This is a genomic window from Streptococcus suis YS161 (genome assembly GCF_002760245.1).
Lineage (GTDB): Bacteria > Bacillota > Bacilli > Lactobacillales > Streptococcaceae > Streptococcus > Streptococcus suis_I.
This window is the reverse complement of record NZ_ASCA01000006.1, coordinates 1-57,671: the sequence shown is the minus strand read 5'-3', so window position 1 is coordinate 57,671 and position 57,671 is coordinate 1. Positions and strand designations below refer to the sequence as shown.

54 protein-coding genes and 1 pseudogene (1 of these 55 running past the window's edge) are annotated in these 57,671 nt (G+C 37.4%); 48 read left to right on the top strand and 7 right to left on the bottom strand.

The genetic code is table 11. The annotated features are described in order from the left end of the window. From SST111_RS00670 to gloA2, 7 genes are all read left to right on the top strand, one after another. Positions 1-471 carry the end of a LacI family DNA-binding transcriptional regulator gene (locus tag SST111_RS00670; protein ID WP_099809666.1) on the top strand. Its footprint begins 516 nt before the window's first position, so 471 of the gene's 987 nt are visible here — the last part of the coding sequence; the start codon falls outside the window, past its left edge; the stop codon is at positions 469-471. Between the two features lie 158 nt (positions 472-629). After that, positions 630-1,550, top strand: coding sequence for an ABC transporter permease (locus SST111_RS00665; RefSeq protein WP_099809665.1), 921 nt, complete (start codon positions 630-632; stop codon positions 1,548-1,550). Positions 1,551-1,559: 9 nt separating this feature from the next. Continuing rightward, positions 1,560-2,447 (top strand): carbohydrate ABC transporter permease, encoded by an 888-nt coding sequence (locus SST111_RS00660; RefSeq protein WP_029179549.1) that lies wholly within the window; start codon positions 1,560-1,562, stop codon positions 2,445-2,447. A 254-nt stretch (positions 2,448-2,701) separates the two neighbouring features. After that, the gene (locus SST111_RS00655; protein ID WP_099809664.1) at positions 2,702-4,312 is read left to right on the top strand and encodes an ABC transporter substrate-binding protein; all 1,611 of its coding nucleotides are present in this window, start codon (positions 2,702-2,704) and stop codon (positions 4,310-4,312) included. Positions 4,313-4,330: 18 nt separating this feature from the next. Beyond that, a complete protein-coding gene (locus SST111_RS00650; RefSeq protein WP_099809663.1) occupies positions 4,331-5,689 on the top strand; it encodes a glycoside hydrolase family 32 protein in 1,359 nt (452 codons plus the stop codon). A 126-nt stretch (positions 5,690-5,815) separates the two neighbouring features. Further along, a complete protein-coding gene (locus SST111_RS00645) occupies positions 5,816-8,185 on the top strand; it encodes an FtsK/SpoIIIE family DNA translocase (RefSeq protein WP_099809662.1) in 2,370 nt (789 codons plus the stop codon). Continuing rightward, positions 8,185-8,571: an SMU1112c/YaeR family gloxylase I-like metalloprotein gene (gene gloA2, locus SST111_RS00640; protein ID WP_043025401.1), complete on the top strand. Its 387-nt coding sequence runs from the start codon at positions 8,185-8,187 to the stop codon at positions 8,569-8,571. Before SST111_RS00645 ends, gloA2 begins: the two co-directional genes overlap by 1 nt. A gap of 200 nt (positions 8,572-8,771) precedes the next feature. Here the strand turns inward: gloA2 and SST111_RS00635 are convergent, their stop codons facing one another. Next, a complete protein-coding gene (locus SST111_RS00635; protein WP_004194874.1) occupies positions 8,772-9,140 on the bottom strand; it encodes a DUF3397 domain-containing protein in 369 nt (122 codons plus the stop codon). Positions 9,141-9,294: 154 nt separating this feature from the next. On the opposite strand from SST111_RS00635, the gene rplK reads away from it, so the two are divergent. The 13 genes and pseudogenes from rplK to SST111_RS00565 all read left to right on the top strand — a co-directional run bounded on the left by rplK (position 9,295) and on the right by SST111_RS00565 (position 20,768). Continuing rightward, positions 9,295-9,720 (top strand): 50S ribosomal protein L11, encoded by a 426-nt coding sequence (gene rplK, locus SST111_RS00630; protein ID WP_002935890.1) that lies wholly within the window; start codon positions 9,295-9,297, stop codon positions 9,718-9,720. Between the two features lie 43 nt (positions 9,721-9,763). Further along, positions 9,764-10,453, top strand: a complete 690-nt coding sequence (rplA, locus tag SST111_RS00625; RefSeq protein ID WP_004194879.1) for a 50S ribosomal protein L1 — start codon at positions 9,764-9,766, stop codon at positions 10,451-10,453. A gap of 94 nt (positions 10,454-10,547) precedes the next feature. Further along, positions 10,548-10,835, top strand: coding sequence for a hypothetical protein (locus tag SST111_RS00620; protein ID WP_099809661.1), 288 nt, complete (start codon positions 10,548-10,550; stop codon positions 10,833-10,835). A gap of 5 nt (positions 10,836-10,840) precedes the next feature. Continuing rightward, positions 10,841-11,629, top strand: coding sequence for a glutathione-dependent disulfide-bond oxidoreductase (yghU, locus tag SST111_RS00615; RefSeq protein ID WP_099809660.1), 789 nt, complete (start codon positions 10,841-10,843; stop codon positions 11,627-11,629). Between the two features lie 247 nt (positions 11,630-11,876). Further along, positions 11,877-13,517, top strand: coding sequence for a putative polysaccharide biosynthesis protein (locus tag SST111_RS00605; RefSeq protein ID WP_099809659.1), 1,641 nt, complete (start codon positions 11,877-11,879; stop codon positions 13,515-13,517). A 166-nt stretch (positions 13,518-13,683) separates the two neighbouring features. Next, positions 13,684-14,418, top strand: coding sequence for a UMP kinase (gene pyrH / locus SST111_RS00600; protein WP_180274005.1), 735 nt, complete (start codon positions 13,684-13,686; stop codon positions 14,416-14,418). 27 nt (positions 14,419-14,445) lie between these two features. Then, positions 14,446-15,003 (top strand): ribosome recycling factor, encoded by a 558-nt coding sequence (gene frr / locus SST111_RS00595; RefSeq protein ID WP_009910199.1) that lies wholly within the window; start codon positions 14,446-14,448, stop codon positions 15,001-15,003. Between the two features lie 131 nt (positions 15,004-15,134). Continuing rightward, a complete protein-coding gene (gene cvfB, locus SST111_RS00590) occupies positions 15,135-15,989 on the top strand; it encodes an RNA-binding virulence regulatory protein CvfB (protein WP_029188659.1) in 855 nt (284 codons plus the stop codon). A 9-nt stretch (positions 15,990-15,998) separates the two neighbouring features. After that, positions 15,999-16,919: a 2-dehydropantoate 2-reductase gene (locus SST111_RS00585; protein ID WP_099809657.1), complete on the top strand. Its 921-nt coding sequence runs from the start codon at positions 15,999-16,001 to the stop codon at positions 16,917-16,919. Positions 16,920-16,928: 9 nt separating this feature from the next. Further along, a pseudogene (locus SST111_RS12525) lies at positions 16,929-17,370 on the top strand (DUF1801 domain-containing protein). 5 nt (positions 17,371-17,375) lie between these two features. Continuing rightward, entirely contained in the window at positions 17,376-17,591 is a 216-nt protein-coding gene (locus SST111_RS00575; protein ID WP_009910192.1) for a YozE family protein, read from the top strand. A gap of 78 nt (positions 17,592-17,669) precedes the next feature. Then, positions 17,670-18,692 (top strand): PhoH family protein, encoded by a 1,023-nt coding sequence (locus SST111_RS00570; protein ID WP_099809656.1) that lies wholly within the window; start codon positions 17,670-17,672, stop codon positions 18,690-18,692. 60 nt (positions 18,693-18,752) lie between these two features. After that, positions 18,753-20,768: a M13 family metallopeptidase gene (locus tag SST111_RS00565; protein ID WP_099809655.1), complete on the top strand. Its 2,016-nt coding sequence runs from the start codon at positions 18,753-18,755 to the stop codon at positions 20,766-20,768. A 44-nt stretch (positions 20,769-20,812) separates the two neighbouring features. On the opposite strand, the gene SST111_RS00560 is transcribed toward SST111_RS00565, so the two are convergent. Next, positions 20,813-21,448: an MBL fold metallo-hydrolase gene (locus tag SST111_RS00560; protein WP_029944371.1), complete on the bottom strand. Its 636-nt coding sequence runs from the start codon at positions 21,446-21,448 to the stop codon at positions 20,813-20,815. Between the two features lie 108 nt (positions 21,449-21,556). Here SST111_RS00560 and SST111_RS00555 point away from each other — a divergent pair, with 108 nt between their 5' ends. The 4 genes from SST111_RS00555 (at position 21,557) to proC (ending at position 27,582) form a co-directional block, all read left to right on the top strand. Further along, positions 21,557-24,025: a bifunctional DnaQ family exonuclease/ATP-dependent helicase gene (locus SST111_RS00555; RefSeq protein ID WP_099809654.1), complete on the top strand. Its 2,469-nt coding sequence runs from the start codon at positions 21,557-21,559 to the stop codon at positions 24,023-24,025. Between the two features lie 161 nt (positions 24,026-24,186). Further along, positions 24,187-25,263 carry a glutamate 5-kinase gene (gene proB / locus SST111_RS00550; protein ID WP_099809653.1) on the top strand — a complete coding sequence of 359 codons (1,077 nt, stop codon included), beginning with the start codon at positions 24,187-24,189 and terminating at the stop codon, positions 25,261-25,263. A 285-nt stretch (positions 25,264-25,548) separates the two neighbouring features. Beyond that, complete coding sequence (locus tag SST111_RS00540) at positions 25,549-26,787, top strand: glutamate-5-semialdehyde dehydrogenase (RefSeq protein ID WP_099809652.1); 1,239 nt, start codon at positions 25,549-25,551, stop codon at positions 26,785-26,787. A 9-nt stretch (positions 26,788-26,796) separates the two neighbouring features. Next, entirely contained in the window at positions 26,797-27,582 is a 786-nt protein-coding gene (gene proC / locus SST111_RS00535) for a pyrroline-5-carboxylate reductase (protein ID WP_099809651.1), read from the top strand. Between the two features lie 22 nt (positions 27,583-27,604). On the opposite strand, the gene SST111_RS00530 is transcribed toward proC, so the two are convergent. Then, on the bottom strand, positions 27,605-28,009 hold the full coding sequence (locus SST111_RS00530) for a TetR/AcrR family transcriptional regulator (protein ID WP_011922106.1): 405 nt from the start codon (positions 28,007-28,009) through the stop codon (positions 27,605-27,607). Between the two features lie 126 nt (positions 28,010-28,135). Between SST111_RS00530 and SST111_RS00525 the strand changes: the two genes are divergently transcribed. Then, the gene (locus SST111_RS00525) at positions 28,136-28,987 is read left to right on the top strand and encodes a DegV family protein (RefSeq protein ID WP_099809650.1); all 852 of its coding nucleotides are present in this window, start codon (positions 28,136-28,138) and stop codon (positions 28,985-28,987) included. 253 nt (positions 28,988-29,240) lie between these two features. Here the strand turns inward: SST111_RS00525 and SST111_RS00520 are convergent, their stop codons facing one another. Then, entirely contained in the window at positions 29,241-30,500 is a 1,260-nt protein-coding gene (locus tag SST111_RS00520; protein ID WP_099809649.1) for an aminotransferase-like domain-containing protein, read from the bottom strand. Between the two features lie 122 nt (positions 30,501-30,622). On the opposite strand from SST111_RS00520, the gene yaaA reads away from it, so the two are divergent. The 22 genes from yaaA (at position 30,623) to SST111_RS00405 (ending at position 52,674) form a co-directional block, all read left to right on the top strand. Further along, positions 30,623-31,357, top strand: a complete 735-nt coding sequence (gene yaaA, locus SST111_RS00515) for a peroxide stress protein YaaA (RefSeq protein WP_099809648.1) — start codon at positions 30,623-30,625, stop codon at positions 31,355-31,357. 100 nt (positions 31,358-31,457) lie between these two features. Beyond that, entirely contained in the window at positions 31,458-32,903 is a 1,446-nt protein-coding gene (cpsA, locus tag SST111_RS00510; protein ID WP_099809647.1) for an LCP family glycopolymer transferase CpsA, read from the top strand. Between the two features lie 15 nt (positions 32,904-32,918). After that, entirely contained in the window at positions 32,919-33,608 is a 690-nt protein-coding gene (locus tag SST111_RS00505; protein ID WP_044771090.1) for a YveK family protein, read from the top strand. Between the two features lie 9 nt (positions 33,609-33,617). Next, the gene (locus tag SST111_RS00500; protein ID WP_024384936.1) at positions 33,618-34,304 is read left to right on the top strand and encodes a tyrosine-protein kinase; all 687 of its coding nucleotides are present in this window, start codon (positions 33,618-33,620) and stop codon (positions 34,302-34,304) included. A gap of 38 nt (positions 34,305-34,342) precedes the next feature. Beyond that, positions 34,343-35,074 (top strand): capsular polysaccharide biosynthesis protein Cps4B, encoded by a 732-nt coding sequence (gene cps4B / locus SST111_RS00495; protein ID WP_024400834.1) that lies wholly within the window; start codon positions 34,343-34,345, stop codon positions 35,072-35,074. Between the two features lie 65 nt (positions 35,075-35,139). Beyond that, the gene (locus SST111_RS00490) at positions 35,140-36,516 is read left to right on the top strand and encodes a sugar transferase (protein ID WP_099809646.1); all 1,377 of its coding nucleotides are present in this window, start codon (positions 35,140-35,142) and stop codon (positions 36,514-36,516) included. 33 nt (positions 36,517-36,549) lie between these two features. Continuing rightward, positions 36,550-37,026: a PssD/Cps14F family polysaccharide biosynthesis glycosyltransferase gene (gene pssD, locus SST111_RS00485; protein ID WP_099809645.1), complete on the top strand. Its 477-nt coding sequence runs from the start codon at positions 36,550-36,552 to the stop codon at positions 37,024-37,026. Positions 37,027-37,040: 14 nt separating this feature from the next. Further along, entirely contained in the window at positions 37,041-37,523 is a 483-nt protein-coding gene (gene pssE / locus SST111_RS00480) for a PssE/Cps14G family polysaccharide biosynthesis glycosyltransferase (RefSeq protein WP_099809644.1), read from the top strand. Position 37,524: 1 nt separating this feature from the next. After that, a complete protein-coding gene (locus SST111_RS00475; protein WP_099809643.1) occupies positions 37,525-38,619 on the top strand; it encodes a glycosyltransferase family 4 protein in 1,095 nt (364 codons plus the stop codon). 66 nt (positions 38,620-38,685) lie between these two features. Beyond that, a complete protein-coding gene (locus tag SST111_RS00470) occupies positions 38,686-39,618 on the top strand; it encodes an NAD-dependent epimerase/dehydratase family protein (RefSeq protein WP_099809642.1) in 933 nt (310 codons plus the stop codon). A gap of 21 nt (positions 39,619-39,639) precedes the next feature. After that, positions 39,640-40,641 carry a glycosyltransferase family 8 protein gene (locus SST111_RS00465; protein ID WP_180274003.1) on the top strand — a complete coding sequence of 334 codons (1,002 nt, stop codon included), beginning with the start codon at positions 39,640-39,642 and terminating at the stop codon, positions 40,639-40,641. Between the two features lie 7 nt (positions 40,642-40,648). Further along, positions 40,649-41,941, top strand: a complete 1,293-nt coding sequence (locus SST111_RS00460) for an O-antigen ligase family protein (RefSeq protein ID WP_099809640.1) — start codon at positions 40,649-40,651, stop codon at positions 41,939-41,941. Positions 41,942-41,950: 9 nt separating this feature from the next. After that, on the top strand, positions 41,951-42,889 hold the full coding sequence (locus SST111_RS00455) for a hypothetical protein (protein WP_099809639.1): 939 nt from the start codon (positions 41,951-41,953) through the stop codon (positions 42,887-42,889). A 17-nt stretch (positions 42,890-42,906) separates the two neighbouring features. Next, the gene (locus SST111_RS12520) at positions 42,907-43,521 is read left to right on the top strand and encodes a CatB-related O-acetyltransferase (protein ID WP_099809638.1); all 615 of its coding nucleotides are present in this window, start codon (positions 42,907-42,909) and stop codon (positions 43,519-43,521) included. Between the two features lie 17 nt (positions 43,522-43,538). Then, positions 43,539-44,468 (top strand): glycosyltransferase, encoded by a 930-nt coding sequence (locus SST111_RS00445; RefSeq protein WP_099809637.1) that lies wholly within the window; start codon positions 43,539-43,541, stop codon positions 44,466-44,468. Then, the gene (locus SST111_RS00440; RefSeq protein WP_180274002.1) at positions 44,461-45,918 is read left to right on the top strand and encodes a flippase; all 1,458 of its coding nucleotides are present in this window, start codon (positions 44,461-44,463) and stop codon (positions 45,916-45,918) included. The genes SST111_RS00445 and SST111_RS00440 overlap by 8 nt, the downstream gene beginning before the upstream one ends. Before the next feature lie 10 nt (positions 45,919-45,928). Further along, positions 45,929-47,191, top strand: a complete 1,263-nt coding sequence (locus SST111_RS00435; protein WP_099809635.1) for a nucleotide sugar dehydrogenase — start codon at positions 45,929-45,931, stop codon at positions 47,189-47,191. Positions 47,192-47,403: 212 nt separating this feature from the next. Next, positions 47,404-48,939, top strand: a complete 1,536-nt coding sequence (locus tag SST111_RS00430) for a Rib/alpha-like domain-containing protein (protein WP_099809634.1) — start codon at positions 47,404-47,406, stop codon at positions 48,937-48,939. Positions 48,940-49,263: 324 nt separating this feature from the next. Then, positions 49,264-49,449: a hypothetical protein gene (locus SST111_RS00425; RefSeq protein WP_099809633.1), complete on the top strand. Its 186-nt coding sequence runs from the start codon at positions 49,264-49,266 to the stop codon at positions 49,447-49,449. A gap of 266 nt (positions 49,450-49,715) precedes the next feature. Beyond that, the gene (locus SST111_RS00415) at positions 49,716-50,459 is read left to right on the top strand and encodes a hypothetical protein (RefSeq protein ID WP_099809632.1); all 744 of its coding nucleotides are present in this window, start codon (positions 49,716-49,718) and stop codon (positions 50,457-50,459) included. 270 nt (positions 50,460-50,729) lie between these two features. Continuing rightward, a complete protein-coding gene (locus SST111_RS00410; RefSeq protein ID WP_099809631.1) occupies positions 50,730-51,848 on the top strand; it encodes an AAA family ATPase in 1,119 nt (372 codons plus the stop codon). Further along, entirely contained in the window at positions 51,841-52,674 is an 834-nt protein-coding gene (locus SST111_RS00405) for a hypothetical protein (protein ID WP_099809630.1), read from the top strand. The genes SST111_RS00410 and SST111_RS00405 overlap by 8 nt, the downstream gene beginning before the upstream one ends. A 349-nt stretch (positions 52,675-53,023) precedes the next feature. On the opposite strand, the gene SST111_RS00400 is transcribed toward SST111_RS00405, so the two are convergent. Genes SST111_RS00400 through SST111_RS00390 form a run of 3 tightly spaced genes read right to left on the bottom strand, consistent with a single transcriptional unit; the run spans position 53,024 to position 55,886 of the window. Next, on the bottom strand, positions 53,024-53,698 hold the full coding sequence (locus tag SST111_RS00400; RefSeq protein WP_142350739.1) for a hypothetical protein: 675 nt from the start codon (positions 53,696-53,698) through the stop codon (positions 53,024-53,026). Between the two features lie 17 nt (positions 53,699-53,715). Further along, on the bottom strand, positions 53,716-54,363 hold the full coding sequence (locus tag SST111_RS00395; RefSeq protein ID WP_099809628.1) for a hypothetical protein: 648 nt from the start codon (positions 54,361-54,363) through the stop codon (positions 53,716-53,718). 14 nt (positions 54,364-54,377) lie between these two features. Further along, positions 54,378-55,886 (bottom strand): YobI family P-loop NTPase, encoded by a 1,509-nt coding sequence (locus tag SST111_RS00390; RefSeq protein ID WP_099809627.1) that lies wholly within the window; start codon positions 55,884-55,886, stop codon positions 54,378-54,380. A 433-nt stretch (positions 55,887-56,319) separates the two neighbouring features. On the opposite strand from SST111_RS00390, the gene glf reads away from it, so the two are divergent. Further along, positions 56,320-57,432, top strand: a complete 1,113-nt coding sequence (gene glf / locus SST111_RS00385; RefSeq protein ID WP_099809626.1) for a UDP-galactopyranose mutase — start codon at positions 56,320-56,322, stop codon at positions 57,430-57,432. Positions 57,433-57,671: the final 239 nt, after the last annotated feature.

The following is a 57,671-nucleotide window of genomic DNA, read 5'->3' as shown; positions in this document are numbered from 1 at the left end:
GCAAAAGGAGGTCGACATTTTGCCTTTATCGGTGGGCACAATAAAACTATCAATGAAACCAAGAAGCGCAGATTGTATTTTGAAAAGCGGATTGTAGAGGCAGGTTTTCCTTGTCAGATCTTGGACTTGGAAGAGCCATATGATGACTTTGTCGATCAAGTCGAAGCCTTTTTGCTTAAAAATCCACAGGTTGACGCCATTTTCACCATCAATGATTTTGTAGCCCTAGATACTCTTGCTGTCTTGGAAAAACTGGGACGACGGGTTCCAGAAGATGTGCAGGTGATCGGCTATGATGGTATTCAGTTGGCAAGTGAACGCTCTTTAGAACTTTCCACCATTCGTCAACCTTTGGAGTCTATGGCTCAGGAAGCCGTTGCCTGTCTAATTGATATTATTGAGAAAAGAGAGCGCCTCCTACAAGTCATTCTACCGATTTCCTATCTTGAAGGAAAAACGACAAAAAATTAAAAATAGGGATTGACAGAAAACGGTTACAATGATAAAATAAAATCATCAATAAACAGTTGGTTTTATTTTTACAAGAAAAATGAAACGTTTCAAAAAAACGGAGGGTTAGACCTCTTTCTAAAATCAATAAATTTGAAACGTTTCAAAAAGGAGTTCTTATGAAAACATCAAAACTGCAACAAGCTAGTCTATTCGATAGAATCAAGCAACAGAAACTCTTGTTACTGATGTTACTACCAGGCTTGGTCTTGACTTTCATCTTCCGTTACATTCCTATGTACGGAGTACTGATTGCCTTTAAAGACTACAATCCCTTAAAAGGGGTGCTTGGTAGCGAGTGGATTGGGTTTGAAGAGTTTACCAAGTTTCTCTCTTCTCCAAATTTCGGCACCTTACTTGCCAACACCTTGAAATTGAGTGTCTACGGTCTGCTCTTAGGATTTCTTCCACCAATTATTTTGGCCATCATGCTCAATCAATTATTGAGCGATAAGGCTAAAAAACGGATTCAATTGGTACTGTATGCTCCAAACTTTATCTCAGTCGTTGTCATCGTCGGTATGATTTTCCTCTTCTTCTCAGTAGGAGGACCAGTCAACTCAATCCTTGGTCTATTTGGTATTGAAGCCAACTTCCTGACAGACCCAGACTTCTTCAGACCGCTCTATATCTTAAGTGGTATCTGGCAGGGAATGGGCTGGGCATCAACTCTCTACACGGCTACCTTGGTCAATGTTGATCCAGCCTTGATTGAAGCGGCTAAGCTAGACGGTGCAAATATTTTCCAACGTATCTGGCATATTGACTTGCCTGCATTAAAACCAGTCATGGTCATTCAGTTTATCTTAGCAGCTGGGGGCATCATGAACGTTGGTTACGAAAAAGCCTTCCTGATGCAGACCTCCCTCAACCTAACCAGTTCTGAAATCATTTCAACCTATGTCTATAAAATCGGTTTGGTGTCAGGTGACTACTCTTATTCAACAGCGGTTGGCTTATTTAACGCACTTATCAATATTATCCTGCTGATTGCAGTCAATAAGATTGTCCAACGCATTAACGACGGACAAGGCTTATAGGAGGTTCGTATGAATACACAAATGTACACAAAATTTGACAAGCGAATGCTGGTTGTCAATAAAATCTTGCTGGCATTTCTTGTTCTCATAACAGTTGTGCCTATGGTCTATATCTTAGTCGCTTCCTTCATGGATCCGCAGGCTTTGGTCAGCAAGGGCATTAGCTTTGATCCAAAGGACTGGACAGTAGAAGGTTACCAACGGGTATTTTCAGACAAGTCTATCCTACGCGGATTTTTTAACTCACTCTTTTATTCATTCTCCTTTGCCTTTGTGACTGTAGCCATTTCAGTCATGACTGCCTATCCACTCTCTAAAAAAGATTTGGTTGGGAAAAAATGGATCAATGCCTTTCTGGTTTTCACCATGTTCTTCGGTGGTGGACTTGTTCCGACCTATCTCTTGGTTAAAGATTTGGGAATGTTGAACACTGTCTGGGCCATTATTATCCCTGGTGCAGTCAATGTTTGGAATATCATCTTGGCACGGACCTATTTCCAAGGCTTGCCGGATGAGTTGGTAGAAGCAGCCGTTATGGACGGTGCCAATGAATTTCAGATTTTCTGGAAAATCATGATTCCACTAGCTAAGCCAATTATGTTTGTACTCTTCCTCTATGCCTTTGTCGGTCAATGGAATTCTTACTTTGATGCCATGATTTACATCAAGGATCCAGACTTAGAGCCACTCCAACTAGTACTTCGTAAAATCCTCATTCAAAGCGAGCCTGCTAAGGACATGATCGGTGCTCAGGCTGCCATGAATGAAATGAAACGCATCGCAGAAATGATTAAGTATGCGACCATTGTCATCTCTAGCTTGCCACTCATTGTCATGTATCCATTCTTCCAGAAATACTTTGATAAGGGTATTATGGCTGGTTCATTAAAAGGTTAATAAATATCTTTCGTTTTCTCTTTTCTTACGTCGACGAAAGAGGAAACTTCGTTTCCTTATCTCCAGCTTCAAATAATCAGGTATTATTTGAACTCGCTATGCCGTACTTCAGTACAGTCTTCAGCTTTTTGATAGGAACGTAGTTCCCTCTATTTCCCACCTCAAAAGGTTCTCAAAACCTTTTGAGCTAGTAATAAAAGGAAACTGAAAGATATTCTAAAAAATCAATTTACAAATATAGGAGGTTGTTTCTGATGAAACACAAATTTGGAAAAACAGTTGTTACGCTTCTAGCAAGTACCGTTTTGTTGGCTGCTTGTGGCTCAAAAAATACTGCATCAAGCCCTGATTATGAATTGAAAAATGTTCAATTCCCGCTGGAGAAATCAGTTACGCTTAAGTTTATGACAGCTAGCTCCCCTCTAGCTCCAGCTGATCCTAATGATAAGTTGATTTTCCAACGTCTTGAGGAAGAAACTGGCGTTCATATTGATTGGACCAACTACCAATCTGACTTTGGTGAAAAGCGGAACTTGGACATTGCTTCAGGTGATTTGCCAGACGCCATCCATAATGACGGTGCTTCCGATGTGGAATTGATGAACTGGGCAAAACAAGGTGTTATTGTACCAGTTGAAGACTTGATTGATGAGCATATGCCAAACCTCAAGAAAATTTTGGATGAAAATCCAGAGTACCGTTCCATGATTACAGCACCAGACGGACATATCTACTCATTCCCATGGATTGAAGAATTGGGCGAAGGTAAGGAGTCTATCCATACTGTTAGCGATATTGCTTGGATTAACAAAGAGTGGTTGAACAAACTCGGTCTTGAAATGCCCAAAACAACGGACGACTTGATTAAGGTCCTTGAAGCCTTCAAGACCAAGGATCCAAACGGAAACGGCAAGGCGGATGAAATTCCAATGGGCTTTATCAATGGTGGAGGAAATGAGGACTTCAAAATTCTTTTTGGTGCATTCGGTGTCGGTGATAATGATGACCACTTAGTTGTCAGCAATGACGGAACTGTTGACTTCACAGCGGACAATGAAGACTACAAAGAAGGTGTTGAATTTATGCGTACCCTTCAAGAAAAAGGTCTTCTAGATCCTGAAGCGTTTGAACAAGATTGGAACACTTACATCTCTAAAGGAAGCGAAAATCTCTATGGTGTTTACTTCACTTGGGACAAGGCAAATATCACTGGTATGAATGATACCTATGACATCTTGCCAGTCTTGGCGGGTCCTGATGGAACCAAGCACATTACTCGTACAAACGGTATGGGCTTCCAACGTGACCGCATGGTCATCACATCAGCCAATAAAAACTTGGAATTAACTGCCAAGTGGATTGATGCCCAATACGCTCCGATCCAATCAGTTCAAAACAACTGGGGTACTTATGGAGATGAAACACAGCAAAATATCTTTGAACTTGACACAGCAACGAACAGCTTGAAACACCTACCATTGAACGGTACAGCTCCAGGCGAATTGCGTCAGAAGACAGAAGTTGGTGGACCGTTGGCTATTCTTGACGAATACTACGGTACAGTGACCACCATGCCAGATGATGCTAAATGGCGTTTGGACTTGATGCACGAAACCTATCTTGACTATGTGACCAACGATGATATTTACCCTCGTGTCTTCATGGAACAAGAAGATTTGGATAAGATTGCTCAAGTTGAAGCAGATATGAACGACTTCATCTACCGCAAACGTGCAGAATGGATTGTCAACGGCGGTATCGAAGAAGAGTGGGATAGCTATTTGAAAGAATTGGAAAGCTACGGTCTGTCTGACTGGTTAGCTATCAAGCAAAAATACTACGATCAGTACAAAGAAAATCAGTAATCAAAAAGGAGGCTGCCTGTGAAAACAGTTGAAAAAGCCAATGCATATATTCAAGCAGAAAAAGTAACCCTTGATCTGACATTTAGACCAGAGCGTCATTTTGTTCCAGAAATTGGCTGGATCAATGACCCGAATGGCTTTGTCTATTTCAGAGGAGAATACCACCTCTTTTATCAATTCAATCCCTATGAAAGTGTTTGGGGGCCAATGCATTGGGGCCACGCTAAAAGTAAGGACCTGGTCAACTGGGAACATCTTCCAGTTGCCCTTGCTCCCGACAAGGGCTACGATAAGGATGGCTGTTTCTCGGGCTCTGCTATTGTCAAAGACGATGCCCTCTGGCTTATGTACACGGGTCATATCGTCGATGAAGATGGCTCTGTCAGACAGGTGCAGAACATGGCCTATTCGACAGACGGGATTCACTTTGAAAAAATCGCACAGAATCCTGTTGCGACGGAGGAACTTCTACCAGAAGAAGTCATCGCCAATGATTTTCGTGATCCGAAAATTTTCGAGAGAGACGGTCGTTACTATTCTGTTGTAGCAACCAAGCATAAAGACGGTGTCGGCTGTATAGTCCTACTAGGCTCTGACGATTTGCTGGACTGGCAATTTGAGTCTATCTTCTTAAAAGGCCAAGCCCACCAAGGTCATGTTTGGGAATGTCCTGATTACTTTGAAGTAGATGGGCAAGAGTACCTGATTGTTTCACCGATGCGCTATCAAAAAGTAGATAATGACTTTGTCAATATCAATTCCAATATCTTTGTGACTGGTCATGTGGACTGGGACAAGAAAGTCTTTGTGGCAGATTCCTTCAAAGAAATCGACCATGGGCATGATTTCTATGCAGCTCAAACGACTGAAGGTCCAGAAGGGGAACGTGTCATGATTGCCTGGATGCACACCTGGGGTCGCAAGTTGGTGACCAATGACCTAGGCCATAAGTGGTACGGTCAGATGACCCTTCCACGCATTCTCAAGAAGACTGAAAACGGATTGCACCAAGTTCTGCCAACAAGTGTCTTGGAAGCCTTCAAGGATATTGAAATTGGACAAAGCATCCAAGGTCCAAGCAAGTTCTCTCTTAAACTATCAGGCAGTTTGGAGTTGATACTTGGAACTGACCAAGATTACCTACAATTTGGTTACGATAAGGAAAGCCAAGAAGTCTATATTGATCGTAGTCACCTCAAAATCCAGCAAGCTGGTGAGGAGGAATGGTCAACGGTTCGCCGAGCAGTTACTGTAAAAGCGACAGACTTGTTGGTCTTGGTTGACACCAACTGTGTAGAAATCTTTATTAACGACGGTCAAGAAACCTTGACATCAACCTTCTACGTAGAAGGTCAGATTATTCTAAACGCTCTATAATATTATTTGCCCTCTTAAATTATTCTTTCACTCCAAGAGAAGTCCTGTATAATGCAGGGCTTTTTCTGATATGAAAAATATTCTCAATTATGATAAAATAAAGAGATTGAGAAAGTTGAGGATTTTATGGCAAAAACGAGTAAAAAAGGAAAGGCTACGAGGCGACCAACCAAGGCAGAATTAGCACAGCAAGAACGTGTTAAAAATATCACCCTTCGAGTATTGGGGCTTTTATTCATTGTCTTTGCAGCCAGTCGCTTAGGTGTGTTTGGAGTGACCAGCTACAATATTTTCCGACTATTATTTGGTAGTTTGGCCTATCTATTATTGGCGGGTGCATTTATCTACCTTCTTATTCCCAAAGTCTTACGCGAAAGAGAAGGGACCATATCGGGCTTCTGGCTGATTGTTATCGGGTTATTGATTGAATTTCAGGCTTACTTAGACTGGACCTATCAAGGGAGTGACTTATTCGGTCATACTCTAAAATTGGCCTTGTCAGACCTAGCTAAGTTTCAGGTAACAGCATTTCTAGGCGGAGGGATGATTGGAAGTATCTTCTATCTGCCAGTCTCTTTCCTCTTTGCAAATGTCGGTTCCTTCTTCATCGGTCTTCTAGTGATAGCATTTGGTATCTTTTTTGTAAGCCCATGGTCTGTTTATGATGTTGCCGATGGCTTGGCGGTTGTCAAAGATAAGTTGGCGGAGACGCAGGTAAAAAGAGCAGAGCTTCGAACACAGAAGAAAGCAGAACGAGAAGAAAAACGTCAGCAAGAATTAGCTCGTCTAGAAGAGGAACGCCTTCGTCTAGAGGAAGAGGAAGAGTCAGCTCGGGCTTTGGCACTGGTAGATAGACATGTCGATTTAGAAACGGGTGAAATCCTCGAAGAAGAGCCTGTTCAAGTACCGATTATTTCAGAATATGACCACTTAGACATAGAAGATGAATTTCCAATTATGTTGGTAGAAGATGACCAACCAGCACAATCAAACTCGGCAAGCCAGGCTTCTGAACCAAATGAGTTTGAGAAGGACGAGACAGATGTGCAGATTGATTTCAAGCCTAAGCAGAGACTAGCATATAAACTTCCGTCCATAGACTTATTTGCTCCTATAAAAGCTAAGAGTCAGTCCAATGAAAAACGAATTGTTCGTCAGAATATTAAAGTTTTAGAAGACACCTTTGCCAGTTTTGGAATCAAGGTAGTAGTTGAGCGAGCTGAGATTGGACCATCGGTAACCAAGTATGAAGTCAAACCAGCAGTCGGCGTCCGTGTCAATCGGATTTCTAACCTAGCTGATGATTTGGCTCTAGCCCTTGCGGCTAAAGATGTCCGTATTGAAGCTCCTATCCCGGGAAAATCTCTGGTCGGTATTGAAGTTCCAAACTCCGAAGTGGCTACAGTACCTTTCCGTGAGCTCTGGGAACAATCTAAAACAGACCCAGACAAGCTTTTGGAAATTCCTCTCGGTAAGGCTGTCAATGGTTCCGTCCGTTCCTTTAACCTAGCACGTATGCCCCATCTATTGGTGGCTGGTTCAACTGGTTCAGGGAAGTCTGTTGCTGTCAACGGTATCATCTCTTCAATTCTCATGAAAGCTGGTCCAGACCAAGTTAAGTTCATGATGATTGACCCCAAAATGGTCGAATTATCGGTCTATAATGATATTCCCCACCTATTGATTCCCGTTGTGACCAACCCACGCAAGGCTGCTCGAGCTCTTCAAAAAGTAGTGGATGAAATGGAGAAACGCTATGAGTTGTTTAGCCAGATTGGTGTCCGAAACTTAGAAGGTTATAATGCGAAGGTCGAAGAATTTAATAGCCGTTCAGAAGAAAAACAGATTCCACTTCCTCTCATTGTGGTAATCGTAGATGAGTTGGCAGACTTGATGATGGTAGCCAGCAAGGAAGTGGAAGATGCCATTATTCGCTTGGGACAGAAGGCTCGTGCAGCAGGTATCCACATGATTCTTGCTACCCAGCGACCATCTGTTGATGTTATTTCAGGTTTGATTAAAGCCAATGTCCCATCTCGTATCGCCTTTGCCGTATCAAGCGGTACAGATAGTCGGACGATTCTAGATGAAAACGGTGCTGAAAAACTCTTGGGTCGCGGTGACATGCTCTTTAAACCGATTGATGAAAACCATCCAGTCCGCTTGCAAGGTTCCTTTATATCCGATGATGATGTAGAAGCAATAGTTGGCTTTATCAAGGATCAGGCAGATGCAGATTATGATGAATCCTTTGATCCAGGTGAAGTGGCAGAAGGTGATGGCGATGCAGGTTTTGGTGATGCTGGAGGAGATCCACTTTTCAACGAAGCACGTGCCTTGGTAGTTGAGACACAAAAAGCCAGCGCCTCTATGATTCAACGACGCTTGTCTGTTGGTTTTAACAGGGCAACACGCCTCATGGAAGAGCTAGAAGCAGCGGGTGTCATTGGACCAGCTGAAGGAACAAAACCTAGAAAGGTATTGGAAACACAATAATGAAATTTGAAGCAGTCCATCATATTGCAATTATCGGTAGTGACTATGACAAAACAAGAGAATTTTATGTTGAGAAACTAGGCTTTGAACAGGTGGATGAACATATCCGACCAGAAAAAAATGATATTCTCTTTAATGTCAAAAAAGGCAATCTGATCTTGGAAATCTTCATCAAACCAGATGCGCCAATGCGTCCTGCCATGCCCAATCCTGAACATACAGGTCTACGCCATCTAGCCTTCCAGGTTGCAGATGTGGAGGCTTGCCTGGAAGAGTTTGACCGTTTGGGCATTCGACACGAAGCCCTGCGAACAGATGATTTTGATGGTAAAAAAATGGCCTTCTTCTTTGATCCAGATGGCCTCCCTCTAGAAATTCATGAATAAGTCCATCTTTTCATGCCCAGAGAGGCCTATCAATATGACGACTAATTAATACTCTTAGAAAATCAAAATCATACGCTGTTGACTTGATGAACGTCAGTTCTATCTGCATCTACGTCGCCTTGTCTGATTTAGTATAAAAAGAATCCCCACTGCGCCTGCAACGGGGATTTATTATGCCATCTATGAAAGGATGGATGATTTTAGGATTTTAAAGTGAAGACCGCAATAACTAAAGCTAGATACATCAAAAAGGTCAAGATAAAACTAGCTCGCCAGAAAACCTTGAAGAAACGTCGATATAAAAAATTCTTTTTCTTTAAAAGGAAGAAACCGCAAAGACCAATCGCTAGTAGTGAGAGGGCTAGGACAAGCTGAGGCAGTAGACTGTTATAGTAGGCCTTGTCCGAAATCAGATAAAATTCAATTGCATAGAGAGGAAAAGCAATGTCTGCAAAGTTCCAGCCTCGGTTTTGCAACCTAAAAAACTTGACAGCAATTATCGAAATGGCCAAGGTTAGAAAGATGAATAGAAAGGCTACTATTTTTAAAAATATAATCGATTCGAACATACATTCATTCTATAAAAAATGTGAAAAAAAGTAAACCTAAAGCTTGCATTTCTTTGAAATTCGTGTATAATGAAAAGGTATGTGTAAAACACATATTTGTGGGAGGTAAAAATCTTTAATTACCGCCAAAACCACAATAGGAGGATTTTATATCATGGCTAAAAAAGTCGAAAAACTCGTAAAACTTCAAATTCCTGCAGGTAAAGCTACTCCAGCTCCACCAGTCGGTCCAGCACTTGGTCAAGCAGGTATCAACATCATGGGATTCACAAAAGAGTTTAACGCTCGTACAGCTGACCAAGCTGGTATGATCATCCCAGTAGTTATCTCTGTGTATGAAGATAAATCATTCACTTTCATCACTAAAACACCACCAGCTGCTGTTCTTTTGAAAAAAGCTGCAGGTGTTGAAAAAGGTTCAGGTACACCAAACAAAACTAAAGTTGCAACAGTTACTCGTGCACAAGTACAAGAAATTGCTGAAACTAAAATGCCTGACTTGAACGCTGCATCTCTTGAAGCTGCAATGCGTATGATCGAAGGTACTGCTCGTTCTATGGGATTCACTGTTACTGACTAATAAGTAGCACCCAAGATTATCTGATTACAAGGAGACATATAACATGGCTAAAAAAAGCAAAAACTTGCGTGCTGCTCTTGAAAAAATCGACAGCACAAAACTTTACAGCGTAGAAGAAGCTGTTGCTCTTGCAAAAGAAACTAACTTCGCTAAATTTGATGCGTCAGTTGAAGTTGCTTACAACTTGAACATCGACGTACGTAAAGCTGATCAACAAATCCGTGGTGCAATGGTATTGCCAAACGGTACTGGTAAAACTTCACGCGTTCTTGTTTTCGCACGTGGTGCTAAAGCAGAAGAAGCAAAAGCTGCTGGTGCAGACTTTGTTGGTGAAGACGACCTCGTTGCTAAAATCAACGGTGGTTGGTTGGACTTCGACGTTGTTATCGCAACTCCAGATATGATGGCTGTTGTTGGACGTCTTGGTCGTGTACTTGGTCCACGTAACTTGATGCCAAACCCTAAAACTGGTACAGTAACTATGGATGTTGCTAAAGCAGTTGAAGAGTCTAAAGGTGGTAAAATCACTTACCGTGCTGACAAAGCAGGTATCGTACAAGCTCTTATCGGTAAAGTATCATTTGACGCTGACAAACTCGTTGAAAACTTCAAAGCTTTCCACGATGTAATGGCTAAAGCTAAACCAGCTACAGCTAAAGGTACTTACATGACTTCAGTATCTATTACAACAACACAAGGTGTTGGTATTAAAGTTGATCCTAACTCACTTTAATTAATAGAAAGATTGTCTTAGGGCAATCTTTTTTAGTTGACATTCAATAAAACAAACTCTATAATATATGTAAAAAGTGATTGAGGAGGCAACTATGAAGGCGACCTGTAAAGAATTTTATAGTCATCTTTCGGCGGTTTATCAGCTACCAGAAGATGCTATCACATCCGTTTTGCGTGAAAAGGTTTTTGAAACTGCCAAAGAGCTTGGACAAGCTGACAATCTCTACTTGCTTGCTGATCGATTGGGACGCTATGTTACTGCAGAGCTGACAGCCTTGACTTGCCATGCACCAAAAGAGTTGGTTCAGCTTTCTCTTTACATTCAACAACTTCAAAATCACTATCGGATAGCTAGTTTTATCCCAGGAAAGGTAGAATAAAAAAGATGACAGAATACACGAAACCACTCGTTTGGAAGTGGGAAGATGAAAATGACAATCGTTCAGGCAATCGTCCAACAGCAGGGAGTCGCTTTGAACATAAATTACCAAAAGGTGACAAGCCCCTCCAAGTTTATTCCTTGGGAACACCTAACGGTATTAAAGTTGCTATTATGTTGGAGGAGTTGAAAGAGTTAGGTATTTCGGAAGCTGATTATGACCTCTTTCTCATCAATATCGGTCAAGGAGACCAATTTGGCTCCGATTTTGTTGCCATCAACCCCAACTCCAAAATACCAGCTATGGTTGATTATTCGGAGAAGGAGCCAGTTCGGGTCTTTGAATCTGCCAACATTCTCTACTACTTGGCAGAAAAGTTTGAGGCCTTCCTACCAAAAGCTTGGGCAGAGCGGACAGAGGTTCTTAACTGGCTCTTCTGGCAAACTGGCGCCGCTCCATTTGTTGGTGGAGGATTTGGACATTTCTTCCATTACGCTCCGACAGCGCAAGAATATCCGATTAATCGCTATACAATGGAAACTAAGCGTCAGCTGGATCTCTTGGATCAGCTATTGGCGACAAGAGAATATATAGCTGGAAATACCTATACCATCGCAGATATTGCTATTTGGTCTTGGTATGGTCGCTTGGTTCAAGGAGAACTATATTCAGGTTCGGCAGAATTTTTAGATGTTGATTCTTACAAGCATCTAAAGTCCTGGGTAGAGAAAATAGCCCAACGCCCAGCTGTACAACGAGGGTTGACAGTGAGATATCATTCAATTGATAATTAATTGACTTGCCCACCTTATGGGTGGGTTTTTCTTTTACTTTGGTATGATAAAAGTTTATAATGAAAGAGTTAGACTTTGTGAAAATCCAAAAATAGAAATTAATACTCAATGAAAATCAAAATCAGACTAGGCGACGTAGATGCAGATAGAACTGAAGTTCATCAAATCAAGTCAACAACGTCTGATTTTGATTTTCGAAGAGTATGAGTTTTTCCTATCTTATATTTACATAGAAAGTAATAGAAAAATGTCCGAAAAAGTTGAAATGCAGCAGTCCAAAGAACAGGCGACAATGGCTAGAGGCTTGGCTTGGTTGACTGCTGGAAATATTCTTAGTCGCCTGCTTGGTGTTGCCTATGTTATTCCCTGGTATATTTGGTTAGGGGAATATCGAGCTGAAGCCAATGCCCTCTTTAGTATGGGGTATCAAATCTATGCCAACTTCTTATTGATTTCAACAGCTGGTCTTCCGACAGCTATTGCCAAACAAGTAGCTAAATACAATGTCTTGGGTAAAGAAGAGGTGTCACTCTACTTGGTCAGAGAATTCTTCAAGCTCATGCTGGTCTTTGGAGCTGTCTTTGCAGGGGTCATGTATCTAAGTGCTCCGTGGTTGGCAGACGCATCGGGGTCGAAGGAAAAGTTACTTCCAGTCATGTATAGTCTAGTCCCGCCTCTCTTTATCTTCCCAGCCATGAGTATCTTGCGTGGTTTTTTCCAAGGTCGGCACGATATGAAGCCCTATGCGATCAGTCAGCTTGCAGAGCAGCTGGTACGGGTTATCTGGATACTGGCAGCAACATTTATGATTATGAAGTTGGGTAGCGGTGACTATCTTGAAGCAGTTGTCCAATCTACCTTTGCAGCTTTTGTCGGTATGATTGCTAGTGTTGGGATTTTAGTTTATACTTTATGGAAGCAAGGTTACCTTGGTAAGTTGCTTCATGCTAAGAAACAAAAGATTTCTTTGGATACAGGTCAACTTATTAAGGAAACTGTTCGAGATGCGATTCCAATTATCATTTTAGGTCTAACGATTCAATTATTGCAGTTTATTGACCAAGTCACATTTATTCGTGTTATGGAAAGAATTACGAATTACAGTAATTCGGAACTTTTGGAACTTTATTCATATATGGCTGCCAATCCAAGTAAGATTACGATGATGATTATTGGGATTTCACTGAGTTTGGGAAGTGTTGCTATTCCATTGATTACAGAGAAATTTGTCAAGAAAGATTTGAAGGCGGCGTCTCATTTAGTGGCGGATAATCTACAATTACTCTTTATATTTACTATACCGGCAATTGTTGGAACAGTCCTGTTAGCTGGGCCACTCTATACGATTTTTTACGGACCGTCAGAGCCTATCGCCATTACTCTATTCATTTGGAACTTATTTTTAATTTTACCTCTGGGACTATATTCTGTCATTAGTGTGGTCATTCAAGCGATATTTGAAAATAGAAGAGCCATTTATTATTTCTTGATTGGGATGCTAGTGAAAATCGTTTTACAAGTACCAATGATCTATGTCTTTAAGGTATATGGTAGCTTTATCTCAACGATATTTGGGTTGGGAATTATGCTGTACCTCTTCTATAGACGAATTGACAAGGTTCTGCATATTGATGAAAGACTAGTGATAAAAGATATTGCGACCATTAGTTGGATTTCTATCGTAATGGGACTCATTGTATGGGGGATTGAATTTGTCTTGAATCTTATCCTTCCAGCAAATGGCTATGTATCTAGCTTTATCCACTTGGCTGTTGCAGGTGGAGCAGGTATGCTTGTTTTTGTCATCTTGACATTGAAGACTCGTCAGCTAGATCGTTTAATTGGAAGTCGGGCTCAGAGTTTACGGAGGAAATTGCGCCTAGGATAGTTTGTTTTAAAAATCTCTATTTTCTACTATTGAAAAGCTGGGAAAAAGAGGCGTTTTAGAATGTGAGAAGGAAAGCTCGTTGAAGATTTTCCTTTTTTCTTAGAGATTTCAGTATAAAAAAAACGGTTTTTGTGGTAGAATAGTAGGGATAAAATAGAGGAGAGAGATGATGAAACCTAAATACGAACGTATTCTAATCAAACTATCTGGTGAAGCCTTGGCAGGTGAACGTGGTGTGGGTATTGATATCCAAACAGTTCAAGAAATGGCTAAGGAGATTCAAGAAGTAGCAGAATCTGGTGTTCAAATTGCGCTTGTTATCGGCGGAGGAAACCTATGGCGTGGTGAGCCAGCTGCTGAAGCTGGAATGGATCGTGTTCAGGCAGACTATACTGGTATGCTTGGTACGGTGATGAACGCTCTTGTAATGGCTGATTCCCTCAAACAACTGGGTGTGGATACACGTGTTCAAACAGCTATTGCCATGCAATCTGTTGCAGAACCTTATATCCGTGGTCGTGCCCTTCGTCACCTTGAAAAAGGTCGCATTGTCATCTTTGGTGCTGGGATTGGTTCACCCTACTTCTCAACAGATACAACTGCAGCCCTGCGTGCAGCAGAAATTGAAGCCGATGCCATTTTGATGGCTAAAAATGGTGTAGATGGCGTCTACAATGCTGATCCGAAGAAAGATGCCAATGCGGTTAAATTCAATGAATTGACCCACCGTGAAGTGATTAGTCGTGGTTTGAAAATCATGGATGCGACGGCATCAACTCTCTCAATGGACAATGATATTGATTTGGTCGTGTTCAATATGAATGAACCAGGAAATATTAAACGTGTTGTCTTCGGTGAGCCAATCGGTACTACCGTTTCAAATTCTTCAGAAGAAAAATAAAAGATAAAAAATAAAGAAGGAAGTCTTATGTCTAAAGAAATTATTGCTAAAGCGCAAGAGCGCATGAACCAATCTCATCAGAGTTTGGCACGTGAATTCAGCCACATTCGTGCTGGCCGTGCCAATGCTAGTTTGTTGGACCGTATTTCAGTTGAGTACTACGGTTCTCCAACGCCATTGAACCAGTTGGCTGGTATTACAGTGCCAGAAGCGCGTGTTCTTTTGATTACTCCGTTTGATAAGTCAATCTTGAAGGATATTGAGCGTGCTTTGAACGCTTCAGATCTTGGTTTGACACCGCAATCTGACGGTACTGTTATCCGTTTGGTTATTCCTGCCCTTACAGAGGAAACTCGTAAGAACTTGGCGAAAGATGTGAAAAAAGTCGGTGAAAATTCGAAAGTTGCCATCCGTAATATCCGTCGTGATGCCATGGATGAAGCTAAAAAAGCTGAAAAAGCAAAAGAAATCACAGAAGACGAGTTGAAGACGCTTGAAAAAGATATTCAAAAAGTAACAGATGATGCTATCAAGACAATTGATAAAATGACTGCCGACAAAGAAAAAGAATTGTTGGAAGTTTAATCAACACGTTTTTAGACTACAAAAATAGATCATCACTGGGCTGTCTAACTTCCAGTGGTGAACCAATAAGAAATCTAATGGGGGAAGTTAGACAAGACTTCCCCCACTTTTTAATCAGAAAGAAGAAAATCATGAATGATTTATTAGCACAGTATATAGTTGGTTTAGTGACTGACGAAAACGATCAGTTTTACTTTGTCCAAAAAGAGGGTAGAACCTTTGCTCTTTCTAAGGATGAAGGAGAACATAGTCTAGGTCAATCTGTTAAAGGATTTGCCTATACCGATATGAAACAAAAACTCCGTTTGACAACTAAGGAAGTTGGGGCGAGTCGTATCGGCTTTGGTTGGGGAACTGTCACAGAGGTACGTAAGGATTTGGGTGTCTTTGTGGATACAGGTCTACCAGACAAGCAAGTGGTTGTTTCCTTGGACATTTTGCCTGAAATCAAGGAACTCTGGCCGAAAAAAGGGGATCAGTTGTACGTCAAATTAGACGTCGATAAGAAGGACCGCATTTGGGCTCTGCCAGCTTTTCAGGAAGATTTTCAGAAAATGGCTGGACCTGCTTATGACAATATGCAAAACCAAAATCTGCGAGCGATTGTCTATCGTTTGAAAATGAATGGTACTTTTGTTTATTTGCCAGACAACAACATGCTTGGTTTTATCCATCCGAGCGAACGCTTTGCGGAACCGCGTCTGGGTCAGGTTTTGGAGGCGCGTGTCATCGGCTACCGTGCAGTTGATCGGACATTGAACTTGTCTCTCAAGCCACGTTCATTTGAGATGCTGGAAAATGATGCCCAGATGATATTGACTTATCTGGAAAGCAATGGAGGTTTCATGACCTTGAACGATAAGTCTGCTCCGGAAGACATCAAGGCCACCTTTGGTATTTCCAAAGGGCAATTCAAAAAAGCTCTTGGTGGTTTGATGAAGGCTGGAAAAATTAAACAGGATTCTTTTGGAACAGAGTTGGTCTAGGGGGCGTCTATGCTAGTATATATTGCTGGTAGTGGGGCAATGGGTTGTCGTTTTGGTTATCAATTGTCTAAGACAAATCATGAAGTGATTTTGCTGGATAATTGGGAAGAGCATATCGAGGTAATTCGAGAAAACGGCTTGAAAGTGACTGGAGATGTAGAGGAAACTGTACATTTACCCATCATGAAACCGGCCGAAGCAACGAGAGAAGCAGATTTTATCATTCTATTGACAAAGGCTGATCAGTTGCCAAAGATGTTGCGGGATATTAAACCGATTATCGGTCCAACTACCAAGGTTTTGAGTCTCTTGAATGGTTTGGGGCATGCGACGACCATGCGTCGGTACGTGCCAGATGAAAGTATCATGGTTGGGGTGACCATGTGGTTGGCGGGACTAAAGGGTCCTGGACATGCTCACTTAGAAGGTCCGGGTTCTATCTCCGTTCAGCATATTCTTGGTGATGAGCAATCAGTTGCGGATATTATTGAAATGCTGAATGAAGCTGGGCTAAATGTGACCTATGACAATCATGTTGTCAGTGCTATTTGGCAGAAAGCCTGTGTTAATGGTGTGATGAATCCAACTTGTACCATTTTAGACTGTACAATTGGTGAATTATTCGGTACGGAGGCTGGCCTGAATTTGGTGCAAGGTATTTTCAAGGAATTTATCGCCGTTGCCAAGTCTGAGGCAGATGGAATTGACGAAGAAGCTATTTGGAAATATGTTATTGATGCTTCTAAGAAGGCTTCCAATCACTATCCATCTATGCACCAGGATTTGGTCCAACATGGTCGAAAGACAGAAATTGATTATCTGAATGGAGCGGTTGTTTTTAAGGGCAAACGTGCAGGTATCCCTACGCCATACTGTCAGATGATAACGGACATGATTCATGCCAAAGAGAGTATGTTGGGGTTGAGATAGGAGAAAGTCATGCTGATTGAAGTGGAAACGATTGAAGAATATATGGCTGCCAATCGGAAGGAAGCGGTTGAACGGCTCCATCAAGTGATTGTGGAACAGTTACCAGCTGGTTTTGAAATAGGCATCTTGGGAGGTATGATTAACTATTATGTGCCGCTTGCTGCCTACCCCGATGGTTATCATTGCACACCGGGAGAGCCCCTGCCTTTCCTTGCCTTGGCATCACAAAAGGCACACATCGTACCACATGGGAATCTATATGGACCAAGAATTGAATGATTGGTTCTTTGCTGCTTATCAAGCACAGGTACCTACCAAACTGGATATGGGCAAGTCCTGTATTCGTATGAAAAATCCCAAGAATATTCCTTATGAATTGATTGGGGATTTAGTTAGTAAGATGTCTATGGAGCGCTATATAGAGCTCTACGAAAAAAATCATAGAAAGTAGATGTAGTGAGAAGAAGTTTTTATTCTTGGTTGATGACCCAGCGCAACCCGAAAAGTAATGAACCAGTAGCTATCTTGGCAGATTATGCCTTTGATGAGTCTGATTTTCCTAAGCAATCAGATAATTTTGATGAAGTCAGTCGTTTTTTGGAGGAATCAGCCAGCTTTGCCTTTTCCATGTCTGATTTTGATGCGATTTGGGAAGATTATTTGGGACATTGATGGATAAAATAGTACAAAATAGCCTTGTTTGGGCTATTTTTGTTATAATAGAGAAAAGCACAGGAAAAGGAGCAACTCTTGCTAGAACATTCGATTGATATTCACTTAAAACATCCAGATGATCTATTTAGCCTTTTTGGGTCCAATGAACGCCATCTGAGATTGATGGAACAGGAACTAGGTGTGGTTATTCATGCACGGACGGAAAAAGTTCAAGTGATTGGGCAAGAAGAGCATGTCGAACAGGCTCGTTTGGTTATCCAGTCCCTATTGGTTTTGGTCAATCGGGGCTTGATCATCAATACGCCTGATGTGGTCACGGCTATTTCTATGGTCAAAAATGATGAGATTGAGAAATTCGTTGCCCTCTACGAAGAAGAAATTATCAAGGACAACTACGGCAAACCCATTCGCGTAAAGACCCTTGGTCAAAAACTCTATGTAGACAGCGTAAAGCGTCATGATATCGTGTTTGGAATTGGTCCTGCTGGTACAGGGAAGACCTTCTTAGCGGTTACACTAGCGGTTACAGCCCTCAAGCGGGGACAGGTCAAGCGCATTGTCCTAACCCGTCCTGCGGTGGAAGCAGGCGAAAGTTTAGGCTTTTTACCAGGGGACTTAAAAGAAAAAGTAGATCCTTATTTGCGCCCGGTCTATGATGCCCTCTACCAGATTTTGGGCAAGGAGCAGACCACGCGCCTAATGGAGCGCGAGATTATCGAGATTGCACCGCTGGCCTATATGCGGGGGCGGACGCTGGAAGATGCCTTTGTTATCTTGGATGAGGCACAAAACACCACCATTATGCAGATGAAGATGTTCCTGACCCGTCTGGGCTTTAACTCCAAGATGATTGTCAATGGAGACATTAGCCAGATTGACCTGCCACGCAAGGTTAAGTCAGGCCTGATTGATGCGACGGAGAAGTTGAGTAAGATTCCACAGATTGATTTCGTGCATTTTTCAGCCAAGGATGTGGTTCGCCATCCAGTCGTTGCCCAGATTATTAACGCTTACGAGCAGGAGGCTCTGGCTGCGGATGGTCGAGCAAGTTTTGAGACGATTGGGGAGCTGAAGAAAGAGCAAGATGCGGAGGAGTAATTATTTTCTGCATCTTTGTCTGTCGAAATAGTTTGTGGAAAACAAATGAGGGAGTGACGCGTGATAAAACAAGGTCTACTGAGATTGGTTTTGCTTGGTTTTAGCTGTCTCTTAGCTGCCTGTGGTGGTCAGAAAATAAGAGATGACCAAACACAAGTTGAAAAAGCAGAACCGACTATCCAAACTAATTTTTATCAAGCCATAAACAAGGACTGGTTAAATGGTGGCTGGTTATCAAGTGGTACACCATTCTACAATGAGTTTACAAGATTGCAAATGGAAGTAGATGAGCAATTAAAATCGGATTTTGACAAAATGGTAGCTGGTCAGCTAGAGCCTCAGTCTGAGGATTTAGTAGAATTTATCAAGTTGTATCAGCAAGGTCTTGATTTTACCAAAAGGGAAGAAGATGGTGTCAGAGTAGCTAGAATGATACTGGATGAAATGATGGGAATTACTTCGTTTTCCGAGCTGAAATCGCTTAGTCAAGATTGGATTCGTAAGGACTATCCATTGCCCTATGGTCTTGATGTGATTGCCAATCCACGAAACACATCTGAAAGAATGCTAATTTTGCTACCACCTCAGACGATTCTACCTGATAAGTCTTACTATGAAGACAGGACTGTTCGTGAGAAACTCATGGATTCTTACCGTATATCTGCGAGACATATTTTGGAAAAATGTGGCTACTCAGACGAGGAGGCCACTGCTTTGGTTGAAGGTGCCATTGCTTTTGACAATCGACTCGTTGACACTCTACCAGCTAGCGAGAATGTGCATAGTGATTGGGGACCTGTGAACGCAGAAGAACTTAGAACATTTTCAGAGGTTAAAAACTACTCTCCAGCTTTATCGATTGGAGAACAATTAGTAGGACTGGTGGGCTTGGAACCGGGGGAAGTTTATGTTTCTAATCCAAGCTATTTTGAACAATTATCCCAATTTATCAAGGAAGAAAATTTCTCAGAATATCGATCATGGGCTTTGGTTAGCCAAGCAATGAAGTTGGCTCCCTATTTGACTGGGGAAATCATGCAGACAGCAGGGAGATTTCATGCAGAAGTCCAAGGAGTTTCAGCCTCCTATCCAAATGATTACATGACTTATCTGGATGTGACTGGAATGTTCAAGGAAAGCTTGGGTGTTTATTATGGTCATAACTATGCCGATGAAACGGACTTACTTGCCATTCAGGAAATGGCTGAGGCAATCTCTAGGACTTATCAAGAAAGGATTCTAGCCAATAAATGGCTCAGTCAAGCCACCAAGCAAGCTGCAATTAAAAAATTAGAAAATATCACTTATCATATCGGCTATCCAAGGGAGTTGAGCGACTGGACCAAGTCATTAAAGGTGCGTGAAGACTTGTCTTATATTGAAAATGTTTTGGCTATTACGATTCAAGCTAGAACAGGAGTTTTCGAGCGTTATAGTCAGCCAATAGATAGACAAACTTGGGCTAGCAATGTATCGGCAAGTGAAGTAACAGCCGCCTATGCTCCTAGTCAGAATGCTATTTATATTCCGGCGGCTATTTTACAAGCTCCCTATTATGACAAAAATCAATCTGTAGCCGAGAATTATGGCGGGATTGGTAAAATTATCGCTCATGAGTTTGTTCATGCCTTTGATGCCACAGGAGCAAATTTTGATGAGACTGGTAGTCTAAAAGACTGGTGGATAGAGCGAGATAGACTAGCGTTTGAAGAAAAAAATCAAGCCCTAGTAGACTTGTTTGATGGTCTGGAAGTTTATGGTGGTAGAATAAATGGGCAACAGACTCTATCTGAAAATCTTGCGGATTTGGGAGGAATACAGATTGCCTTGGCTACGCTCAAAAAAGAAGAACCGTCAGCTAATCTAAAAGAATTTTTTGAGCACTATGCTCGTAGCCGTCGAGAAATAGTTGCGGTTGATTATGGCCGTTATCAACTTCAGGTAGACACACATTCTCCTGAGGAATTTCGGGTCAATCTCCAATTACAGCAAATAGATGATTTTTATAAAGTCTACCATATTCAAGAAGGTGACCCAATGTATAGGGCACCCGAAGAGAGACTGGATATGTGGTAAATTACAACCTGCCTGGTTCAATCTGAACTAGGCAGGTTTTCTTGTCATCTAAAAAACGGATTGAAATTTTTCTCATGTCCAACGCTGGTATTTTGACCATGACCTGGATGGACGGTGTAGTGGTTTGGCAGGGTGAAGATATGTTCTCTGATACCAGTAATCAGGTCATCAAAGTTGCTGGTTGGCAGGTCTGTGCGTCCTACAGTTTCACGGAAAAGTGCGTCTCCAGTGATGACGGCTTCGGCTACTGGAAAGATAAAGGATACGCCACCGATAGAATGACCTGGCGTCGGTACAACCTTGAAATGAAAACCGTCAAACTGATAGTCTTCTTGGTATTGGAAGATGTTTTCAGCAGGTCGGCAGACCACATTTTCCATATCATCATGACGAGGTAGACCTGACAGATTCATCTCTGGTGTGTAGAGCCAGCTGGCTTCACTTTCAGCCACATAGACAGGTGGAAAATCGTAGCTTTCACGCAGGATGTCCAAACTCATAATATGGTCATAGTGAGTGTGAGTAAGTAGAATAGCCGAAATTGGTTTTCCGATTTTTTCGATAGTTGCTTGAATTTTTGTCCAGTCACTTCCTGGGTCAATGATAATCAGATGGGTATCATTTTCAAGGTAGTAGGTATTTTGAAAAGCGACAGGATTGACAGATTTATGAATAAGCATGGTATTTCTCCTCACAGAAACAGTTTTTATATAAGTAGTCTAACAAAAAATTCCAACGACTTCATGGAATTTGTTTGGAGCTTTTTCCATGAGAGGGAATATGCTATAATGAACAGTATGAAAGACAGAAGAACAAGCAATCGGTATGCCGTTGTGGATTTGGAAGCAACTGGTACAGGTGCCGATGCAAAAATCATTCAAATCGGGATTGTTCTTGTTGAAAATGGAGAAATCATTGACAGTTATGCAACGGACATCAATCCCTATGAGCTACTGGATGATCATATCAAGAATCTGACAGGTATCACAGACCAACAGCTAAGTCAGGCTCCAGATTTTGGTCAGGTTACAAGTAGGATTTACGACATGATTGGTGATGCTATTTTCGTAGCCCATAATGTCAAGTTTGATGCTAATCTCTTGGCAGAAGCTCTTTTCTTTGAAGGTTATGAATTGCTGACTCCGCGTGTGGATACGGTGGAATTGGCACAATTATTTTTCCCGACTTTTGATAAATACAGTCTGGGCAATCTAGCAGAGCATTTGGACTTGGGTTTGGACCAGGCACACACGGCCATATCAGATGCCATGGCTACGGCGCGCTTGCTCATCAAAATTCAAGAGAAAATAAAGAGCTTACCCAGGTCTATTGTTGAAAAGATTCTTGATTTGGCGGACAATCTGCTCTTTGAATCCCGTCTGGTCATTGATGAGATGGTGCCTGTTCTGTCAGAAAATCTATCATACGATTTAGAATCTATTCATGACTTGGTCTTGAAAAAGCCAGAAGAAATCAAGTCAACCTACCGATTATCTGAAGATTTTTCGACCAATATTGCCCTTCTAGGCTTGCATGAACGAAAAAAACAAACTGTTTTTGCTCAAGTAGTAGAAAAACGCTTGGCTGACGAAGAAAAAGTGCATTTTATCCAAGCGCAGGCAGGTTTGGGGAAGACTTACGGTTATCTCTTGCCTTTACTTGCTAAGTCAGACCAGCCTTTATTGGTCACCGTGCCGACCAAGCTCCTTCAAGAGCAGATTATGGAAAAGGAAGGGAGCAAGCTTAAAGAGATATTTCGTATTCCCATAGTCTCTCTAAAATCGCCCAAGCATTTTATCAAGTTAGACAACTACTGGAAAACCCTGCAGAGGCAGGATGATAATCGCCTGGTCAATCAATTCAAAATGCAGGTGCTTGTCTGGTTATGCGAAACCACGACAGGTGATTTGGATGAGCTTAAACAAAAACAACGCTACCAAGCTTACTTTGATGAGATTGCCCACGATGGGAAATTGGAGCCTGAAAGTCTTTTTTGGGGCTTGGATTTTTGGCAACGATTGAACCAACAAGCTCTCTCTAGTAGACTGCTCATTACCAACCACGCTTACTTTCTCAGCCATCTTAAGGATCAAGATCCTCTCATGGATAAGCGTCTGGTGGTGATTGATGAAGCACAAAAGTTTCTCTTGGCTGCTGAAAATCTAGCGACGGCTTCGCAAGATTTGACAAGTATGTTACAAGTATTGCAAAGTAAAAAGGGCAGAGCGACGACTATTTTGGACCAACGTTTGTATGAGTCGTGCCAGTTTGAACTCAACCACTTTTTGAGTCGTTTTCGTCAGCATGGTCAACGAGAGGTTCAAAAGGCTGAACTTCATCAACTTGGTCAGAACCTGGAGGAGCTTGGAGATGTTGATTTGAACGACTTGCATCAGCTCATAGACTATTACGATACCTTTTGGTTGGAGGAGAAAAATTTAGAAGAAAAGCGGCTTGCCTATTTGCGGGGCTCCAAGGACAGCCTTCTAAATGCGACCAACTACCTGCCAGATACTAAGATTTTCTGCATCAGCGCAACCTTGACCATCAGCAAAAAGGTCAGTCTGGCGGATTTGCTGGGCTTTGAGCAGGTCACCTTGGATTTGATACCGACTCAAACTGTGACCAACCAGCAGCTGCTTTTTCCGACCCATCTCCCTGATATCCTCGCTTGGACCAAGGAGGAGCATGCAGCTTATTTGGCTACTACTTTAGGAGAAATAGCAGAGCTGGGACGACCGATTTTGGTCTTGTTCACATCGATTTCTCTGCTCTTGCAGGTGTCGGATTTGTTAGAAGGCAATAACATTCCTCACCTAGCCCAGCACAAGCATGGACAGGAAATGACTCTCAAACGCAAATTTGAACGAGGGGAATGCCAAATTTTACTCGGCACAGGTGTATTTTGGGAGGGCGTTGACTTTGCCAGTCAGGACCAATTGATTCAGGTTATTACAAGGCTCCCATTTGACAATCCAAAGGACCGGTTTGTGCAAAAAATCAATCACCATCTGCGTGAAGAAGGGAAAAATCCATTTTATGATTACAGCCTGCCTATGATGATGATTAAGCTCAAACAAGCCATCGGTCGTACCAATCGCCATGACAAACAAGATTCACTAGTCTTGGTTTTGGACCCGCGTGTTCACACCAAACGCTATGGACAGCAAATTCTGTCCTTCTTTGAGAAAGATTATTCAATGTTAAGTGTGGATGCGAAAGAAATAGAAGGAGCTATTCAAGGTTTTTTTGAATAAGTTGAAAGGGAGCCACAAGGCTTCCTTTTGTTTCCAGCGTTTTTTTAATGCTACTCATGATTAGGAATCTATTCCCTCTCTCCTTGCCGAATAACAGTGATTTTCTTTATGATTAAAATATGGTATAATTTTCCAAATATTAGTTTTTGTGAGAAGAGATTATGACAGAAAAAACAATTGTATTTAAGGTCGGGACAAGTTCTCTGACGCAAGAAAATGGGAGTTTGGACCGTATCAAAATCGCTCGGATTACCAATCAGCTGGCACAGTTGCACCAGAAGGGTTATCAGATTGTACTAGTAACATCTGGTTCGATTGCTGCTGGTTTTCGGAGATTGGGCTTTGACAAGCGGCCGACTAAGATTGCGGAGAAACAGGCTTCTGCGGCGGTTGGTCAGGGCTTGCTGATTGAGGAATATACGCAAAATCTGATGAAAGATGGCATTGTGTCGGCTCAGATTTTGCTGACCCAGGATGATTTTGCGGATGCTAGACGTTATCAGAATGCCTCTCAGGCCTTGCAGGTCTTGCTGAAACAACGAGCTATTCCCATTATCAATGAAAATGATACCATTGCCATTGAGGAGATTAAGGTGGGGGACAATGATACCCTGTCTGCTCAGGTGGCTTCTCTCTTGAAAGCGGACCTCTTGGTGCTTTTGACGGATGTGGATGGCCTTTACACGGCCAATCCTAACAGCGACCCCAATGCCAAACATTTGCCAGAGATTACGGAAATTACGGAAGACTTATTTGCCATGGCAGCAGGAGCAGGATCGTCCAACGGAACGGGTGGCATGACTACCAAATTGCAGGCGGCACAGATTGCGACCAAGTCAGGCGTACCTGTCTTTATCTGCTCTTCAAAAGAGGATACGGCCCTTCTACAAGCGGTTACTCAAACCAACCGTGGCACCCTCTTTTTAGCGGACGACCACGCCATGAACCAACGCAAGCAGTGGATGGCTTTCTACGCTCGGACAGACGCGGCGGTTGAAGTGGATGCAGGAGCGGTTGATGCCATGTTGCACCAAGGCCGCAGTTTGTTAGCAGCAGGAGTCAGAGCCCTAGAAGGCGACTTTGAAGTAGGACAGGTCGTGGAAGTTTACAGTCAAGCAGACCACTGCTTGATTGGTAAAGGACGGGTCAAACTGTCCTCCAAGGACTTGCAGGACCAGTTGGCAAATGGCAGAGCAGAGGGCGTGTTGATTCACCGCAACGATTGGGTTAGTTTATAGTCATTCAGTATATTTTTTATTGCTTGGACGTATGAGGAAACTTCGTTTCCTTATTTCCAACTTCAAACACTCTACTAGATTGTTTGAACTCGCTTTGCCGTACTTGGTAGAAGTAACTTGCTTCGCAAGTGCAATCTCCAACCTTGTACAGTCACTCGACTGTACAAGCAGCCTGCAGCTTTTGGTGCGAACATCATTCGCTTTATTTCTGACCTCCAACAGTCTATTCCTAGACTGTTGGAGCAAGTACTAAAAGCAAACTGAAAGACCAAATAGGAGAAAAATATGACAACAACACAAGCATTATTAGACAGTTTATTGGTCCATAAGGCCTCTATCAATCTGGCAACAACCGAACAGAAAAACCAGGCCCTATCAGCCATGGCAGACCAGTTGGTTGCTCAGACTGAGGCAATTTTAGCAGGCAATGCCACCGACATGGAAAATGCCCAAGGAAAAATCAGCCAAGTTATGCAGGACCGATTGCTCCTGACTGCTGAGCGGATTGAAGCCATGGCAGATGGCATTCGTGCCTTGATTGGCTTGCTAGATCCTGTCGGGCTAGTCTTGGAAGAATCCACTCGGGCAGACGGCTTGAACATCTGCAAGAAATCCATTCCCTTTGGATTGGTAGGGATGATTTACGAAAGCCGTCCAAATGTGACCTCAGATGCCGCTGCCTTGGCCATCAAGAGTGGTAATGCGGTCATCTTGCGTGGTGGCAAAGAAGCTTTTCATTCGGCCCAGGCTATTGTCACGGCCCTCAAAGCTGGTTTGGAGCAAGCTGGTCTTTCGCCAAAGGTCATCGAGCTAGTCCAAGATACCAGCCGTGCCTCTGCGACCGAGTTGATGACTGCCAAAGGCAAGATTGACCTCTTGGTGCCACGTGGCGGTGCAGGACTCATTCAAGCCGTCGTTGAAAATGCGACTGTGCCTGTTATCGAAACAGGCACAGGTATCTGCCATGTCTATGTAGATAAGGATGCGGATTTGGATAAGGCTCTTCAGATTGTGGTCAATGCCAAAACCAGTCGCCCATCTGTCTGCAATTCAGCAGAGGTATTGCTAGTCCATGAAGAAATTGCCAGCCAATTCCTACCTCGCTTGGAGGAAGCTCTGGCTGGTCAGGTGGAGCTACGTGCTGACAATCAGGCCCAGGCTCTTCTCAACCAATCCACACCGGCAGGCGATCAAGATTTTGATACAGAATTTCTGGACTATGTCCTGGCTGTCAAAGTTGTTTCAAATGTAGAAGAGGCTATCAGCCACATCGCTCAACACTCGACAGGGCACAGCGAGGCCATTGTGACGGAAAATAGCCAGACGGCAGAGCGTTTTACTCTCTATGTGGATTCGGCGGCAGTCTATGTCAATGCCTCGACCCGCTTCACAGACGGTGGCGAGTTCGGTCTGGGCTGCGAGTTAGGTATTTCCACCCAGAAGATGCACGCCCGTGGTCCAATGGGCTTGCGTGAAATGACCACTTACAAGTACATCATCACAGGCGACGGCCACATTCGTTAGGAGGGTAAGATGAAGATTGGATTTATCGGACTGGGCAATATGGGAGCTGCCCTGGCCCAAGCGGTCAGCCAACTACCAGACACCCAGCTCCTCCTCAGCGACCACAACCCAGCAAAAGCCCAGGCTCTTCAAGAGAAGGTAGGCGGTCAGCTTTTTTCTAATAGGGAAATAGCAGAGCAGGCTGAGGTCATTTTCCTTGGGGTCAAGCCTCACCTGATTCAGACAGTCTTGTCAGGCTTGCAGGATCAGATTAGCCAGAATCCGTCAGCTATCTGGATTTCTATGGCAGCGGGTGTGCCCCTTGACAGCCTGGCAGAATATGTATTGGCAGACAAGATCATTCGTATTATGCCCAATACACCGGTCGCTATCGGCCAAGGCATGACAACCTATAGCTTGGTCAATCAAGAGCTCGCTCCGCTATTGGAACAAATCCTAGAAAAATCAGGCAAGGTCCAGCAGGTGCCAGAGAGCCTGATCGACGCAGCAACGGCTATCGCAGGCTGCGGACCAGCCTTTGTCTATCAGATGATTGAGGCTCTGACAGATGCCGGTGTGCAAAACGGGCTGACGGCTCAAGATGCCAAGGTTCTGGCTGCACAAACCTTGGCTGGAACTGCCCAGATGGTCTTGAATAGCGACAAGCACCCAGCTCAGCTGAGACAAGAAGTGACCTCGCCAGGCGGCTCGACTATCGCAGGCGTGGTAGCCCTTGAAAAAGAAGGCTTCCGTTACGCCATTATTAAGGCAGTCGCCGCCGCCCTCAAAAAGACTAGAAAATTAGGCAAAAAATAGAAGACAGCAAAAAACGGGACTTTTAATCCCGTTTTGTTTTTTCCTTGATCCATTGACTGACGTTGGACAGGGCCTTGCTTTGCTCTGCCTTGCGTTTTTGTTCCTGGACAAAATCTGCAAAGCTTTGCTTGACGCCGTCCTTTTGAACCTTGTCCTGCAAATCATGCCATTTCTTTTTAAGGTTGCTGGAAGTCCGTTCGTAGTAGTCTTCAAGGATTTCTTCCTTGGACTTGTAATTGCGGTAGAAGGCATTGCGTGACACACCAGCTTTTCGGACCAATTCAGATACCGAAATTTGCTTGAGCTCCTTTTTCTCTAGGAGAAATAGCAGAGCAGTTTCTATTGATTCCTTAGTCAGTTGATTCGCTTCTTTATTTGATTGATAGAGGTTTTTCAAAGATTGGGGTGAAATTTTACGACCTGCCATAGTTTTCCTTTTCCGAGTGTCACATCTGAAAGAAAATGCTTTCAGATAGGGTAGTTTAATGATATAATTGTAAGTAAATAGAGATTTATTGTCAAATAAAAAAGTAAAATTGGAAATGAGAATATTATGTCAAAATGGAAAATTGTTGCAGATTCGGGCTGCGACTATCGTCAATTAGCTAATCTAGCTCCGGACACTGAATTTATTAGTGTGCCACTTACCATCCAAGTTGGAGAACAAGCATTTGTTGATGATGCAAGCTTGGATATTGATCACATGATGGAGGTGATGGAAGCATCTAAGTCTGCAGCGGGGTCTGCGTGCCCAAGTCCGCAGGCTTATCAGGCAGCTTTTGAGGGAGCTGAGAACATTATCGTTGTGACGATTACAGGTGGGCTATCGGGTAGTTTTAATGCGGCACGTGTAGCTAGGGATATGTATATCGAAGAGCATCCGAATGTGAATATCCATTTGATAGATAGTTTGTCAGCCAGTGGGAAAATGGATTTACTTGTTGACGAAATCAATCGCTTAATTGGTGCAGGACTAGATTTTCCACAAGTAGTAGAAGCGATAACTCACTATCGGGAACACAGTAAGCTCCTCTTTGTTTTAGCTAAGGTTGATAATCTTGTTAAGAATGGAAGACTGAGCAAATTGGTAGGCACTGTCGTTGGTCTTCTCAATATCCGTATGGTTGGTGAGGCAAGTGCTGAAGGAAAATTAGAGTTGCTTCAAAAGGCGCGTGGTCATAAGAAATCTGTGACAGCAGCCTTTGAAGAAATGAAAAAAGCAGGCTATGATGGAGGTCGTATCGTCATGGCCCACCGCAATAATGACAAATTTTTCCAACAGTTTTCAGACTTGGTCAAAACCGAATTTGCTAATGCAACCATTGAAGAAGTAGCTACATCTGGTCTTTGCTCTTTCTATGCTGAAGAAGGCGGACTTTTGATGGGCTATGAAGTGAAAGCGTGATTCACAGAGTAATACTCAATGAAAATCAAAAGTAGCCTAGGAAACGAAGTCGAAGATAGAACTCTGTTACTATCTTATTTCAAGGTAACAGGCTGAAAACCTCCACTGGAGCTTTTCGCTCATCAAGGCTCTTGACAGCGGATAATTTTGATTTTCGAAGAGTATAACAATTTGGGGATGTAATTTCCACTATAGAACAATCCCCCTCGTCTTTTAAGTTCGAGGGGGATTATTTGCATGAGGCTATTAGATTTCATTCATTCAAATATCTTACAAGTTGCTCCAGCTTATCTGCAAAATCTTGTTCAAAGAAGATCTGTAAGAAATCAGCTTTCTGTCCGCTGAAATAATAACACTTTCCAAACATGTGTTGGATGCTAGGCGAAAGAATCCCCTTGCTTAGCTGAAAGGTCACGCTCCCTTTGGAAATTCGATACGGGATGTTCAAATTGTATTTCTCTAAACAATCTTTTATTTTATTCCACTGAGCGTGATAAATATGATGAAGATGCTGTGTGTTTCGTGCAAACATACCGTTATCAATGTAGAGCGAGAGAGCTTTTTGCATGATAAGATTGGTATCGTAGTCGATTAGACTCTTATGTTTGATGAAGGAATCACGTAGCTGATTAGGAAGGCTGATTGCACCGATTCGAAGGGCAGGAAAGAGTGTCGGTGTAAAAGATTTTATGTAGATGACACGATTATCTGTATCAAGATAGTGTAAAGGTAGGCTATGACTAGAGTCGAAATCCGCCAAATAGTCATCCTCAATGATGTAGACATCATATTGCTTTGCTAATTTTACGATGGCTGTTTTTGTTGCTATATCATAAGTTGAACCGAGAGGGTTGTGCAAGCGAGGAATTGTGTAGAAAAACTTAATTTTTCCAGTTTGGAAGATACTTTCCAATTCTTCTAGGCCAATTCCATCTAAATCTCGTTCAATTGTTTGATAGGGGATTCCTTGATGTCGAATGAGCTCTATCATTCGTGAGTAGGTAGGGTTCTCTATCAAGATTTCCGTTTTTCCAGCCAAGGTTTCCATTTGTGTGAGAATATATAGAGCTTGTTGACTACCAGCTGTGATAACCAGCTGGTCTTTTTTTGTATAGACATGATAGTCCATTAACAGACTTTGAACGGAGGAAATCAATTCTGCCAATCCCTCTTGCTGGTGATAGTAGTTGAATAGGTAATTTTCCCGCCCAATAAGACTTTCGTTTAGACAAATCCGAAAATCTTCATAGGGTAATTCTTGAAAGTCTGCAGGATTGAGCTCTACAGTATGGTCTTGGAAATCTCTATCTTCTAAGATATAATAACCGCTTTTTTCGACAGCGTAGATCTTATTTTGATACTTTAATTCCAACATAGCCTTTTGGACAGTGTCTTTGCTACAATGATATTGCTCGCTGAGTTGACGGATAGAAGGTAATTTCTCTCCACGTTTGAATCGGTGTTCCTCTATTCCAGTCAAAATATCTTGGATGATAACTTGATATTTTTTCATCTAGGCCCCCTTTTTTATAGACTATGTTACTAGCTAGTATATAGGAAAAGTTGCAGAAATACAATATATGAATAATGGGGTTGAGGCTCAGGAATTAAGCTACTCTATGGTATAATTAAGTGATGAAAATAATTATACCTAATGCAAAAGAAGTAAATACAAATCTAGAGAATGCCCCGTTTTATCCCCTGTCTGATCGAAGCAAGCCGGTGCTGGATGCCATAAGTCAATTTGATGTAAAAAAGATGGCTGCCTTTTATAAATTGAATGAAGAAAAGGCTGAGTTAGAAGCTGATCGTTGGTATCGAATCAGGATAGGTCAAGCAAAAACCTATCCAGCCTGGCAGTTATATGATGGTCTCATGTATCGTTATATGGATAGGCGAGGTATAGATTCGAAAGAAGAAAATTACCTACGTGACCACGTTCGTGTTGCGACAGCCTTATACGGATTGATTCATCCTTTTGAATTCATTTCACCTCACCGCTTAGATTTTCAAGGGAGCTTAAAGATAGGCAATCAGTCTTTGAAACAGTACTGGCGACCGTATTATGACCAAGAAGTTGGTGATGATGAACTGATTCTCTCGTTGGCTTCGTCAGAATTTGAGCAGGTGTTTTCTCCACAGATTCAGAAAAGATTAGTTAAAATTCTTTTCATGGAAGAAAAAGCAGGTCAGCTAAAAGTTCACTCAAATATATCAAAAAAAGGTAGAGGAAGATTGCTGTCCTGGTTGGCTAAGAACAATATTCAGAAATTATCGGACATTCAAGATTTTAAGGTGGATGGCTTTGAATATTGTGCTTCCGAATCAACGGCAAACCAACTTACCTTCATACGATCAATCAAAATGTGAAATAATAAACAAGATAACGTTTTCCAGCACTAAAGAAGGGTAGAAAAATATTAATTTCTATGATATACTAGGTTAGTTATAAGTAAAAGGAAGGTTGTTTATGAAAAAGAGAAGCGGGCGAAGGAAGTCGTCCAAGTTCAAATTGGTAAATTTTGCGCTTTTGGGGCTTTACGCCATTACTTTATGTCTATTCTTAGTGACCATGTATCGCTATAACATCCTAGATTTCCGGTATTTAAATTATATTGTTACACTTTTGCTAGTAGGAGTGGCAGTATTGACTGGATTATTGATGTGGCGTAAGAAAGCGCGTGTGTTTACAACACTCTTACTTGTTTTTTCACTGGTCATCACTTCTGTCGGAATCTATGGGATGCAAGAAGTTGTAAAATTTTCAACACGACTAAATTCAAATTCGACATTTTCAGAATATGAAATGAGTATCCTTGTCCCAGCAAATAGTGATATTACGGACGTTCGTCAGCTTACTAGTATTCTTGCTCCAGCCGAATACGACCAAGATAACATCACCGCTTTAATGGAAGACATTTCCAAAATGGAATCTATTCAACTAGCAACTAGCCCCGCGACCTCTTATCTGACAGCATATCAATCTATGTTGAATGGTGAGAGTCAAGCGATGGTCTTCAACGGAGTTTTTAGCAATATTTTAGAAAATGAAGATCCAGACTTTTCTTCAAAAGTGAAAAAAATATATAGTTTCAAAGTGACTCATACTGTTGAAACAGCAGTCAAACAAGCGAGTGGGGACAGCTTCAATATCTATATCAGCGGTATTGATACCTACGGTCCAATTTCATCTGTTTCGCGTTCAGATGTCAATATCATTATGACTGTCAATCGTGCGACACATAAGATTTTATTGACAACTACTCCACGAGATTCATACGTTGCTATCGCAGATGGCGGGCAAAATCAATACGATAAACTAACACATGCGGGGATTTATGGTGTTAACGCCTCCGTGCACACCTTAGAAAATCTTTATGGTATTGACATTAGTAACTATATCCGACTCAACTTTACTTCCTTCTTACAGTTGATTGATTTGGTTGGTGGTATTGATGTGTACAATGATCAAGAAGTTACCAGTCTGCATGGTGGTTTTGATTTCCCAGTAGGTCAAATCCATTTAAATTCAGAACAGGCCTTAGGTTTCGTCCGCGAACGCTATGCTTTAGCTAATGGTGATAATGACCGTGGAAAAAACCAAGAAAAAGTGATTGCAGCCTTGATCAAAAAAATGAGCGCACCAGAAAATCTTAAAAACTATCAAGCGATTTTATCTGGTCTTGAAGACTCCATTCAAACTGACTTGAGTTTGGAAACGATTATGGGCTTGGTAAATACCCAATTAGAATCCGGTACCCAGTTTACAGTTGAGTCTCAGGCCTTGACAGGTTCAGGTCGTATGGATTTACCTTCTTATGCGATGCCTGGATCACAACTGTATATGATGGAAATTAATCAAGATAGTCTGGAACAAGTAAAGACTACTATTCAATCAGTATTGGATGGAAATTAAAAAATAGGAGAAATTATGAATAACCAAGAATCAAATACAATCGAAATTGATGTATTATCATTATTGAAAACAATCTGGAGAAAAAAATTCTTCATTCTAGTAACTGCGGTATTAGGAGCAGGGCTGGCATTTGTTTATAGCAGTTTTTTGGTAACTCCACAATATGACTCTACTACCCGTATCTATGTAGTGAGTCAAAATGTAGAAGCTGGTGCTGGGTTGACCAACCAAGAGTTACAAGCAGGTACCTATTTGGTAAAAGACTATAAGGAAATTATCCTATCACAAGATGTATTGACGCAAGTAGCTACAGAGTTGAACTTGAACGAGAACTTAAAAGAAAAGGTTTCAGTTTCTATCCCTGTCGATACTCGTATCGTTTCTATCTCCGTGCGTGATGCGGATCCAAATGAAGCGGCACGTATTGCAAATAGTCTTCGTACCTTTGCGGCGCAAAAAATTGTTGAGGTCACCAAGGTAAGTGATGTGACAACACTTGAAGAAGCAGTCCCAGCGGAAGAACCAACCACTCCAAATACAAAACGAAATATCATACTTGGTTTATTAGCTGGCGGTATCTTGGCAACAGCTCTTGTACTGGTTATGGAGGTTTTGGATGACCGTGTCAAACGCCCTCAGGATATTGAAGAGGTAATGGGCTTGACCTTGCTTGGTGTAGTACCAGATTCGAAGAAATTGAAATAGGAGAACAATATGGCAACGTTAGAAATTGCACGTACGAAAAAAGAATTGGTAAATAAAACAGAAGAATATTTCAATGCCATCCGTACCAACATTCAGCTTAGCGGAGCGGATATTAAGGTTGTTGGTATTACCTCTGTTCAGTCAAATGAAGGTAAGAGTACAACTGCGGCTAGTCTCGCTATTGCCTATGCTCGTTCAGGTTATAAGACCGTTTTGGTGGATGCGGATATCCGAAATTCAGTCATGTCTGGTTTTTTCAAACCTATTACAAAGATTACAGGTTTGACGGATTACCTAGCAGGGACAACAGACTTGTCTCAGGGATTATGCGATACAGATATTCCAAACTTGACCGTCATTGAGTCAGGAAAGGTTTCACCTAACCCTACTGCCCTTTTACAAAGTAAGAATTTTGAAAATTTACTTGCGACTCTTCGTCGCTACTATGATTATGTTATCGTTGACTGTCCACCATTAGGACTGGTGATTGATGCAGCTATCATTGCGCAGAAATGTGATGCGATGGTGCTGGTAGCAGAAGCAGGCAATGTTAAGCGCTCATCTTTGAAAAAAGTTAAAGAGCAGTTGGATCAAACAGGCACACCGTTTTTAGGCGTTATCTTGAACAAATATGATATTGCCACTGAGAAGTATGGTGAATACGGAAACTACGGAAATTACGGCAAAAAAGCCTAATTTCTCAGATAATATAAGTTTGATAAGTAGGTATTAGTATGATTGATATTCATTCGCATATCATATTTGGTGTGGATGACGGACCAAAAACTATTGAAGAGAGCTTGAGTTTGATAGGCGAAGCTTATCGTCAAGGTGTTCGCTATATCGTAGCGACATCTCATAGAAGAAAAGGGATGTTTGAAACACCAGAAAAAGTTATCATGACTAACTTTCTTCAACTTAAAGAAGCAGTAGCAGAAGTTTATCCTGAAATACGATTGTGCTATGGTGCTGAATTGTATTATAGTAAAGATATCTTAAGCAAACTTGAAAAAAAGAAAGTACCCACACTTAATGGCTCGCGCTATATTCTCTTGGAATTCAGTATGAACACTCCTTGGAAAGAGATTCAAGAAGCAGTGAACGAAGTGACGCTACTTGGACTAACTCCAGTACTTGCCCATATAGAACGATATGATGCCCTAGCGTTTCATGCAGAGAGAGTAGAAGAGTTAATTGACAAGGGATGCTATACTCAGGTAAATAGTAACCATGTGCTGAAGCCCGCTTTAATTGGCGATCGAGCAAAAGAATTTAAAAAACGCACTCGGTATTTTTTAGAGCAGGATTTAGTACATTGTGTTGCCAGTGATATGCATAATTTATCTAGTAGACCTCCGTTTATGAGGGAGGCTTATAAGTTAATAACAGAGGAATTTGGCGAAGATAAAGCGAAAGCGTTGCTGAAAAAGAATCCTCTTATGCTATTAAAAAACCAGGCGATTTGAGGTTGGTTTAAAACTTTAGAGTATCAACTACTTTGCTAGATAGTATGAAGTAAAATGGAGAGAGTATGATTAATATAAATGGTTATCGCCAGTTACGGTTGGCGCTTCTTGAATTAATTGCCGTATTTTTTGCTGTATTTTTAACTAATCAATTTCCAGATTCGGATCTTAATCGAACAGGCGTCTTATCTATTTTCGTATTGCATTTTTTTGCTTTTAATCTTTCTAAAATGTACGTAGATATTGAAAAACGAGGTTACCTAGCAGAAGTAGAGAAGACACTAACCTATAGCTTAATTTTGGCATTACTATTAACTTTTACCTCTTTTATGTTGGTAGATGAGGTCAAGATTTCAAGAAGGGGATTGGTCTATTTTTCCGCAATTAATTTTGGCCTAGTTTATTTGTCGAATTGTATTATTAGACATTATAAGCATATATTTCTAATTTCAAAGGAGCAGCAAAAAAATACACTGCTTATAACTACTTATGAATGTTTTCGATTGATGAGAGGCTTATTTGAATCAGAATTATTACCTGCTAAATATTTGGCTGGAGTCGTAATTTTAGGAGAAGGTGTAACTAACTTGGAATTGCCAGCACCGCTTATTCCTTTGGAACAAGCAGTAGACTTTGCAACTCATGAAGTAGTTGACCATGTTTTTATTAATCTTCCAAGTGAAATTTATGATTTGAAAAGCATTGTATCAGAATTTGAAATCCTAGGTATAGATGTGAGTGTGGATATCAATTCATTTGATTTTCAAGCTTTACGAAATAAAAAAATTCAACAAATTGGTGACCATAGTATTGTTACTTTTTCCTCGAATCTTTATAAGCCTAGCCACATCTTTATGAAACGACTGCTGGACATTTGTGGTGCAATAGTAGGTTTGATTTTTTGCGGACTTGCTTCCATTGTCTTAGTTCCTCTTATTCGGAAAGATGGTGGACCAGCAATTTTTATTCAAAAGCGCGTTGGAAAAAATGGGCGAATTTTTAAGTTCTATAAATTCCGTTCTATGTATGTAGATGCTGAAGAGCGTAAAAAAGAATTAATGGCTCAAAATCAGATGCAAGGTGGTATGTTCAAAATGGATAACGATCCTCGCATTACACCAATTGGTCATTTTATTCGGAAGACAAGTTTGGATGAACTGCCACAATTTTACAATGTTTTGACTGGCGATATGAGTCTTGTTGGTACACGACCCCCTACAGTCGATGAATTTGATCAATATACTCCTAGTCAAAAACGCCGACTCAGCTTTAAACCAGGTATTACAGGTTTGTGGCAGGTAAGCGGACGTAGTAATATCACAGACTTTGACGAAGTTGTGAAACTAGACGTGGAATACATTGATAATTGGACGATTTGGTTAGACGTGAAGATTTTATTGAAGACATTTGCGGTTGTTTTAAAAAGAGAGGGGAGTAAGTAAGTTTTATTACTACTTAAGAATGTATAAATAGATATGAATGGTATAAGTAAGAAAACTAAAGTTTGTTTTACAGCATCAACTGGAGGTCATTTCGAACAATTGATGATGTTAATGCCTTTAATGGAAAAGTATGATAGTTTTGTCATTACCGAGAAGACAAACTACAATATTGATCTGGAAAACATACGGAGTTACACAGTATCTCAGATTAATAGAAGTGAAAAACTTTTGATTTTGAAATTATTAAAAATAAGTGCAAGTTCATTTTACATTTTTCTTAAGGAGCGACCAGATTTTGTAATTTCAACTGGTGTTTTAGCAACGATTCCAATAAGTTTAATTGCAAAGTTGTTTGGTAAGAAAATAATTTATATTGAGTCGTTTGCAAAGGTGAGCTCACCTACTTTGACTGGGAAATTAATGTATAAATTTGCAGATCAGTTCTATGTTCAGTGGGAACCGATGTTGAAACACTATCCAGAGGCCATCTTTTTAGGTGGAATTTATTAGAAAAGGAGAAGATAATGATATTTATTACTTTAGGATCACAAAAATTTCAATTTAATAGATTGCTTGAGGAAGTTGATAAGTTGGTTGAGAATTTGAAAATTTCTAATGATATTTTTGCTCAAACTGGCTATAGTGACTATATACCAAAGAACTTCGAATATAAAAATTTTTTGAGTAGAGAAGAGTTTCAAGAACTTTCGAATAAATCTGATTTAATTATTACACATGGAGGAACGGGTGCAATTGTTGGTGCATTAAAAAAAAGCAAAAGAGTAATTGCTGTGCCCCGATTACCAAAATATGGAGAACATATTGATGAACATCAAACAGAGATAATTGAAGAGTTTGAAAAAAGCGATTTGATTGTAGGATGTTATGATGTCAGAGATCTAAAAGAAGCTATTGATAAAGCACTTAATAAGAAAATTGTACTCTATAAATCGAATACGACAACTATAATAGATAGTATTGATTTTTTTATAAATACGAGGAATTAATTTGAAAATTTTAGTTATATCTAACATGTTTCCTAGTGAGAAATATCCATCATATGGAATATTCGTTAAAAAATTTTGTAATCAGTTAAACAAAATAGGAATTTCTTATTCGCTGTCAGTTATGACAAAGTCAGATTCTAAAATAGTAAAAGTAATTTATTATTTATTATTCTATCTCAGAACTATTATTAAAATTTTGTTTTATAAGTATGATTTAATTTATATTCATTATGCCTCTCATAGCAGCATTCCTGTACTTATTGCTAGACCATTTATAAACAAAAAGATATTAGTTAATGTACATGGAAGTGATGTTGTTCCAGAAAATAATAAACAACAAAAACTTCAAAAAGTCACTAAAAAAATTTTATCAATAAGTGATAAAATCATTGTTCCAAGTGAATATTTTCGTGATTATGTATCAGAAAAATACTTAATTAATAGTTCAAAAATTGAAATATATCCGTCCGCTGGTATTGACTCTAATTTTTTTAATACAAATGTAGGAATTGAAAATACTATGTTTAAAAATATTCTAAAATTAAAAGGTGATAAAAAAATTTTTGGCTTCAGTGGAAGAATTAGTGAAGGTAAGGGATGGGATACGTTTTTAAATGCAATTGATTTGTTAAATAGTAAGTATAATGATGAAAATATTTATATAATTTTAGGAGATGGGTATCAATCAGACTTATTGAAGGAATGTGTAGAATCAAAACGGCTAACGGAAAATTTTATTTTTATCAATAAGCTCTTACCACAAAATGAATTGGGAGAATTTTTTAATTTAATTGATTACCTTGTTTTTCCAACTAAAAGAGAAGGTGAAAGCTTAGGTTTAGTTGCGCTTGAAGCAATGGCTTGTGGAACCCCAGTAATCACTAGCGATTTTGCTGCTCCAAAGTACTACATAAATGATGGTTACAATGGATTTAAGTTTACGGTAGGTTCAGAAGTAAAACTTGCGGAAACAATATACAAATTAAGAACCTTATCCTCTCAGGATTACGATAAAATCTGTAAGAATGCACAACAAACAGCAGAAAAATATTATGAAGAAAATATTATCAATGAATTAAAGAGAGTAATAAGTTAACAAAAAATTATTGAATTTGAAAACAAAGCTTATCTGTAAAGTAGCATAAAATTAGGGGGTAAAGTTATGAATGTGTTAATATTAGGGGCAGCTGGTTTCATAGGAACTAACCTTACATTGGAATTAATGAAGTCAAAAAACAATCATCTAACATTGGTTGATAAAAATAGAGACTATTTTCAACTGCCAAAATTATCCGAAAGAGATAATGTTTCAATTATTGAATCATCTTTGGATAACAATATCGATTTTGATGAAATTGTTAAAAATCAAGAAGTAGTATACCATCTTGTAAGTTCTGTAGTACCATCAACGTCTAACCAACATATTACTCAAGATATTGAATCAAATGTATTATTTACTTCAAATTTTCTTGAAGCGTGTGTTAGAAATAATGTAAAAAAAGTAATTTTTATTTCTTCAGGTGGGACCGTTTACGGTAAAGAAGGTAAATGTCCATTAGTTGAGGAAACAAATACCGCCCCAATATCATCATATGGGGTACAAAAAGTTATGATTGAAAAATTACTTTATTTATATAATTATATGTATGGATTGGAATACAAAATTGTAAGATTGGCAAATCCTTATGGTCCTTACCAAAGGCCAAATGGTGTTTTAGGTGCAGTGACAACATTTACATATAAGGCTATCACAGGTGATGAAATAACAGTTTATGGTGATGGTAGTGTAATTAGAGACTATATTTATATTGACGATGCTATAAAAGGTATTATTACAATTGCAAACGAATATTCTGAGCATAAAATTTTCAATTTAGGATCTGGTTATGGAACCAGTATTATGGAAATCTTAGACATTATTCAAGATGAATTAAAAGTAAAGTTAGATCTTTCATTTAAAGAAAGTAGAAGTGTTGATGTTCCTATTAATTTCTTGGATATGACAAGATATATTGAAGCATTTGGAGAAAAACCACACCGAGATTTAAGAGAAGGTATTGCTGCAACAGCAAAATTTTTATCAGAAAATTATTAAGTATTTTTAGGGAGATTAATTGTGAATATCGTATATACATTCGATGAAGGTTACGCTACAATTGCAAGTGTGTCAATATTGTCTTTGTTAGAGTCAAATATTGAAGCGTCAGAATTAAATATTATTATTGTTGATTGTGGTTTGAGTGAAAAAAGTATTGCTCAATTAACTAGTTTGATAAACAGATTTAATCGGAGTATTAAATTTGTTAATGGAAAAAATATGGAAAATAAAATTCCTATTGAGTTAGAACTTTCATACTGGTCATTTGTATGTTATGTGAGACTTTTTTTTCCAGAATTATTACCACAATATGATAGAGTTTTACATGTCGATTGTGATACCTTAATAAAAGGTTCTTTAGAAGATGTATATAAAATTGATTTAAACACAAATATATGTGCAGCATGTTATGATTGTTTACCAACTTCAAAATATCAAGCTGGAATGAGTAAAGATGCTCCCTATTTCAGTAGTGGTATAATTCTATTTGATTTAAAAGCAATGCGATTAGAGAATATTCAGCAAAAGTTTATCGACTATATTGTTGACCAGAATGGAAGCCTGCCACATTTAGATCAAGATGTACTTAATGTAGTTTTAAAAGATAGGATTTCATTATTACCTGCTAATTATAATTTGATGACTCAAAATGTAGTTTTTAAGGAAGATTCTTGTGAATTTTTTGTGGAAGAACCTTACTATACAAAAAACGAGATTAAGCAAGCTTTAAAAAATCCAATTATGATTCATTTAGTTGGCTATAAATATGTTAGTAAACCATGGTCACAACCATGCTATAATCCATTTAATAAAGACTGGATTGGTTATTATAAAAAGCTATCATTTGATGATGGAGAATTATTAAAATATAAACCTAAAAAATTTGGTATTCTTAGAGAAATTGTTTGTTGGTTTTGGAATATTGGAATTCATATACCATTAGTAAAAGATATTGAATTTCACTTTGAAAAAAAACGGATACGTAATAAATGCGAAAATCTATTAAGTAATTTAAAGTGAGGTTAGTATGATATTTACTTTTTTGTCAATAGTTATAGGAATTTATGCTTTTTTTGATTTCAAAAGGGCTATTCAACTATTTACTATTTATCAAATCATCTGGTATCCAACTGTAATATTTAACATAGGATCGGTAAGTTTAGGAACAAACTCAGTAATTCCACTTTTATTTGCAATATTATTTTTCTTTAAAAGACATCAATTCAATCCTGCTACCAAATTCCCATTTACAGTTCCGTTTGTGCTAATTATTCTTTCGTATTTGTTTTCTTGTTTTACTGCATTATCAGGATTATTTCCAGAATTCTCAAGGAGTTTAATGAGAGTATTTAGTGTTTACATTTATGTATACATACTATGGAATGTTATTGAAACAGATGAGGATTTTGCATTTATTTTCAAAGGAACTACATATTTAATATTCATTTCTTGTATTTATGGAATTATCGAGTACGTAACGGGAAATAATTTTGTTTTAGATTATAAGATAAATTTATCTGGGAATACAATTGAAACTTACGAAGGATACACTTTGAGAGGATATCGTTTAACCTCTCTTTTTGAACACCCAATCGGTGCTGGAATGACATATGGTTTATATTCGATTTTTACTTTGTCTCTTTTTTTCAACAAAGCTAAGTTGAAATTTCAATCGAATTTAGCTCTAATTACAGCTATACTTTGTATCCCACTAATCATTTTGACTAAGATGAGAACACCGATATTATTTACTATTATTGCAGGTGCTATTTTAGTGAAATTTTCGAGATATGTAAGACGTAAGTCAGTATTATTAGTTTTAGTTGTTGTTATGGCGTTAATACCAATTCTCGCAATTGTAATATCTTCAAATTCGGCATTACTTACTAACTTATTTTCAACAGGAAGATCAGCAGAAATTGGCGGAAGTAGTTTAGAAATGCGTCTCAATCAAATGGTAGCAATCCAGGAAATCGTAAGTTCATCACCTATTTTTGGTCTGGGAGAAACATTTAGAAATAGTATTGTTAAAAACGGTCTTACAAATGCTGCATTAGGATTTGAAGGAATTATTTTTGAACAGTGGAGTATGCACGGAATTTTTGGATTAGTGACTACTGCCATTTTAATATATACTTCGGTAATTAAGATACCATTAGTATATAGAACTAAGGAAGTTGCAATTCTATCTCTTGCATATTGGATTGCGTATATTGTATCATCATTACCTTCATTTAGAATCGTATTTTATTATTTATTTATATTTTATTTTATCAAACAATCAGAAAAATATAGAGATCACCGAAGTCCGACTGTATAGGAGTTAATTTTGAAAAAAGCACTATTAATTTGCCCACATTTTATGGGGTATGATGAAATATTAGTTGAAGAATTAAGAAAAAAATATTCAGTGGCTTACTTGGATTCTGATTTATTTCTAAAAAATGCTAGGGATGAATATAATAATCTACCTATTATTGTTAAATTATTTTTTAAAATTTTTAAATCTTTTAGGAATTTTTATAGAGAATTATTATTAAATAGAGCATTAGAATCCAATGTACCTAATTTTATTAACAATGAATTTGACATTATTCTTTCTATTAATGGTGATGGGTTATCAGAGGATTTTTATAAAGTACTTTTTTCTCGAAATAAAAGTGCAAAAAAAATTCTATACGTTTGGGATGATTTTGATTGGTTATTTAAAAGCAGTCATATAAAATATTTCGATCAAGTTTCAACTTATAATTTGGAAGATTCACAAAAATTTGGTTTTTCTTATTTACCTGTTTTTACAAAACCCATTATATTTGAAAAATTACCTCAAAAAAAATATGACGTATCAATAATTGCAACTGCGAATCAAAAACGTGTTGATTTTATTAGAAAATTTTATGAACATAATAAAGAAAAATATTCTTTTTATATTTATTTATATGATAAGAATTTGGACTTTAATTTTTTTAGTAATAGAGTCCCGTTAAGTTATGAAGAGTATCAAAAAATATTATTAGAATCTATTTCAACACTGGACATTGTGAGATTTGGACAAAGAGGGCCTACGACAAGAGTTTTTGACTCACTTTTGACAAAAACTAAAATTATAACGGCAAATAAAGAAATAATTAACTATCCTATAAACAGTGAGAATATTTTTATTTTAGATACAAAACTTGAAATACCTGAAGATTTTATAAAAAGTAATTTTGTTGAAGGGCAAACTGCATTAATGGTAGATGATTGGTTGGATAGAATCGGCATTTAAATTGAGGAATAAAATTTATGAATATTAAAAGACTCATTAAATTGTTAAAATTTAGAAAAAAGTGGAAAGCTTTAAATCTCCATAATAGTACATATGCAAAAAATTTATTTAATGAAAAAATTGTTCACGTTGGAAATAAAACATATGGCCCTATTGAAGTATACTCGGATGTTCCCACAGTATCCTTAAAAATTGGGAATTTTTGTTCAATTGGACCAGAAACTATTTTTATTTTAGGTAAAGATCATCCTTTAAGTCTAATATCTACATATCCATTTAAATACAATATCTTACAAAATATCGAATTCGAATCAACTTCAAAAGGAGATATAATTGTTGGTGACGATGTTTGGTTTGGCTATCGTTCTATTGTACTATCAGGTGTTGAAATCGGACAAGGCGCAGTTATTGCAGCTGGGGCTGTAGTTACAAAAGATGTCCCTCCGTATGCAATTGTAGGTGGCAATCCAGCTAGAGTTTTGAAATATAGATTTTCAGAAAATGTTATTGATCAATTATTGAAGTTTGATTTTTCATCAATTTCTGAGGACGATATTCTTAAATATGAATCATTGTTTTACACTGAGCTAAATGATAAAAATGTAGAGGAAATAATTAAAAATTTTAAGTAAGGTAAGTTAATATTTTTATGGAATATTTGATTAGTTTAGTTATACCAACTAATGGAGTTGTTGAATGGGTTTTTCCTGTTCTCAATAGTATATATTGTCAGTCTATTGACGAAAATTTATTTGAAGTTATTGTAGTTGATAATGGAAGTAATACTGAATTTGAGAGATTAATGATTAAGTTTGCAAAAAATCATAATAATTTAATTTATAAAAAAACGACTGCAACACTATTTCAAAATCAAATTGAAGGTTTTCGACTATCATCAGGTAAATTTATAAAATTTTTAAATCATCGTACTGTTTTAATTGAGGGTTCATTGTCAAATCTAATTAATTTTGTAGAAAAAAATAAAATAGAGAGACCTATTACGTATTTCTTAAATAATACCTCTGAAATTTCTACACCAGAAAATTACTTAAGTAGTTTTGATAGTTTTATATATGGTCTAGGAAAATATTCGTCTTGGTCAGGAGGAGTTTCTTGTTGGCGTGAAGATTTAGATGATATTTTAGGGCAAGCAGAGCTTAATTCATATGATTTATTCCCGCATTTAATTTTTGTCTTCTATTTTAAAAAAGAAAGAAGATATCAAATTGATAATTCAACACTTTGGCGTGAAATTCCTACTTCTAGTATAAAAAAAGGAAAGTATGATGTATTTTACGCTTTTGGAGTACAATTTGTGAAAGCAATTAATAAACTTTATTTACAAAATAGAATCTCAAGTAAAACTAGAGAATTTGTTTTGAATGAGAATGAAAAGTTTGTAGCTCAACTTTATTTGACACATATTATTTTGAAGAAGCCGTGTTCTTACGATCTTTCAACTTCCAAAGATTCACTAAATTATTATTATGAATTAAAAAAAATTCAAAAATTAGCAATAATAAGATTAATATGTCGTTTAAAATCAAAAATTTTTCGAGGAGGTAATGATAGTGGCTGAGAAGAATTATAAAAAAAATGTTGTTTACAATATTATTAAATCTTGTTCTACAATCATTTTTCCTCTAATCACTTTCCCCTATATATCTAGAGTTCTAAATGCTGATAATATTGGAAAAATCAATTTTAGTAGTTCAATTGTAAGTTATTTTGCTTTAATCGCTTCCATTGGTATTACAACTTATGCAGTTAGAGAAGTTTCTTACTATAAAAACGATCAGAAGAATTTTTCTCAAGTAGCTAGCGAGATATATTCTATCAATATAATTACGACGATAATTTCATACTCTTTTTTAATAATCACTTTATTATTATTTTCGAATTTGGAAAAATATAGATCTTTAATAATTATTCAAAGTTTCACAATTGTTCTAACAACGATTGGAGCAGATTGGTTGAATACTGCATTAGAGGACTTTAGATATATAACAATTAGAACATTTTTTTTCCAATTATTAGCTTTAATTCTAATGTTTATTTTTGTACATAATCCAGATGATTATTTAAATTATGCAATTATAATGGTTATTTCTTCAAGTGGTGGAAATATTGCTAATTTTTTTTATAGGAAAAGGTTTTGTCAAATTAAATTTACAAAGAATTTAAATTTAGCTAAGCATTTATTTCCGATTATTACTTTATTTGGGATGATATTAGCTCAGCAAATCTTTGTAAATTCAGATACCACAATAATTGGTTTTATAAGAGGTGATTATGAAGTTGGATTATACTCAACTTCTGTTAAAATATATACAATAGCGAGCACTGTTTTATCATCAATTGTTTGGGTTGTATTGCCTAAGTTATCTGCTTCATTTAAAAATTCTGATTATAGTAGTATTAATTCAACTATGAAATTTGTAACAGGATTTACATCAAGTATTGGAATTCCAATTGTTATCGGAATATTTTTTCTTAGTTCTGAAATAATTTATGTTATCGCAGGTGAAGATTATTTACCAGCATCGAATTCACTTAAGGTTTTAGCATTTTCGTTACTATTCTCTCTTTTTTGGGGGATTGTAATGAATATGTTGTTATTGCCGGAAGGGAAGGAGAAAATTTGTCTGATTGCTTGTTCTATCAGTGCTGTTTTTAATATAATTTTTAATTTTTTACTAATTCCTAAATTTGGATTTATTGCCGCAGCATATACAACAGCTTTTTCACAATTGGTTGGTTTACTGATATGTATTCCATTTATTAACAAAAATATCAAGTTTTATTATTCGAAAAATTTTGTTTTTAGTATTTTATTTGGATCACTTTCTATTATTGTAGTTATTTCTTTATTAAAGATGGTTATCTTGGATAAAATATTATTACTTTTAACTTCAGTTGTACTAACTATTATTGTATATTTTGTAACTCAATTAGTACTGAGGAACTATTGGGTAATTGATATATATCAATCATTTGTAAATAGAATAAATAATTTTTTAAGTAGATAGATTTGGAGATATGAAAGTGAATAATTTAAAACATAAAATTGCCGTTGCAGGAACAGGTTATGTTGGTCTTTCTATCGCTGTCTTATTAGCACAGCATCATCAAGTTACCGCTGTAGATATTATCCAAGAAAAAGTTGATTTAATTAACGGTAAGAAGTCTCCGATTCAGGATGATTATATAGAGAAATATCTTGCGGAAATGGACTTGAATTTAGTAGCAACACTTGATGCAGAAAAAGCCTACAAAGAGGCAGAAATTGTTGTAATTGCTGCTCCAACTAACTATGATAGTGCTAAGAACTACTTTGACACTAGTCATGTGGAATCAGTTATACAAACAGTATTATCAATCAATCCTCAGGCCTTAATGGTTATCAAATCAACGATTCCTGTTGGTTTTACTCAATCTATGCGCGAAAAATTTGGTACGGAAAATATTATTTTTAGTCCTGAATTTCTGAGAGAGTCAAAAGCACTTTATGATAATCTTTATCCATCACGGATTATTGTATCTTGTGAAGATGGTGCACCAGCTTCGGTTGCAGAAGGTTCGAAGTTATTTGCTTCTCTTCTACAAGAGGGAGCTCTGAAGAAAGATATAGAAGTGTTGCACATGGGGTCTACAGAAGCTGAAGCAGTTAAGCTTTTTGCCAATACTTATTTGGCCTTGCGTGTTTCTTACTTCAATGAATTAGATACCTATGCGGAGTTAAAAGGACTAAATACAGAATCGATTATCAAGGGTGTTGGCTTAGATCCACGTATTGGTGACCACTACAATAACCCCTCTTTTGGTTATGGTGGTTACTGTCTGCCAAAAGACACCAAGCAGTTATTGGCAAATTACAATGATGTTCCGCAGAATATGATGACGGCCATTGTTGAAGCCAATAAAACAAGGAAAGATTTCATTGCCGATCAGGTGCTGAAAATGGCTGGTTATTATGATTACTCTGAACATGATAGCTACTCTCGTCAGCAAGAAAAAGAAATTACTGTTGGTGTTTACCGTTTAACGATGAAGAGCAACTCGGATAACTTTAGACAGAGTTCCATTCAAGGTGTCATGAAACGATTGAAAGCCAAAGGTGCAAAAGTTATTATTTTTGAACCAACTCTAGAGGACGCTTCAACCTTCTTTGGTTCTAAAATTGTCAATGATTTGAAGAAGTTCAAGTCTCAATGTCAAGCCATTGTAGCCAATCGTTATGATAGTTCTTTGGACGATGTGCGGGATAAGGTTTATACACGAGATATTTTTAGAAGAGATTAGATGCTGATAATTAGTTAACGAATTTCGACTTGAGTATCGATGCTTTATGAACTACCGGTATGCTGTAAACGGATCATTTGTTTATTTCTTGTATTTGTTTCGTTGAACATTTGGTTTCGAGTATGTAAAATTAACCTATTACCATGATGATATTTTTTGAAGTTGTTATTAAAGCAGATTACTGATAATAATCTGAAAAAGGAGCAATAAGGATGAATAATAAATCTTTGCGAGATGAAGTTAATGAATTGCTTGTTAATTATAGTGATAAGATTACAGTAGCAATTAAGGATAGCTTTTTTCTTGATGTTGAGGAGCTGATGAGAAATAGCTTTATCAGTAAGGAATCGTTTCTAGAATCACTTCAAAGATTGGTACAAGACATTATTGGACATTTGAATTCCCAAAGTCAATCGAATAATAAATCGAAGAATATTATATACGACACTTACAAAAATGGTCATGAACAAAGTTTGAATGGCCATAGATTTAATTTTGACTTTTACTACAATCCAAAGGAGAATAAACTGGTCTTTATTCACTTTGATAAATTAATACCTGCTGAGAAAGTAGCTAAGAAAAGAGATTTTTTCATATCGTTAATTGTAATAGCGACTATTTTTGCAATCCATGCATTTAATATTTTCATTAACAATTATACGCTAAATATGAAGTCGGTCATCATTAGTCTGATATTACCGCTCCTCAATTTAATTCTATTTTTTGTAGTAAAGTGTAGAGATAATAAAAATGTGGATAAAGCAATTTGGGTGAACAAAAATTCAATTGATCTATTTAGGAAGTGGTTCAGAAGTCGGCAGTTTTCTGAATGGACTAAGTGGTATTATTTTATTAGCTGGTTAAATTTGTGGATATTTTGCATGATATTATTGGTATTGATTATACCTATTGGAAAAGATGCTCTAACAGGCTTGCTTATTTCCTTTTTCATCTTGAGTTCAGTAGTTGCTCTGATTGGATATTCCGTTAACTACTTGCTAAAAATGGTGAATTTGAATTATTGGAACACTATTTTGCTTACTTTAATATTGTTCTTGATAGGCTTTTTTAGCAAAGATAATTGGGTATTTGTAGCACTGATTTTTGTTATAGTCAATCAAATATTATCGAAGGACATAGTCTATCTTTCAAATAATTTCACGGTAGATGAGCAACAAAGTATAGAAAAGAAATTGATTACAAATAGAGGACATAGTAATGAAATAAAAATGAAATTCCAGGTTAATATAGCAATTGTAATTGTTTATTTGATTATTATCATTATTAATGACTCAAAATTATTAAAGCCTTTTCTAACGTACATTAGTCCTCAAATCCCTTTACCAGATTTGTTGATTACAGGTATAGAACGGATAGTACTGATGGTATTTTTACTAACCATCCTTAAGAGTTCTATCAACTGGATTGCAAACATAAGAAGAGAAATTTTAGGTAAAATTCAAATACTATTTAATCATACTTCAGAAAAATTATATGGTGAGTTAAAAAATTCAGAGCCCATTTTTAGAGAGAGTATTACGCTTTTTCATGATGAAGAGATAAAACCCGAGGAGGTAATTGAAAATTTTCAGGATTTACCATTGGGAGTAAAAGTGATTTGGTCGGTTCGACCAGATTGGACTTCTAATCAGACTGAATGTACTGCAGAAATTGTAGTCATATATGCAGATAGAAGTTATATGAAGCATAGTGTACATTTGAAGAAAATGGCATTAGATGAGACATAGTTGAGTTTGTGTGATTGATCTTTAAAAATAATTTCATTTATTGATTACTATTTTTTACCCTTAGTCAATAGGCAAACAATGACAGCATATGATTGCACTTGCTCGTTTAATGAAGGTAGTTGATTTAGATTCTATTTGTTTTGTTTACTTAATAACTGCCCAAAGACGGAGTACATAGAAAACGTTCCGAAGTAAATTATACTCTGTAACGTTTTTTTAGTATATTAGATATAACTGTGAAGGTAACCGCCCCATAACAAAGTACCTACCCAATCACTCCCTCCTCCTGTATACTGTTAGAAAAACAAAACTGGAGGATTTATTATGTCACACCCCATTGTCCCATTGACTGTTCCCCAATCTCGCCGCGTTGAGAAGAAAGGCAGAAACGATATTCTGATGAAAATTCGTCTCGGAAAAGTGGAAGTCACATTCTTTCACTCTATCAACCCAAAAATATTAGAAACAATCTTGGATAAGGTACTGCACTATGACCATCCGACTCAGTGATTTAGGTCAAGGATACTTGGTCTGCGGGAAAACAGACATACATCAAGGGTTTGATTCTCTCTTACCTTGTTACAAGTCCATTCAACCAAAGTACTTTTCTATTGATTTTAAAGTAAATATCATAAAGTTCCATCGTCACCAAAACTCATTTGTTATATGTGGTAGGGAGACGCACGCGTATGAATTGAATAGGATTTGAGTTAGTGCTTGACATAGATATATATCTTTGATAGCATGAGGATGTTAATATTCTATGAGGTGTTGAAATGAAAAGGTTTTTAATTGCTGTTGTTATTTATACGTTTAGTTTGGCGATTGGCTTAGTTTCTGTATCATGGCTAGTTTCAGATGTTTTTAGGACATTGTTTACCCTATTATTTACTAGTTTACTGGATATTAAGCTTTTTAAGCCTCTATTAAATTATAATGGTATTGAGACATTCAATCATGATAAAATAGAGAAACGTGTTACATTTATAAAATTTTTCTATTTTATGCAGGCTATTTATGGTATCTTTATTAATGCTTTGTTCCCAAAGTTTGCTAAATACTATAGTGGACTACTTTTACTTGAATTGAAAATCGATACAAATCCGTGGCTTTTTATTATTGCTGTGTTTGGACCTATTTTGGCTCTTCTTGTTGGTTATGGTTGGATATTCATTTTATCGAAATCGGAACCTTCAAAAGAATCAAAAATTAAATCAACTTTTCAATTCGCATATACTAATACTGACGTACGTACTAGTGGACTTAACAAAATATGCAGCACAACAGCATTAGAGTCATTGGTACAATATTATGAGCAAATAAAAGGTAGTAATTTCTTTTCAGAATGGGATGACAAGGGAGTTAGAATATTCCAAAACGCTCAAAATGTTTTCTTGGTAGAAATTAAGCAGGAATTGATTTCTTCTGATTTTAAAAAAATAGAACTCATTGATAGTTTTTTAGTTGAATTTGAAAATGAAAAAGTAAATAAAATTCAACGCTTAGATACTGTTTGTTAATTGTAGTGAGTTGTTATCAGCTAACACTTAGAAAAAGACTATTGTAGGCTCATTGAAAAAGTCGGCACTTTGTCAACCGCAATGGGTAGATGGCAGCAAATATTTAGAGAGGACCTCTTGGTCTTCTTCCAAAATGCATGTAGCTAGAAATCAGCTACATGCATTTTCTTTATCTTCATTTGTACAAGGTTCTTATGGTTTCGTTGACATTATCATATAAATCTAGTATGATTAAATTGGTGTAAAAAAATTACACTAAAGGAGTAAGCTATGATTAAATCATTCAAAGTTAAAGGATTTAGAAACTTCAAAAATGAACTACATTTCAATTTAACAGCAGGAAATTATGAATATAATTTAGAAGGTGTTGAAAACGGAATTATTAAAAATTCATTGATTTATGGTGATAATGCAAGTGGTAAAACGAATCTAGGTTTAGCACTTATGGATATTGTTTCTCATTTGACAGACAAGCATATCAGAGCTGAGGAGTATGATAGGCATTATTTGAATTTGGATTCTAATGAAGATAGTGCTGAGTTTGAATACGTATTTCAATTTGGACAGGATGAATTAAAGTACACATATAAAAAAGCGGGTTTTCGTAAATTAGTTGAGGAAAAATTATTCATCAATAATGAGGTGATTATTGATGCTGATTTAGATACTGACAATATTATTGTAAATTTACAAGGAACAGAGAACTTAATTTTTGATTTTTCTATTAGTGATTTGTCTATTGTAAAATATATTCGCTCTAATTCTGCATTAAAATCAGAAACAGATATAAATTCAAAACTGTTTCTTAAAATGATGAAGTTTGTCAATAATATGCTTTCCTTCGATTCTTTAGATGGAAACCGATATAGGGGATATAAGACTGGAGCTGAAAATATTGCATCTTCCATTATAGAGTCTGGCAATCTGAAAAACTACAATTCTTTTTTAAGAGATCTTGGAATTGATTATGATTTAATTGAAAAGGATGTTGATGGTGAAAAGCGTATTTATGCTAAATTTAGTTCAGGAAAGACAGCTGATTTTCAAGGGCTCATGTCCAAAGGTACACGTTCATTGACCCTATTCTTTTACTGGTACTTATCATTTGAAAAGGGAGTACAATTTGTTTTTATGGATGAATTTGATGCTTATTTTCACAATGATGTGTCAAGAAAAGTTATTAAAAAATTAATTGAAAACCCTAATATACAAACAATTATTACTTCACATAATACAACAAATATGTCTAATAATTTATTGCGACCAGATTGTTACTACATCATTGATAGTAACGAAATTTCAAATTTAACAAATCGTACTGATATGATTATTAGAAAAACCCAAAATATAGAAAAAATGTATCGAACAGGATTTTTTAATAATGGTTAAAAAGATTTTGTTTATAACTGAAGGAAAAAATCCAGATAGAAATTTAGTTAGGTCAGTTTGTAAATTTCAGAATAACATCCAGAAAAATCCCATAATTGAATATGAAATAACTATTTATTCTACTAATATCTATGTTCTATATCAAGATCTCATAAAATATCAGTTTGTACAAATTGTAGATCTTATTAGGGAAAAAGAAGGGGAAAAATTCCCATATTCAAGTGAGGATTTTTCCTTAATCTATCTTTTCTTTGATTTAGACATGCACCACCATACTCCTGAGTCAGATTTCTTTGAAATAAAAAGTCAACTTGAAAGTATGTTTGATACATTTGATGATGAGACGGAGAATGGTAAACTATTTTTAAGTTATCCAATGGCGGAAGCGAATCAATATTTCCATGAAAAATTTATTACTGACCAAAGTGTTTCTTTCTACACATTTCCAATTTTTTCGCCAGTACACTTTAAAGATGTATGTAAGAGTTTTATTCGTAAGAATGGTGCAATTCAGACTAGAATGTTAGATTCCTTTCTTATATGGAATTATTTAATTGATTATACAAGTCACATATTAAAATTTTTAGGGATTGATATTGAGTCTATGGATGCTTCGATAGACTCCAAGGAAGTATTTATTAATCAGTTTAATAAATTTATCAACCAACCAACCTCGGAAGTAATATTACTCAGTGCCTTTCCTCAGTATTTATTACACGTTTATGGAATCCAAAAATTATTAGAGGAGAATCAAATTAAAATATTGCAGGAAGGCTTAACAGAAAATGTTATCTCTATTCTAGATACTGAAGAAGACATTTGTTAATATTCCTTGAGCTCTATAAGTATATCTGAAAGTAGTATCATTCTGAGTCTTTTGTAAACGGCAAAACGATACGATTTTGATTCGGAAAAGTTAAGAAAGCACATAAATAGAAAAAGGTTCCAGAGTCGACAGGACTTTGGAGCCTTTTTCAATCAATAATAGTTGTCAACTCTTGTTGCTTTTGAGGATCAGATAAGTACTGTAGCTTGTTTTTTAGAATATATTTATATCTTTCCATTTTGTCTGTAGGGATATTTTCGATGTTAATTCTGATGAGATTTTCGTATTGTAACTGGTTTGCAGTGTGCTTTGTGAGTTCACGATTGGATGAAATGAGATCAATGATGTTTTAGATTTTAATAGTTTGTTGGTATTCAAGTATAGTATTTTTTACATCTTGGTTTTCAATCCTGTCTAATGGGATAGTTAAAACTTGATTTGTATGTATCACGGATAATATTTTTTTTACATTATTCGATGAGGGTGTAATTTCATTTAATTTTGCAATGAGATCAGGCATATAGATTCGCTCTCTCACCGCTTGTAAAAATTGTTCTTTTTCCTTATCGCTATTTAATGGAATAGGACATTCTTCCAAAAGGATACTCCAAGCAAGATTAATATCTGATAATCGAATGATATAGCTTTGATTATCACTACCTTCTAGTAAATTGTAAAGCATTAGTAGATTATCTATATTTGCTGTGATGGGGGTGATTGTTGCAACAGTACCCACTAGGTCATCAAAATCAAATTTACTTGATTCTATATAGACTTCCACAATTTCATGTAGATAGTTCCTATATATTTCTTTACTAGCTTCAAACTGCAAGTAATCAATAAGATTATTAATTTCTAAGATTTTAGGGAAATCATGCGAAATTGGAAAATAGTCATTGTCCTTTAATTCATAATAGATCTCAGTAGTGTTAAACATTGCTAATAAATTGTTTTTATTAATGTGAATCAATCTATTTTTTACTAGTTTAGAGAAAAAGTAATATTTATCCGGTTCAAATGGCATGCTTGCAGCAAATAAATCTAAACTGTCGGTAATATTTTTGATGGGCTGATTGTTGATATATATTTTTTGGAAACCCAATCAATAGAGGAGTTCAGTTCCTCTAGGCTATCAAATAGATCGTTAAAGTCGTCATCACCAACAAGATAGAGTAATAATTTTGTTGATGGATCTGTTGTATTTTGTAATAGTTCTGAATTTCTATAATATATCCAGCTTTTTAACTGGAGAAATGCTGGTGAATCAAGTATACTAATTTCGTCATCATTCTGGCTAAGATTTTTCAATATGATAAAATAAGCATTTCTTAAATGAATATTGACTCTGCCATCTTCTTTTGAAAGTACGATATCTTTAAAGTAGTTGTGTATTTTTCCTATATTTTGAATGTCGTCATCATATAGCATACCTTCCAAGTAATTATACATACTGTCATTGAAAAAAGCATCGCTCCCAAGATACTTCTTGTTTAGTCTTGCTAAAACTTCGCGAGGGTTATCTATTTTTCGATGAACCTTTAGTTCATCCTGAATGTTTCCAGCATATATATTTCGTATATAATCTCGGTCATTTATAGATAAACCTTTGCCACTGTATCTGATAAGATAGTCATTATAGGAGTTATCTATCAATTTGTTTTTAGTTATGTAATTTAGTAGGTTATTCATTTTATTGCCTCGATTTATTTGTTAAGTTCTTCAAAAAGTTTACCTGAATTCTTTGTTAACATATTAAAATCTTCCATTTCTATGTGTTTATAGATAATGAGCGAAAGTAGTTTCTTATTATCGAGATGTTTTTTATCATGTTGATTGATATCGTCTGGATAAGGAATCTGGTGGATGCGTTTATAAATGTTATATTCATTTACAATATTTTTTAAGACTCTAAAATCATCAATAAATAATGAGATTTCATATAAGAAATCATCGAATTCCGCATCAAATTCAGGAGGATTATTTTCAAGCATTGTACTCAAGTATTCATAAGCATTGGAAGAATTGAATACAGGAACTATTGGAATAATGAAATCGAAAAATTTTGTTTTTTCTGTAATTGGAGAGTGATGTTTTATTCTTCCAGTGTTTAATGGGTGAACAACTGTATGAAGTTCTTCATTCATATCTTCTTGTTTATCTGTATTACCTAGAAAGACATTGTCACCGATTAAGTAGAAAAATACTATTTTGTTCTTTTTGCGTTCTTTTCGTTTGTAGTTTACGATGGTGTTGATTTCTCTCAGCTTTTCAAATATAGAGTGGTCACTATACCTATCAAGGTCTTCAAATATAACAACCTCAGCACCAGAATAATCAAACATATATATAACATCTGATAAAAAATGATCAAAATAGGAGATGGAAGTTAGGTCAGTTTGTTCGAGATTAATTGTAGTACCTAAAGTACTGACAGAAAATTTAGCAAATAGTTTACCAGAGTTTATTAGTTGGATTGACTGATACATAAATCTAACCAGAAGAAATAGTGTTGTAATGGAGATTCCAATTAGAAACAAATCAAGCACATCTATTTTTGGCGGGAAGTTATATAAAGTATAAGTAATTTTATCTTCCATTATTGGGAGAATATATTTTAGATAAATAATAAAAAAGAGGATTGAGAGTGCAGCTATCCAACTCATAAATGGATGAGTATTTTTCTTCGAGATGATGTTTGCTTTTGGAATTCTCTGAGGGTTAATTTGATGTGCTAGCTGATTGACTATCTTCATTTCAAGGATATTGTCAATAGTATTGTTCTTCGATTCTTGTTGACTATTCAGTTGGTTGCCAGCTAAAGTTGAAAAATGAGCCAAAGAGATAAAGATTGGTTTAAATTTTTTCTGATTTTTTCCTGAAAAATAGCTTTGAATGATGGAACTTTTTCCAGTACCAAAGTTTCCGCTTATACATACATTTTGAATAGATGGGTCTTTAAAGGCGTAGTCAATCATTTCGCAGTAACTACTATAATAATTACTTTCTATTGTGTCTTCCCCTTGTTTGAGATAAATATTATAATCTAATGGAGACAAATTTTCGAATTTCTTTTTTTCGTTATCAATAGTCGATAGATATGAATGACCATCAAATGCTACTTGATTTTCCAGTTTATTGTTCATTTTGGATAGTTGCTGTAATTTTTTTCTGATTCCTGCGAATTTGTTTGGGAAGTTACTATGAATTTGCATATACACCTTTCTTAAATATCAATAATATTCAATTTATTCTAGCAAATATTTTAGTATACAACAATCGAAATCTTTCTTTCAAAAGGAATGGTATGTCCAGTTGATTGGAAAGATTGCTGAAATTGGTACTTTTTTTGATTGGGGCTGTTCGTCTGAAAAATGCATGTCTTTTCTACCTTATGTTAAACAAAATAAGGTATTTTTGTAAATTATTCTGATACAATTCGTCATCATTTAATAGACATTGGAAAAAATCCTTTTACCATGCTAGAATATTATTAGGAACTTCAGGAATGGGAGAGAACTCGACAGGTCTTCCCTTGCTTACGTAAATCAGATACATAATAAGTGACTTATTCATTTCGAGAGAGTGCGAAATGGGAGATTAAGTACCAGTGAGAATGAAGAAATTTTAGGAGAAAACAAAAAATATATGAAACATTACGACTACTTAGTTGTTGGTGCAGGGCTGTTCGGTGCGGTCTTTGCTCATGAGGCAGCTAAAAAGGGTAAAAAAATAAAGGTTATCGAAAAACGAGACCACATTGCAGGTAACATCTATACCAAAGAAGTAGAAGGTATCCAAGTTCATGAGTATGGTGCACATATCTTTCATACTTCCGAAAAAGAAATTTGGGATTATGTGAATCAGTTTGCGGAGTTCAACCGCTACACAAACACACCAGTCGCTAACTACAAGGGTGAGATTTACAATCTTCCATTCAACATGAATACCTTTAACAAGCTGTGGGGTGTGGTGACACCTGCAGAAGCTGAGGAAAAAATTGCTGAACAGCGTGCTGTCTTGGGTGGTAAAACACCTGAGAACTTGGAAGAGCAAGCCATCTCACTAGTTGGTACAGACATCTATGAAAAATTGATCAAGTCCTACACCGAGAAACAATGGGAAAAGCCGTGTACGGAGTTACCTGCCTTCATCATCCGTCGCTTGCCTGTTCGTTTGACTTATGATAATAACTACTTTAACGATACTTATCAAGGTATTCCAATCGGCGGTTACACGCAGATTGTTGAAAAAATGTTGGATCATGAAAATATCGATGTAGAGACAAATGTTGATTTCTTTGCCAATAAGGAAGACTATTTAGCTACCTATCCGAAGATTGTCTTTACAGGAATGATTGACGAGTTTTTTGATTACCAACTTGGTGAATTGGAATATCGTAGCCTTCGATTTGAGACAGAAGTGTTGGATATGGAAAACTATCAAGGGAACGCGGTTGTCAACTATACAGATAGCGAGACACCCTATACTCGAATCATCGAACACAAACATTTCGAATTCGGTACACAAGATAAAACCATAATTACTCGTGAGTATTCGAAGACCTGGAAACGAGGCGATGAGCCATACTATCCAGTCAATAATGATCGCAACAACAAACTCTATACGACCTACAAGCGCCTTGCAGAGCAGCAAGAAAATGTTATTTTTGGTGGGCGTCTTGGTCATTATCGTTACTACGATATGCACCAGGTTATCGGTGCGGCCTTGCAATGTGTGAGAAATGAAGTTGGGGAATGATTTTGAGAAGTCATCAAGGTAGTAATTGATTCTTGGCAGAAGTTGATACTCTTCAAAAATCAAAATTATCCGTTGTCAACTTGCCTTGATGAACTCCAGTTCTATCTTCGACTTCGTTTCCTAGGCTACTTTTGATTTTCGTTGAGTATGAAATGCTCTCAAAATATTAGTCATAACCACCCGTGAAAACGGGTGGCTTGTACACCGGCTATAAGCCGTTTCTCTCCAGCGACGTCTAA

Coding starts and splice junctions, on each gene's coding strand:
- SST111_RS00665 (WP_099809665.1), top strand. CDS start 630: ATGAAAACATCAAAACTGCAACAAGCTAGTCTATTCGATAGAATCAAG.
- SST111_RS00660 (WP_029179549.1), top strand. CDS start 1,560: ATGAATACACAAATGTACACAAAATTTGACAAGCGAATGCTGGTTGTC.
- SST111_RS00655 (WP_099809664.1), top strand. CDS start 2,702: ATGAAACACAAATTTGGAAAAACAGTTGTTACGCTTCTAGCAAGTACC.
- SST111_RS00645 (WP_099809662.1), top strand. CDS start 5,816: ATGGCAAAAACGAGTAAAAAAGGAAAGGCTACGAGGCGACCAACCAAG.
- gloA2 (WP_043025401.1), top strand. CDS start 8,185: ATGAAATTTGAAGCAGTCCATCATATTGCAATTATCGGTAGTGACTAT.
- SST111_RS00635 (WP_004194874.1), bottom strand. CDS start 9,140: ATGTTCGAATCGATTATATTTTTAAAAATAGTAGCCTTTCTATTCATC.
- rplK (WP_002935890.1), top strand. CDS start 9,295: ATGGCTAAAAAAGTCGAAAAACTCGTAAAACTTCAAATTCCTGCAGGT.
- rplA (WP_004194879.1), top strand. CDS start 9,764: ATGGCTAAAAAAAGCAAAAACTTGCGTGCTGCTCTTGAAAAAATCGAC.
- SST111_RS00620 (WP_099809661.1), top strand. CDS start 10,548: ATGAAGGCGACCTGTAAAGAATTTTATAGTCATCTTTCGGCGGTTTAT.
- yghU (WP_099809660.1), top strand. CDS start 10,841: ATGACAGAATACACGAAACCACTCGTTTGGAAGTGGGAAGATGAAAAT.
- SST111_RS00605 (WP_099809659.1), top strand. CDS start 11,877: ATGTCCGAAAAAGTTGAAATGCAGCAGTCCAAAGAACAGGCGACAATG.
- pyrH (WP_180274005.1), top strand. CDS start 13,684: ATGATGAAACCTAAATACGAACGTATTCTAATCAAACTATCTGGTGAA.
- frr (WP_009910199.1), top strand. CDS start 14,446: ATGTCTAAAGAAATTATTGCTAAAGCGCAAGAGCGCATGAACCAATCT.
- cvfB (WP_029188659.1), top strand. CDS start 15,135: ATGAATGATTTATTAGCACAGTATATAGTTGGTTTAGTGACTGACGAA.
- SST111_RS00585 (WP_099809657.1), top strand. CDS start 15,999: ATGCTAGTATATATTGCTGGTAGTGGGGCAATGGGTTGTCGTTTTGGT.
- SST111_RS00560 (WP_029944371.1), bottom strand. CDS start 21,448: ATGCTTATTCATAAATCTGTCAATCCTGTCGCTTTTCAAAATACCTAC.
- SST111_RS00555 (WP_099809654.1), top strand. CDS start 21,557: ATGAACAGTATGAAAGACAGAAGAACAAGCAATCGGTATGCCGTTGTG.
- proB (WP_099809653.1), top strand. CDS start 24,187: ATGACAGAAAAAACAATTGTATTTAAGGTCGGGACAAGTTCTCTGACG.
- SST111_RS00540 (WP_099809652.1), top strand. CDS start 25,549: ATGACAACAACACAAGCATTATTAGACAGTTTATTGGTCCATAAGGCC.
- proC (WP_099809651.1), top strand. CDS start 26,797: ATGAAGATTGGATTTATCGGACTGGGCAATATGGGAGCTGCCCTGGCC.
- SST111_RS00530 (WP_011922106.1), bottom strand. CDS start 28,009: ATGGCAGGTCGTAAAATTTCACCCCAATCTTTGAAAAACCTCTATCAA.
- SST111_RS00525 (WP_099809650.1), top strand. CDS start 28,136: ATGTCAAAATGGAAAATTGTTGCAGATTCGGGCTGCGACTATCGTCAA.
- SST111_RS00520 (WP_099809649.1), bottom strand. CDS start 30,500: ATGAAAAAATATCAAGTTATCATCCAAGATATTTTGACTGGAATAGAG.
- yaaA (WP_099809648.1), top strand. CDS start 30,623: ATGAAAATAATTATACCTAATGCAAAAGAAGTAAATACAAATCTAGAG.
- cpsA (WP_099809647.1), top strand. CDS start 31,458: ATGAAAAAGAGAAGCGGGCGAAGGAAGTCGTCCAAGTTCAAATTGGTA.
- SST111_RS00505 (WP_044771090.1), top strand. CDS start 32,919: ATGAATAACCAAGAATCAAATACAATCGAAATTGATGTATTATCATTA.
- SST111_RS00500 (WP_024384936.1), top strand. CDS start 33,618: ATGGCAACGTTAGAAATTGCACGTACGAAAAAAGAATTGGTAAATAAA.
- cps4B (WP_024400834.1), top strand. CDS start 34,343: ATGATTGATATTCATTCGCATATCATATTTGGTGTGGATGACGGACCA.
- SST111_RS00490 (WP_099809646.1), top strand. CDS start 35,140: ATGATTAATATAAATGGTTATCGCCAGTTACGGTTGGCGCTTCTTGAA.
- pssD (WP_099809645.1), top strand. CDS start 36,550: ATGAATGGTATAAGTAAGAAAACTAAAGTTTGTTTTACAGCATCAACT.
- pssE (WP_099809644.1), top strand. CDS start 37,041: ATGATATTTATTACTTTAGGATCACAAAAATTTCAATTTAATAGATTG.
- SST111_RS00470 (WP_099809642.1), top strand. CDS start 38,686: ATGAATGTGTTAATATTAGGGGCAGCTGGTTTCATAGGAACTAACCTT.
- SST111_RS00460 (WP_099809640.1), top strand. CDS start 40,649: ATGATATTTACTTTTTTGTCAATAGTTATAGGAATTTATGCTTTTTTT.
- SST111_RS12520 (WP_099809638.1), top strand. CDS start 42,907: ATGAATATTAAAAGACTCATTAAATTGTTAAAATTTAGAAAAAAGTGG.
- SST111_RS00445 (WP_099809637.1), top strand. CDS start 43,539: ATGGAATATTTGATTAGTTTAGTTATACCAACTAATGGAGTTGTTGAA.
- SST111_RS00435 (WP_099809635.1), top strand. CDS start 45,929: ATGAAAGTGAATAATTTAAAACATAAAATTGCCGTTGCAGGAACAGGT.
- SST111_RS00430 (WP_099809634.1), top strand. CDS start 47,404: ATGAATAATAAATCTTTGCGAGATGAAGTTAATGAATTGCTTGTTAAT.
- SST111_RS00425 (WP_099809633.1), top strand. CDS start 49,264: ATGTCACACCCCATTGTCCCATTGACTGTTCCCCAATCTCGCCGCGTT.
- SST111_RS00415 (WP_099809632.1), top strand. CDS start 49,716: ATGAAAAGGTTTTTAATTGCTGTTGTTATTTATACGTTTAGTTTGGCG.
- SST111_RS00410 (WP_099809631.1), top strand. CDS start 50,730: ATGATTAAATCATTCAAAGTTAAAGGATTTAGAAACTTCAAAAATGAA.
- SST111_RS00405 (WP_099809630.1), top strand. CDS start 51,841: ATGGTTAAAAAGATTTTGTTTATAACTGAAGGAAAAAATCCAGATAGA.
- SST111_RS00400 (WP_142350739.1), bottom strand. CDS start 53,698: ATGCCATTTGAACCGGATAAATATTACTTTTTCTCTAAACTAGTAAAA.
- SST111_RS00395 (WP_099809628.1), bottom strand. CDS start 54,363: ATGAATAACCTACTAAATTACATAACTAAAAACAAATTGATAGATAAC.
- SST111_RS00390 (WP_099809627.1), bottom strand. CDS start 55,886: ATGCAAATTCATAGTAACTTCCCAAACAAATTCGCAGGAATCAGAAAA.
- glf (WP_099809626.1), top strand. CDS start 56,320: ATGAAACATTACGACTACTTAGTTGTTGGTGCAGGGCTGTTCGGTGCG.